Source organism: Shouchella lonarensis (assembly GCF_900096965.1).
GTDB classification, from domain to species: Bacteria; Bacillota; Bacilli; order Bacillales; family Bacillaceae_D; genus Shouchella; species Shouchella lonarensis.
This window is the reverse complement of record NZ_FMYM01000006.1, coordinates 115,142-172,812: the sequence shown is the minus strand read 5'-3', so window position 1 is coordinate 172,812 and position 57,671 is coordinate 115,142. Positions and strand designations below refer to the sequence as shown.

Genomic DNA, 57,671 nt, shown 5'->3' with positions numbered 1-57,671 from the left:
TCACAGGTACGCTTGTTTAATGCGCACCCAACAGGTGAAATGAATAAAGAAGAACGGTTAAAAGAAATTATGACAGAGGGTGGACTGGCAGACTGCGGAAACTCACAAAATTGTGTGCAGTCGTGTCCAAAAGGTATCCCGCTGACGACGTCGATTGCTGCTTTAAATCGGGCAACGGCATTACAGTCATTCAAGAATTTCTTTGGTAGTGAGTAATCATCAAGGCTGTCTCTGTCTCATTTTGACGATAGAGACAGCTTGTTTTTTAGGGGGAAATGTAGATGAAGATACCAGCGTATATTCATGATTTGGATACATGGCGCGACTCATTTCAATTTTTTACGCCGATCCATGTTCGTTTTTCAGAGACAGATGCATTCGGTCATGTGAACAATACCGTTGCTTTTGTCTATTTTGAACAGGCAAGGCTCCAATTTTTTGAGCGCCATGGTTTAATGAAGCAATGGCTAAAAAAACCAATGGAAACGATGATTGTGACAGCGGATTTGCAATGTGATTATATTGCGCAAATGAAGTACGGGGACACAATTGAGATCGGGGTAAAGGTTGACAAACTTGGAACATCGTCGTTCGATGTGCATTATGTTGGATTAAATAATGGAGAGGTCTGTTTAACTGGACGGGGAACTTTAGTGCAAGTTGATGTAAACACAGGCAGAGCACGTCCAATAGGAGAAACAAGTCTGGCAGCATTACAAGCACTATAGTAAAAAATTAAAATTACACCGAAAAAAGCCTGCGTTTTTTGCAGGCTTTCATGCTTTAAATTTGCAATTCGCCTAGTCGTATCAATTCGATGACGGCTTGAGAGCGCCCCTTAACTCCCAGCTTCTGCATTGTATTAGATATATGGTTGCGAACGGTTTTCTCGCTAATAAAAAGCTTATCGGCAATTTCTTTGGTCGTGTGATCTTGGATGAGTAGTTCGAATACTTCGCGTTCCCTTCTCGTTAGTAAGGGTTTGTTTTCGAAGTCTGCTCCTTTCAATATGTTCACTCCTTCATGCCGGGCCAAGAGCTGGTCTGAAATATGACCTAAAAGGCTTTAGTCACCACAGTATATGTGTAGAGGGAGAGAGGTGTGAATAGGCGATTTCAGAGGAATTTTCTTCCCAACATTTGTTTATTTCACATGACAGTCAAACATATTATTCCTGATATGTCATTCTATGTTGAAAGGTGAAAAGCGTCATGCTATAATGACGTTGTTTCATTTCCAGTTGGAGAAGCATTCGTTGACCATATGGATAGAATTGTGCCTGATGGGGAATTCTGGAGATAAACATAAGAGGCGCTATATCCGTCGTGTTGTTCATTTTAGATTTAAGAAAAGCTAAGAGAAAAGAGGAATCTCATATGGCAGAAAAAACATTTCATATTACATCAGAAACAGGTATTCATGCGCGGCCAGCCACGCAACTCGTCAATAAAGCAGGACAATACGCATCTGAGCTCACGTTGTCTTACAAAGGAAAGACTGTGAATTTAAAGTCAATTATGGGCGTCATGTCACTTGGTGTTGGCAAAGGTGCTGACGTAACAATTAAAGCTGAAGGTAGCGATGCAGAGGAAGCACTTGCTGCAATCGAGAAAGTGATTCAAGAAGGGCTGGGAGAGTAGCAGATGGGCGACTTGTTAAACGGAATTGCTGCATCGACAGGTGTGGCAATTGCCAAGGCTTTTGTGTACAAAGAGCCCGACCTAACGATCAAAGAGAAAACAACAAATCATCCAAGCGAGGAATGTGCTCACTTGGATAAAGCACTTGATAAGGCACGTGGTGAGTTAGCACATATTCAAGAAAAAACCCGTCAGGAGCTGGGCGAGGAAAAAGCAGAAATTTTTGCAGCGCATTTACTCGTGTTAAGTGATCCTGAGTTTGTGGAGGCAACAAAGTCTAAAATTGAGACGGATAGAGTGACTGCTGCGTATGCGCTGGATAACGTTGCAGCGATGTTTGTTGCGATGTTTGAGAATATGGACAATGATTATATGCGTGAGCGAGCAAGTGATATTCGCGACGTCTCTAGGCGCGTGTTACGTCATTTATTAGGCATTGACATGTCTTCTCTTGCGGATATTAGAGAAGATACAGTCATTATTGCGCATGACTTAACTCCATCTGATACGGCACAATTAAACCCGGCAGTCATTAAAGGCTTTGCCACGAACATAGGGGGACGGACGTCTCATTCAGCGATTATGTCTCGTTCACTTGAAATCCCTGCTGTTGTTGGGACAAAAATGATTACTGACAAAGTTGAAAATGGGATGATGATTATTGTTGATGGTGTAAGTGGTGTGGTTATTGTAGATCCAACAGAGGAAGAATTAACGTTGTATCGTGAGAAGCAAGCAGATTTTCAGAAACAAAAAGCCGAATGGGCAAAGTTGGCGACGAAAAAAACAATGACACAGGATCATCACCATATTGAGCTTGCGGCAAATATTGGAACACCAAAAGACTTAGAAGGAGTATTACAAAACGGTGCTGAAGGCATTGGTTTGTACCGTACTGAGTTCCTCTATATGGACCGAAGTGAGTTGCCAAGCGAGGAAGAGCAATTTGCAGCGTATAAAGAAGTTGTGGAACGTATGGAAGGGAAGCCAGTTGTCATTCGTACGCTTGACATCGGTGGAGATAAAGAATTGTCTTATTTAAATTTACCCGAGGAATTAAATCCATTTTTAGGCTTTCGGGCCATTCGATTATGTTTAGAACGCGAAGATATCTTCAGAACGCAATTGCGGGCATTACTTAGAGCAAGTGTCTTCGGTAACTTAAAAGTGATGTTTCCAATGATCGCGACATTGGAAGAATTGCGTGCAGCAAAACACTTGCTGGAAGATGAGAAAGCGCGCTTAACGAGCGAAGGCATTGACACGTCCGATGAAATGGAAGTTGGTATTATGGTTGAAATCCCTTCTACAGCGGTTGCGGCTGAACAATTCGCTCAGGAAGTCGATTTCTTTAGCATTGGTACAAACGATTTAATTCAGTATACGTTAGCAGCGGATCGAATGAATGAGCGTGTTGCTTATTTGTATCAACCGTACCATCCGGCAGTTTTGCGTCTTGTCCAAATGGTTGCAGAAGCAGCACATAAGCATGGAAAATGGGTTGGGATGTGCGGAGAAATGGCTGGAGATGAAACAGCGATTCCGTTGTTGTTAGGATTAGGTTTAGATGAACTAAGTATGAGTGCGACGTCTATTTTACCAGCACGGAGTCAACTGGCATCAATCAAAAGATCCGAAGCAGTGCCGCTCGCTCTGGAAGCCTTAAGGAAAGGTATAGCAGAAGAAGTAAAACAACTTGTGCAGGCCAAGTATGGCCAGGCGACAAGGTAAAGGTATCATAAAAAAACAAGCGTTCTTGCAGCGCTTGTTTTTTTAGCGGAAAAAGGTGTTGCTGAATGGGCGGCATATTAGGTAAAATAGTTTATAATAGGTATGGTGTGTAGATAGAAATATAAAGATTAGCGGGGACAAACGTCGATGTAAGTGCCATTGCTTCTCTGAAAGGATTGAATTTGATGAACACGCATGAGCAAAGAAATGAACATCAATTTGCCGATATTGAACGGTCTTTACGTAAAATATCCGACTTAGTGAAGCAAAAAGGGCGCGAAATCCTCGCTCATTTCCCCATTACACCACCACAGTTTGTGGCGTTACAGTGGTTAAATGAATATGGTGATATGACCATCGGTGAATTGTCGACCCGTATTCATCTGGCGTGCAGCACAACGACAGATTTAGTAGACCGTATGGAGAGGAATGGTCTAGTCTCTCGTGTGAAAGATGAAAAGGACCGACGTGTTGTTCGTATTCATTTACTCGAAAAAGGTCAAACAATTATCCAAGAAGTGATTGTAAAACGACAGCAATACTTGGCGGAGATGTTAACTGATTTTAGCTGTGACCAAGTTGATTTATTAGAAGCAAATTTGCATGTGCTTTTAAAAACGATGAAGGAAAAACGTGCGGCGCGTTCGGAACAATAGAGGAGAGATAAAGCATGAATAAGCCAATAGGCATCATTGATTCGGGTATTGGGGGACTTACGGTTGCAACGGAAATTATTAGGCAACTATCAAAAGAGAGCATTGTGTATATCGGAGATTCGGCTAGGTGCCCCTACGGTCCAAGATCGAGAGAAGAAGTCAGGAGATTCACTTGGCAAATGATTGACCGCTTATTGGAAGCAGATGTGAAGATGATTGTGATTGCCTGTAATACAGCAACGGCAGTTGTATTAGAGGAAGCCCGAAATAAATTATCTATTCCTGTTGTCGGTGTGATTCGTCCGGGTGCAATTAGTGCGATCCAAGCAAGCGAGCGCGGTGAAATTGCAGTCATCGGCACATCGGGCACGATTGATAGCGGCGCGTACACAGTTGCGCTGACTGCGATTAAAGGAGATGTTGTGGTCGAAAGCTTAGCTTGTCCGCTGTTTGTTCCGCTTGTAGAGCAAGGAATTGTGACTGGCCCCGAAGCGTTGGCAGTTGTCAAACAATCACTTGCACCGTTACAAACAACGACATTTGACACATTGATCTTAGGGTGTACGCACTATCCGCTATTAACATCTGTGATTGCGTCGTGTTTACCACCACATGTGAAAATCATTTCATCTGCAAAGGAAACAGCACGGGAAGTGAGCAGCTTGTTGTTCCACTATAATCAAGCGCAACAAGGAGACGTGATGCCTACTTACCGCTTTTACACAACGGGTGATGCAGCTCAATTTAAGCAACTTGCCGCTCAATCACTGCATGTAGAGACAGGGCTTGTTGTTGAAGTTGATTTAGCGTCTCGTCTACCGGCAGATACATATGATCATTCTATTGTAGGAAAAGGATTATGTTCATAGTCTTTTTTCTTTTACCCCCTTTAAGTTTCGCACAAAAAGTTGTATGATATAAGAAGTGATAGACACTTTACGATAAGTCTCTGCAGTAGTCAGGATGATCTGCTTATCATAAACAAAACAAGTGAAAACTGTTTTAAATGCTTGTTTGTATTTTGTTGTAAAGGAGTTGAAAAAGATGTCATTTGTCATTTTGAGTCCTTGTATTGGAGAAAAAGCCGGCGAATGTGTCGATGTATGTCCAGTAGATTGCATTGAAGAAGGCGAAGACCAATATTACATTAATCCCGACATTTGCATAGATTGTGGCGCGTGTCAAGGTGTATGTCCAGTAGATGCAATTGTAGAAGAATATGAAATGAAGCCTGAAGACGAGAAGTTTTTGAAGAAGGCAGAGGAATTTTTTGGAGTTGAGGATTAAGGAGTAAAAGAAAGCGCCATGAGGCGCTTTTCTTATGCAACTGGACATTTCCATATATTTTTGTATAATAATGTAGCGGGAAAATTATTTTTCCGAACAAGATCAAGGATTGTTTAGGCGTCACACCTACACATTGTATCTTGCAAATACGAATAGGATAGGTGAAATGAAATGGAAAAAGCATATCGGGTACTATTGTATTATCATTACACAACGATCGAGGATCCGGAACAATTCGCGGCAGATCATCTTGCGTTTTGTCGTAGTTTGAATTTAAAGGGGCGCATCTTAATTGCGGGCGAAGGCATTAACGGGACAGTGTCCGGTTTAAAGGCAGATACGGATGTATATATGGCTGCAATGGAAGCAAATTCGTTATTCAAGGATATTATTTTTAAAATTGACCTTACTGACGCGCATGCATTTAAAAAAATGCACGTACGCCCACGCGAAGAACTTGTGACATTACGCTTGCATGAAGATGATATTGATCCACGTCAATTGACGGGAACATATTTATCTCCAAAAGAGTGGAAAGAAGCGATGTTGCGCGATGATACGGTTGTCATTGATGCGCGTAATGACTATGAATATGATGTTGGACATTTTCGTGGTGCGGTTCGTCCTGATATTAAAACGTTCCGTGATTTACCTGACTGGGTACGAGAAAATAAAGCGCAGTTTGAAGGCAAGAAGATTCTTACTTACTGTACCGGTGGCATTCGTTGTGAGAAATTTTCTGGATGGTTGAAGCAGGAAGGATTTGAAGATGTGAGCCAATTACACGGTGGGATTGTGACTTACGGGAAAGATCCAGAAGTACGTGGGGATATGTGGGATGGACAATGTTACGTGTTCGATGAACGTTTAACCGTTCCCATTAATCAAGTTGATCCAACCGTTGTAGGGAAAGACTATTTTGACGGTACGCCATGTGAGCGTTATGTCAATTGTGCAAACCCGGAATGTAATAAGCAAATTTTATGCTCTGAAGAAAATGAGCATCGCTATATGCGCGGATGTACTTCGGCTTGCCGTGTTCATCCTCGTAATTTATATGTGAAAGAGCACAACCTTTCTCCCGATGAACAACAGGAACGTCTTGCGCTTTTAGGAGAATCTTTGCCGGCATACGAATAAAGGGAGCAAAAAGCATCTCGGTTGAGATGTTTTTTTGTTTTATAGGAATATCGTAGGTCTAAAAGGAAAGTAGGCTCGTATACATAGGAGTACAACCAATCTGGGAGGGAATTTTATGCGCAAATTAGTTGGAATGGGTGTGTCATTCGTTGCAGTATTGGTCTTCAGTACAGCATGCTCGCTAGGAGCAAGTGATCAATCGGAAGAATTAGATACGCCACCAATCACGTATGTGTCTGAAGAAGAGGCTGATAAACTGAAGCAAGGTGAAGAAGATGGAGCAGAAGAAGCCAATGAAGGAACGGATAAGGAGACAGAACCGAAAGATGATCAATCAGAGGCGTCTCGAAATCAGCGAGAGTTATATTTAATTGACGCAAATGGTATGGTGGTGCCACAAACCTTTATATTACCAAAAACAGAAGCAACAAAGCAGCAAGCGCTGGAGTATTTAGTCGAAGGTGGTCCGATACAGGAGATGCTGCCAAACGGATTTAGAGCCGTATTACCGGCGGGAACAGAAGTGTCGGTTGAAATGATGACAGAAGAAAACATTGCAGTGGCTAATTTTACAAGCGAGTTCAATGACTACCATGTGGCCGATGAGCGTGCATTGTTAGAGGCAGTGACGTGGACGTTAACGCAGTTTGATGATGTGGATGAAGTGAAGGTACAAGTAGACGGCTATGAGCTAACTGCGATGCCACAAGGCGGTACACCTATTAAAGGAAATTTGAGTCGCGCAGATGGAATTAATTTAGAAGCAAGTGGCGTTGTTGACATGACAAACAGTGAAGATGTAACGGTGTATTTCATCGGATCACAAGGAGAAGATACTTATTATGTTCCTGTGACGCGGCGGATAGAAAATACAGAAGACGTGGTGACAGCAGCGGTAAACGCGCTCATTGAAGGACCGGAGCTTTCTACAAACTTATTATCTAGTTTGTCTTCAGAAGTGAGATTACTTGAAGCCCCAACAATCAATGATAAAGAAGTGATGTTAAATTTTAACGAGGCGATTCAAGCAGGAAATGACACGCAAGAAATCCGAAATGACGTGTTAGAAGCCATTGCTCTTACGTTGACAGAGCAAGAAGAGATTGAGGCAGTGACGATTACAATTAACGGTGAAATGGAGACGACTACTGAAGAAGGGCAAGTTGCGGCAACGGTGACACGACCAGAGACGTTAAATGAAAGACCATTGTAGGGAAATAGGCGCCTACGTACTGTAGGTGTTTTTTTCTTATGTTATAATAGACGATGAGGAACAGGACAGTTACGGAGGGAACAGTATATGCGGCAAGATGGACGATCGAAATCAGAAATACGTACAGTGAACATGATTCCCCATTTTACAAAATATGCCGAAGGGTCGGTGCTCATCGCGATGGGTGACACAAAAGTGATTTGTACCGCGAGCATCGAGCACCGCGTCCCGCCTTTTTTACGTAACAAAGGAAAAGGGTGGTTAGCAGCAGAATATTCCATGTTACCGCGTGCGACTGCAGAACGCACAGTAAGGGAAGCCGCAAAAGGTACGCGCACTGGACGAACAATGGAAATTCAGCGTCTCATTGGACGGGCATTGCGTGCTGTGATTGATTTAGATAAAATTGGTGAGCGTACACTTTGGGTTGATTGTGATGTCATTCAAGCGGATGGAGGAACACGGACGGCGTCGATTACTGGGGCTTACGTAGCAGTTGTGTTGGCGTTAAAAAAAGCCCGAGATGAGGGGCTGATTACGAAGTGGCCCGTAAAAGATTTCTTGGCAGCCATCTCCGTCGGGATTTTATCAAAAGAAGGTGCTGTATGCGATTTATGTTATGAAGAAGATGCGAAGGCTGAGGTTGATATGAACGTTGTTTGCACAGGAAGCGGCAAATTTGTTGAAGTGCAAGGAAGTGGAGAAGAAGCGGTATTTAGTGAGGCGCAACTTACGGAATGTTTATCTCTAGCAAAAAATGGGATTCGAACATTGATTGAAGAGCAACGAGCAGTATTAGGAGATGCGGTCTCATTTATTGACACAGCAGCAAATGGAGATGGTTCATATGAGTGAAATCATTATTGCGACAGAAAATCAAGGGAAGATTGCAGAGTTTGAGGCGATGTTATCTCCAACATGGGAAGTGAAATCGCTATATGATTATCCAACATGTCCGAGCATCATTGAAGATGGCGCAACGTTTCATGAAAATGCCGCAAAAAAATCAGAGACGTTGTCCCGATTTTTAGGAAAAACGGTCATTGCTGACGACTCAGGTTTGATGATCGATGCATTAGACGGCGCACCAGGCGTCTATTCAGCACGTTATGCCGGTGAAAGTCGTAGTGATGAAGAAAATATTAAAAAAGTCCTGTCTGAACTTGCGGAAATGGCACCTTCACAACGTACTGCTCGTTTCTATTGTGTCATTGCGATCAGTGAACCAGGAAGCAAGCCCCGATTTGTTGAAGGTACATGTGAGGGGAGTATTGCAATCGAACCCAGTGGAACACATGGATTCGGCTATGATCCAATATTTTTTGTTCCTGCGTATGGGAAAACGATGGCACAACTTTCCCCGGAAGTAAAAAATAAAATCAGTCATCGTGCTAAAGCATTGGCAGTATTGAAGCAAGTAATAGGAGGAACAAAAAATGAAAGTATTGATTGTCAGCGATAGCCATGGCTGGCAAGCCCCATTGCAACAAGTGATTGAAAGACACGCAGAGGAAGTCGAGCAAATGATTCATGTTGGGGATTCCCAGTTGCCAGCAGATGCCGAAGCTTTATTAGGTGTACATACAGTTGCGGGTAACTGTGATATGCCAGCCGAATTTGTTCAAGAGCGATTGTTAACGTGGGAGAATGTTCAAGTATGGGTGACGCACGGGCACTTATATGGGGTGAAGAAATCATGTCAAACACTCGTCGCAGCTGCTAAAGGAAAAGGTGTACCGGTCGTTGTCTATGGGCATACGCACGTGGCGATCTCAGAAATGGTTGATGGTGTTTTATGTATTAATCCAGGGAGCATTCGTCTACCTCGTGGCTACGAGCATGGGACATATTGTATTGTTGATGTAAATGAGGGGGCAATTGCTGTCTGTTATTTTACAATTGAGGGACGAGTTGTTGAAGAAATGAGCCGGACATTTTCTCTTTAATACAACGCTACAGAAGGCACGTAAAAGAGATGTCGTATTTATTTGCCGGCTCAAGGCTTCTAAAAAAACCATTGACAATGGTGAATTTTTCCGGTATATTTATATTCGTCGGTTGTGAGAAAATGTATCGAGTCTCACGCTTACGTATAAGTAACCATATGAAATGCAGTTGATCATGTGCGGGTGTAGTTTAGTGGTAAAACCTCAGCCTTCCAAGCTGATGTCGTGGGTTCGATTCCCATCACCCGCTTTTAAATGTGTCCCAGTAGCTCAGCAGGATAGAGCAACGGCCTTCTAAGCCGTCGGTCGGGAGTTCGAATCTCTCCTGGGACGTTGTTAACTATTTAAGAGTTAGATTGAAAACCCTTGAAAGTGTTGATATACCAGTGCTTTTGGGGTTTTTATTTTGGAGAGAAACAACGCGAAATTCAGTGTAACAAAAAGAAATTAATGACGTGGCGCAGTTCAAAGTCCACACAGTTGTTGCATCGGTATCTGACTGTTCACTGAAAAACACAAAAAAACGCCGACTAAAGCCGACACCATCATAGTGGGGGTAACCACTGTGACAAATATTCTACCACACTTTTGATAGTGTTTGCGAAAAATAGTTTCATTGTGCTATACTGGACTGGCAATAACATACGGATCTTTAAGGGTGACGGCACTTCCCGTAGAAGGGAGGTGTTGCGTGATGACAACATTTGAAGCGCTGATGCTTATGTTTGTTTTTGGCGGTTTGATTGTGTCAATTACATCACGAGACAAGAAATAAACCACCCTTAAGCGCTGGCATGCAGTTAGGGTGGTCCATCCTCTGAAAGTCGGCTGTCCCTCTTAGGGAGTCCAGTTATTGCAGACCATGGGTGTTACGAGCACCTGTGGTCATTTTTAGTTTATGCATCTCTTGAGTTCAGTATACATGCAGTATGTGGGGTGCGTCAAGTGTATTTTCGGTGTGTAAAACACGTATACTTCACAGCGTTTACGTAATATGCGTTATAAGATCTATTCTTTCTTTAAGTACAATTCAAAATTCAATTGTGGCCATAATGAGTCAAAGTAGGTAAATCAGTTCATTAATTGGCTGTGACGCGCGTGATTCTAGCATCAATGACGTGTCATAGTGATTTCCTTGCGAGATTTGATGTAAAATGTTAATGTGAAGGTGTTAAAGTTAACAAAATAAAAAGGAGGGGTTTGTATGTTTAAAAAGATGTTTGTAAGTATGATCGCAGTATTGATAGTGCTCATGTCAGGTTCCACTTTTGTAAAAGCATCAGATTTAGTAAGCGAGGTACCAGTTATTGAAGGACCTGATATTGTTTGTATGCCCATTGGATCAAATATCGAAGAAATCTTGAAGAAGTACTATAAAGGTACTGGGGAACATGGACAAGAGCTAGAGATGATTGTTGCAACGCTGGATGATGTGGTTGAAGAAGAAGGGGATTACTTATTCGCGTTTATTGACAGTTTTGATACTGACAAGCCCGGTATGCATGGTGCCATTCTTGCGATTGAAACAGCGGGTGGAGAGTTTGAACAACGTATGATTGATATTGTCGTTGGTTGTCCTGAGTTGCCTATACGAAACTAATATTTACTATTAAAATGTGGCTGGATATGAATAAATTCTCTTAAGCACAGGCGGTTCTATCCTCTGAAAGTTAGCAAATGTACTTAAGGGAAAGACCGTGGGTGTTTTCAGCACTCGCGGTCTTTTAAAATGTGCTACTGGACGTAGTCCTTACTCCTGCACTTTATATCTTGGTGTCGCAATCTCTTTTAAGATGTCTAAAAGGCATCTGTCAGTTAAATGCGCTTCATCATAGAAGAAAACGGTCCATCCAATACGATTAAGCTGGCGAGAAATTTTCTTTTCCAATGTTGGAGAGAGCGTTCTGACTAGCGCAATTTGATAGGGAACAAGGGCAATATTTGCACACACATAAGGTAGTTGATAGTCTAGACTTGGATAATATCCATTGTGATGCAAGTATTGACAGATTTTTCGCTCTGGTTCATGTGGACATTTTTCCCATTGATTTGTGACGAGGACAAGTGTAGCACGACGTCTATGAAAGCGACTTTTGCGCCAAATGTTCTTCCATAATCGATATAATTTATTCATTAGTAACCACCACCTGTTATGACATCATGAAATAAGACATATCTTCATATATGATTTCCGTTTTTACGGAGAAATATGACAGCGAGAGAAGAAAATGAGATGAAGAAACAACCATTTAAAAATGACTGTGTGAAATGAAACAAGATGTTTGACCCAAAGTCGTAAGAGGCGTATAGTGTAGAGAAGGTAAAGTTTGTTTGGAAGGAGGTGAAGAGACGTTGAGTGACGCACGGAAAGAAGGGGAGAATATCGTTCCTTTCCCTGGGGTGTTACGCCGGTTAGTGGAAAAAGGGATGGAAGAATTAAAAGAAAAACATGCCGAAGAAGCGTTGTCATTGTTTTCGCAAGCTGTGGCTCACGAGTGGGGAAATCCACAAGCACGTTTCGGTGTTGTCCTTAGTTTAATTGAATTGGGACAGCAGGAAGAGGCGGTTAAACATACGGACGCATTGTTAAAGGAAGGGATTGGCGATTATTATGAAACGCTGCAAGTACATGTTTCACTACTTGTTCAGTTGTCAAAATATGAAGCGGTTGTTCATTTATTAGAAGCAGTGCTAGCAGAAAATAGGTTACCGGCACGCCATGCGGAAATGCTTTATGAATTGTTGCATTTTAGCAGGCAAATGAGCGATACGACAGCTTATGAGGCCACCCCACTTGCAGAAAAGCCGAAAGAAGAAATGATATTGGAGTTGAGGGCAGGCTTACATGCTAGAAACGAACCAGCGCAGTGGCAAGCGTTGCAAACAGTCCATCGCCTACGCGTCAAAGCGTTGCGTAATGATATACGAGACCTTGCTTGTGATGAGGAAGCGAGCCCTTTTATGCGCACGTACGCATTGTTTATTTTATATCGCTGGCAAGATGATGAAATGCTTACGTTTAAAAAAGATGAACAGGTATTGACGTTATGCCCGCGTGATTTACAGGCGCCAGGAGAACGTAAACTTGATCAAGAAGTATCCAAACTGCTCATACAACAATTAGAGCATATTGACCCAGTCTTGCTTGACATCGCAAAGCAGTTATATCAAACGTACGCACTTTCGAATTATCCGTTTTTACCGGACCCGTCATGTGGCCGTATTTGGGGATGCACGTGCCATCTTGTAGCAAGTAAACAATTAGGTTTAAGCATCGATTTAGATGCGTTGAGTCACAATTATCAATGTGAGCCGGGCGATGTAATCAAAGCAGAACAAGCGCTAGTCGCTTGTGAACATACGCTGGAACTAGATGCCAAAAAGGGCGACTTATGGTTTCATACATAGAAGAAAAAGGGAAATAGTGCAAGGTGATTGAAAGGTTAATGCTTTATGTTATAATAGAGTGGTTGTCCGAAACGTTAAAAATCATTTATCGATAGTACGATATGGTTTCATATGATTAGTTGGAGGGAAAAGTATGTCTGTAAAATGGGAAAAAACAGAGGAAAACACAGTCGTATTGACAGTCGAAGTTGATGCGGATCAAGTGAAAGATGCGCTCAATAAAGCGTTTAAAAAAGTTGTGCAAAAAGTAAACGTACCTGGGTTCCGAAAAGGAAAAATGCCGCGTGGTTTATTTGAAAAGCAATTTGGTGTGGAAGCACTATATGAAGAAGCTGTTGAAGTTATGCTGCCAACTGCCTATGGCAATGCCGTTGAAGAGGCAGGCATTCATCCTGTAGATCGTCCAGACATTAATGTGGAACAAATCGCAAAAGACGAGCCATTTATTTTTACTGCGACAGTGACAGTTCGTCCAGAGGCGAAATTAGGCGACTACAAAGGGTTAGAAGTAGAAGTACCTAGCAAAGAAGTAACGGAAGAAGATGTCGAGGCTGCATTGAAAAGCCTTCAAGAGCGTCATGCTGAATTAGTCGTTGTTGAAGAGGGAGAGATTGCAGAAGGGGACACAGCAGTCATCGACTTTACTGGTTATGTAGATGGTGAAGCATTTGAAGGTGGTGCTGCGGAAAACCATTCGCTTGAAATCGGCTCTCATTCATTTATTCCTGGTTTTGAAGAACAATTAATTGGTGTGGCACCAGGTGCGGAAACGGACGTTGAAGTGACATTCCCAGAAGATTACCATGCAACAGATTTAGCAGGAAAGCCTGCTGTGTTTAAAGTGAAAGTGCATGACGTGAAGCGTAAGCAATTGCCGACATTAGATGATGAGTTTGCAAAAGATGCGGATGACCAAGTCGAGACATTGGATGAACTAAAATCATCTGTGCGTGAGAAATTGGCAACAGAAAAAGAACAAGCAGCAGAAAATGCTGAGCGCGAAGGCCTTCTTTCACAAGTCGCAGACAATGCGGAAGTGACGATTCCAGAAGCAATGATTACAACAGAGGTAGACCGGATGTTAGAGGAGTTCGGTCAACGTCTGCAAGCACAAGGAATGAACTTAGAATTATACTTCCAGTTCTCTGGTCAAACAGAAGAGGCGATGCGCGAGCAGATGAAAGAAGAAGCAGTGAAACGTCTGCGTACCGTACTGGCGTTAGAAGCCATTGTTTCAGCTGAAAGTATCACAGTTTCAGAAGAAGAAGTCGATGCAGAGATTGAAAAAATGTCTCAAACATACGAGCGTTCTGTTGAAGAAATCAAGTCATTACTTGCCATGCAAGGTGGCATGAAACAGATTGAATCTGATCTTCAAATTCGTAAAGCCGTGGACTTAGTGATGGAACATAGTAAGTCTGTCCCTGCTGTAGCAAAATAACAAATAGAAAAGATGGAAGGTGCGGAGATCCGCACCTTTATCCATCACTTTTTTCAAAAAGCACAGGCATTTTGTATGTAAAATGGTTTTTGTCATGTATGTAAGGTGCTGGATTCGCACATGATGTTAAAACGACCCATGGATAGCACGCATGAACAATTGAATACATAGTTTTAAATTGGACGTTATGATTCATTGCCAGTCCTGTAATGTTCAAGATGTTTCTTGCTTTTCAGAGAGAGCAAAGATATGCTAAAATGGTTTCAAGTGGCTGACAAACGGTCTGAAGAGAACGACTTGAAAATAACGGAGAGAATATTTGTGAGGGGTGAGTGTATGTTTAAGTTTAGCGAAGAAAAAGGTCAGCTTAAATGTTCGTTTTGCGGAAAAACGCAGGATCAAGTACGAAAACTTGTAGCGGGTCCTGGTGTATATATATGTGATGAGTGTATTGAACTTTGCACAGAAATTGTAGAAGAAGAATTGGATACGACTGAAGACGTAGAAATGACTGAGGTGCCAAAGCCTAACGAAATTTGTTCGATTTTAGATGACTATGTGATCGGGCAAAAGGCGGCGAAAAAGTCGCTCGCAGTTGCGGTATACAATCATTATAAGCGAATTCACTCTTTAAACCGCTCAGAAGATGTAGAGCTTGCAAAAAGTAATATTGCATTAATTGGACCAACTGGTAGCGGAAAAACCCTGTTGGCGCAGACGTTAGCACGTATTTTAAATGTGCCATTTGCAATTGCTGATGCAACATCCTTGACAGAAGCGGGTTATGTCGGTGAGGACGTTGAAAATATTTTGCTGAAATTGATTCAAGCCGCTGACTATGATGTGGAAAAAGCGGAAAAAGGAATCATTTACATTGACGAAATTGACAAAGTAGCAAGGAAGTCAGAGAACCCTTCAATTACCCGTGATGTGTCTGGAGAAGGTGTGCAACAAGCGCTTTTGAAAATTTTGGAAGGAACAACAGCAAGTGTGCCTCCTCAAGGTGGTCGAAAACACCCTCATCAAGAGTTTATCCAATTAGATACAACGAACATTCTCTTCATTTGTGGCGGTGCCTTCGATGGCATTGAGCAAATCATTAAGCGTCGTCTCGGGAAAAAAGTGATCGGCTTTGGTTCTGAGGTGAAGAAGGATGAAATCGATTCAGAAGGGTATTTAGCGAAGGTGCTTCCTGAAGATTTGTTGCGCTTTGGATTGATCCCTGAATTCATTGGGCGTTTGCCGGTTATCTCAAGCTTGCAGCCATTAGACACAAATGCATTAATTGAGATTTTGACAAAGCCGAAGAATGCGCTTGTGAAGCAGTATCAGAAGTTGTTAGAAATGGATCATGTTTCGTTAGAGTTCACAGAAGAAGCTTTGCGAGAGATTGCGGTAAAAGCAATTGAGCGGAAGACAGGTGCGCGAGGGTTGCGTTCAATCATTGAAGGAATTATGCTCGATGTCATGTTTGATCTTCCTTCTCGAGAGGACGCAGTGAAGTGTATTATTCACGGCGCATGTGTCACAGACAATGCACCACCGGTTTTAGAGTCAGCGGACGGCGCCAAGCTTTCGCTGGACCCGCCGAAAGAAAGTGCGTGAAAAACGATCTCCTTTACTGAAAGACAGTAAGGGAGATTTTTTTTGCCTATGCCTGTACATAATTGGAAAGACATTGAAGACAGTTTTGTGACTAAGGGGTCATGTGCCGGAGATACTACCTGAGACGAACTGATGCAGGAGGGAATAAAAATGAGCTTAAGTTTGATTGCATTTGTCATACAGTTATTTTTTGGTGCGGTGATCGGGGTATATTTTTGGAACTTATTAAAAAGCCAACATAGCCAAAAGTCCTACATTGATAAAGAGTCAAGGATAGAGTTGGAAAGAATGAAGAAGTTGCGGGCGATTCGTTTATCTGAACCATTGGCAGAAAAGGTGCGTCCAAAACAAATGTCTGAAGTGGTTGGGCAGGATGACGGTTTAAAGGCATTAAGGATGGCTTTATGTGGTGCCAATCCACAACATGTGATTATTTATGGACCACCGGGTGTAGGTAAAACAGCAGCGGCAAGGCTTGTGTTAGAAGAAGCAAAAAAGCGTAGCGATTCGCCATTCCAACGAGAAGCTGTTTTTGTAGAAGTAGATGGTGCGACGTCTCGCTTTGATGAGCGTGGGATTGCCGATCCCTTAATTGGTTCTGTTCATGATCCAATTTATCAAGGATCAGGGGCAATGGGGCAAGCAGGTGTGCCGCAACCAAAGCCCGGTGCGGTGACAAAGGCGCATGGTGGTGTTTTGTTCATCGACGAAATTGGTGAACTCCATCCCATTCAACAAAATAAGTTGCTCAAAGTATTAGAAGACCGGAAAGTGTTTTTAGAGAGTGCTTATTATAGTGCATCGAATACGCAAATCCCTTCTCACATCCATGATATTTTTACGGAAGGGTTGCCAGCAGACTTTCGGCTTGTGGCAGCAACAACGAGGAGACCGGAGGAGATGCCAGCAGCAATTCGTTCACGTTGTTTGGAAATCTTTTTTCGTGGATTGGACCAAGAAGAGATTATGGAAATTGCTGAACGCGCTGCAAAAAAAGTGGAGATGATTCTGGAGCCGGCAGCGGCACAAAAAATTGCATCCTATGCAACGAATGGGCGAGAAACGGTTAACATTGTCCAAATTGCTTCAGGTGTTGCGTTATCAGAAGGGCGAAAGGCGATGACACAAGCAGATATTGAATGGGTGCTTCATTCGAGTCAAATGGCACCGCGTCCAGAAAGAAAGGTGCATGATCAAGCATTAATTGGTCTGGTGAATGGGCTTGCGGTAACGGGGCCAAGCAGTGGCGCTTTATTAGAAATTGAAGTGCTCGTACAGGAGCGTCTGAATAACGGTACGCTTGTTGTGACGGGTATTGCCGAAGAAGAACAATCAGGTTCAAATACGCATACCATTCGACGAAAAAGTATGGCTCGTTCTTCTGTGGAAAATGTGATCTCTGTGTTGCGAAGAATGGGTATTCCAACAAGTGATTATGACATTCACGTCAACTTCCCGGGTGGAACGCCTGTAGATGGTCCGTCTGCTGGGATTGCCATTGCAACAGGTATTTATTCAAGTATTGAGGGAAAGCCTGTATTAAGTACAATTGCAATGACAGGGGAGCTTAGTATTCACGGAAAGGTCAAGCCCGTCGGAGGTGTTGTCGCAAAAGTGAAAGCCGCCAAACAAGCAGGGGCAGAAGCTGTCATTATTCCAGCAGAAAATAAAGCTGCTTTATTGACACAATTTGAAGGCATTGTCATTTACCCTGTGTCGACATTAACGGAAGTGTTTGATTTGGTATTTGCGCAACAACCTGTACAAGAAAGGGTTATATCTCCAGTAAGGAAGTTTGATCCTCGTCCCTCTCCAATTTAAACATTAGACAATTGGACGCACAATAGGATAAAATGAGAAGATGATCTCTGATAGGTGAAGGGGCGCATCCGTAATGGGGGGCGCTTTTTCCCATCATGAGTCTTCAAATAAGTGATATAAGCGGATCGATTGGGTGGAGGTGTTTGATAGGTGGACGTTCAAAGCAATGTACAACGTGTACCGTTATTGCCATTACGGGGCGTGCTTATTTTTCCTGGTGTTCGAATGAACTTAGATATTGGGAGACAGAAATCGCTTCGAGCATTAGATGAAGCGAGAAAAAACGATGATCTTCTTTTTTTAGCTACACAAAAAGAATTGACGACAGAGGATCCACAAGAAACAGACTTATATACAATTGGTACGTTAGTGCGTATCAACCATACTTCCGCATTATCAAATGGGACTGTACGTGTGCAAGTCGAAGGTCTTTCGCGGGCGGAAATGATTTCATTTGTTGATAAAGGAAGCAAACGCTTTAGTGAAGTGCGCATTCATGAGACTATGACAACGGTGGTGACGCCGCAAATGGAAGCGATGATGCGTACAGTTTATACAATGTATGAACAATTCGCGAAGCAATCTCGTAAAGCATCACAAGAAACGGTCATAAAATTGAAAGAGGAACGGAATCCAGAAGTATTTGCTGACACGATTGCTGCTAGTTTAACCCTTAACATTGCTCAAAAACAGTCGCTACTTGCGGCGATTGATGTGACTGTACGTTTACAGACATTGATAGATATCCTTGGGAATGAACAAGAAGTACTTGCGCTGGAACGTAAGATTGGCAAACAAGTAAAAAAAGCGATGGATCAAACGCAAAAAGAATACTATTTGCGGGAACAGATGAAAGTCATTCAGCACGAACTGGGTGATCGCGAAGGAAGAGCAGAGGAAGTAGTTGAATTAACAGAGGCGATTCAAACTTCTGGTATGCCTGAACTTGTATTGAAGAAGGCGCTAAAAGAGTTGAAACGTTATGAAAGGATGCCAAATAACGTCGGGGAAGCACCGATGATTCGTACATATTTAGATTGGCTCGTGCAAATCCCGTGGAAGGTTGAGACAGAAGATCGATTAAATATGACGGCAGCCGAAGCCATTTTAAATGAAGACCATGATGGTCTGGAGTTTGTGAAAGAACGCGTGCTGGAATATTTGGCTGTATGTGCGCGGACAGGGAGTATGAAAGGTCCTATTCTTTGCTTAGCCGGTCCACCTGGGGTTGGAAAAACCTCGTTGGCACAATCAATTGCGCGATCATTAGGGCGCGAGTTCGTACGTATTTCTTTAGGAGGCGTACGGGATGAAGCGGAAATTCGAGGGCACCGTCGTACCTATATTGGGGCGATGCCTGGAAGGCTTATTCAAGGAATGAAAAAAGCTGGAACAATCAATCCTGTTTTCTTATTAGATGAAATAGATAAGATGGCGCAAGATTTTCGTGGTGATCCGTCCGCGGCGTTGCTAGAAGTACTTGACCCAGAACAAAACGACACGTTTACCGATCATTATATAGAAGAGCCTTACGATTTATCGAAAGTCATGTTTGTTACAACAGCAAACAACGTCGGGGCGATCCCAAGACCTTTGCTTGACCGAATGGAAGTGCTCTATTTATCAGGTTATACAGAACTTGAAAAGTGTGCGATTGCAAGACATCACTTATTACCAAAAGAAATGAAGGCACACGGTCTGTCAGGAAAGGATTTTCAAGTGAAAGATGTATCATTGATTGATGTGATCCGCCATTATACGCGAGAAGCGGGCGTGCGTCAGTTGCAACGGCAAATTGCTACATTGTGTCGAAAAGCTGTCAAATTGTTGATGGCAGAGGAGAAAAAAAGAGTCATCATTACGAAAAAAATGGTGGAAAAACTCCTTGGTAAACCGAAGTTTCGTTACGGAGAGGCAGAAACAACGGATCAAGTCGGTACTGCAACAGGGTTAGCATATACAGCTTCAGGAGGAACGACACTATCAGTAGAAGTATCTTGTGCGCCAGGTAAAGGAAAATTGATGTTGACAGGGAAGCTTGGTGAGGTGATGAGAGAATCAGCACAAGCAGCGTTTAGTTACATTCGCGCACATGCAAAAATGTTGTCCGTCGACCCACGTTTCCATGAAAAACAGGATATTCATATTCATATTCCTGAAGGTGCGACACCAAAAGATGGTCCATCAGCAGGCATTACAATGGCAACTGCGCTCATTTCTGCATTAACAGGAAGACCATGCCGGAGAGAAGTCGGTATGACAGGGGAAATGACGCTTCGCGGACACGTATTGCCAATTGGTGGATTAAAGGAGAAGGCATTAAGTGCCCAGCGCGCAGGCTTGACAAAAATTTTAATTCCGCGTGAAAATGTCCGTGATATAGAAGACATTCCAGAAAGTGTCCGTAAGTCACTAGAAATTGTTTTTGTTTCGCATCTTGATGATGTGTTAAAGCATGCGTTGAAAGAAGGGGTATGAATGAAAGTTACACAAGCAGACTTATTACATGTTGCCGTTCGTCCAGATCAATATCCGACGAATCGCTTGCCAGAACTCGCTTTGGCAGGACGCTCAAATGTTGGTAAATCGTCTTTTATTAATAAAATGTTGAACCGCAAAGGATTGGCTCGGATTTCAGGACGTCCTGGAAAGACGCAAACCCTCAACTTTTATGGTGTAAACGAACGGTTATACTTTGTAGACGTGCCCGGTTATGGTTATGCGAAAGTGTCAAAATCAGAGCGGGCGAAATGGGGCACAATGATCGAGCAATATTTGGCTGAAAGAGAGATGTTAAAAGCCGTGTTATTGTTAATCGATATGCGTCATCCCCCAACTGCTGATGACAAATTAATGTATCAATGGCTCAAGCAGATAGAGATTCCAGTCATCCTCGTTGCTACAAAAGCTGACAAAATCCCAAAAGGAAAATGGCAGAAACATTTGGCAACAATTAAACGAGATTTACAGAAAGATGAAAATGATGAGTTGCTTCATTTTTCATCTGAGACGGGTGTTGGAAAAGAAGACGTTTGGAAAGCCATATTACAGCGTATGGTGTAAACCGTTCGACATGCCCCGCTATTATGTAAGATTGTCACAAATTGTTTGGTAGTACAGTGCAGACATGTTATGATGAAGACGTGTATAATGATAAAGATAGGGAAACTTTTTACGAAATGACGGAATGAACGACGATTAGGGGGGCAAGGACGAACATGCATACGCTGGTGATCGGTTTTGATTATAAATCAGCCCCAGTTGAAATAAGAGAAAAGCTTGTCTTTACACAAGCGCAACTTCCACATGCACTTGCGCAATTACGTGCAACAAAAAGCATCATGGAATGTATCATCTTATCTACGTGTAACCGGACAGAGGTCTACGTTGTAGCGGATCAGCTACACACAGGCCGTCACTTCACCAAAACATTTTTGGCCAATTGGTTTCAAATAGACAAAGAAGAACTTGCGCCTTATTTACGAGTACGTGAAAATGACGAGGCGATAAAGCATTTGTTCCGCGTCGTGTGTGGACTTCATTCAATGGTCATTGGGGAGACACAAATTTTAGGACAAGTAAAACAAGCTTTTTTATGTGCGCAAAAAGAAAAAGTAACAGGCACCATTTTCAATCAATTATTTAAGCAAGCTGTGACACTTGGAAAACATGTTCATTCGGCAACGGACATTTCTACGCAAGCCGTTTCGATTAGCTACGCAGCCGTTGAACTAGGCAAGAAGATTTTTGAAACATTTGCTGGAAAGCATGTGCTTATTCTAGGGGCAGGAAAAATGGCGCAGCTTACAGCGACGCACATTCAAGCAAGTGGCGCGGCACATATGATGGTGATGAACCGGACAGAGGAAAAAGCAATGGAATTGGCGACAGCATATCAAGCGGATGTGTATTCGTTTGCTCAGATGGCAGAAGCGCTAGAAAAAGCCGATGTCGTCATAAGTTCAACTGGTTCACTCGATTTTGTGTTGACGGACAGTCATGTCGGTGATTTATTGGAAAAGCGCGCCGGTCGTCCTTTGTTTATGATTGACATCGCTGTGCCGCGTGATATTGAACCCGCATTGGCGAGCTATGCAGGTGTACACCTCTATGATATTGATGATTTACAGCATATTGTTGATGAGAATAAGCAAGAGCGTTTAAAGGAAGTAGATAAAATTGAAGTGCTTATTGCAGACGAAATAGATGCTTATAAAAGCTGGTTGCACACGTTAGGTGTTGTCCCTCTTATTACGGCGCTACGTGAAAAAGCGCTTATCATCCAAGGTGAGACAATGGACAGTATCGAGCGAAAGCTACCACATTTGTCAGAACGTGATTTAAAAGTGTTACGGAAACACACAAAAAGCATTGTGAACCAAATGTTAAGAGATCCTTTGACGCATATAAAGGAACTCGCGATGACACCAGATGCAGACCGTTCATTGGAATTAGTCATGAATTTGTTTGCCCTAGAAGAACAATTAAAACAAGCAAATGTGGAAAAAGAGCATTACAAGTCAGACACAGGGAAAATTTCGTACTTGCCTTTTGTTGAAGGAATGGCTTTACGAATGTAAAAACGAGACAACCGAAAGGTGAGTGATTTCCCTTTTGGTTCGTTTTCGTGGCGCATGCAAGGGAGATGAGGAAGATGCGCAAAATTGTAATAGGCACGCGCCGGAGTCAGCTGGCTTTAACACAAACGAATTGGGTCATTGCGCAACTAAAAGCGCAACGTGTGCCATATGAATTTGTGACGAAAGAGATTGTGACAAAAGGAGACCGGATTCTTGATGTAACGCTTTCAAAAGTAGGTGGAAAAGGTCTTTTTGTAAAAGAGATTGAGCAAGCTTTATATGATGAAACGATTGATATTGCGGTGCATTCGATGAAAGATGTACCGGCACGTTTGCCTGATTCATGCGTATTGGCAGCGACACCGGTGCGAGAAGACCCACGTGATGTACTTGTGACTGTCAACGGAGAAACGCTTGCAGAACTATCTTCAGGTGCAATTATTGGTACAAGTAGCTTGCGCCGCGCTGCTCAATTATTGCATCAACGTCCAGATGTACAGGTGAAATGGATCCGTGGGAATGTCGAAACGCGTTTGCGTAAGCTAAAGGAAGAGGACTTTTCTGCGATTGTGTTGGCAGCTGCTGGTTTGCATCGACTAGGTTATGAGATCGGTGAGTCGATGATGTATTTGCCAAAAAACATGTGTGTACCCGCTGTAGGGCAAGGCGCCCTCGGTTTAGAATGTCGTCGTGCAGACAAGGAAGTTGTTTCTTTATTAAAGAAGATCCATGACGAGGCCACTGGGCGTGCCGTTGAAGCAGAGAGAACATTTTTGCAAGAAATGGACGGCAGTTGTCAAGTACCCATTGGTGGGTTTGCCGAAGTACAACCGTTTGGTCAATTATCACTAACAGGTCTCGTTGGATCACCAGATGGAAAAGTGATATTAAAAGAAACACGCACTGGTCACGATCCGCAGAAGTTAGGTGAAGAAGTAGCAGTTTGTTTGCGAAACCAAGGCGCGACCGAGTTATTGGCAGCTGTAAAAAATGAATGAGCGGACACTTGTTGGGAAATCGGTGTTGGTGACGCGCCCGCGTGAGGACGCAGTTGACTTTGGCAAGCAATTGGTCGCTGCGGGAGCCGATACATCTTTTTTACCGCTAATTACATGTGTGCCCCGTCCATTGACAACAGAGATGGCACAAACATATTCAACACTTCACACGTATGATTGGCTCGTGTTTACAAGTGTGAATGGTGTTCGCGCTTTTTTCAGAGGACAAACAAACGTCCCATCGACTGTGCGCATTGCCGCTGTCGGCACAGAGACTGCAGCGATGATTAAACAATATGCAACGCAACCCGTGCTGACACCGCTGATATTTGATGGTGAGACGTTGGCAACCCTTTTGCTTGAAAAAGTTACAAGTGCTGCGCGAGTGCTTGTGGTGTGTGGACAACTTTCACGTCGGAGCGTGACAAATCAGTTACGTTCGTATGGGGTTCACGTAGATGAATTGATTTTATATGATACCGTTTCCCCTTTTTATAATGCTGAGAAAGTTGCGACGCTATCTATAAAAATATTTGATTATATAACGTTGTTTAGTTCTTCAGCTGCACGCCATTTGGATGAGTTGCAGCAAAAAGCATCTTTACGTTTCAAAACAGTTGCATGTATTGGTCCGCGTACAGCTAACACAGCGCGCGAGTTAGGTCTTGAACCAATCATTGTAGCCGATGTATATACAGCAAGTGGACTACTTACAGCGTTACAACAGCATGCAAGGAGTGAGGAAAGATGAGTCAACCATTTAAACGTCATCGTCGGTTACGGCAAAGTGCATCCATACGTCGTCTTGTACGTGAAGTGACGCTACAACCGAGTGATTTGATTTATCCACTATTTGTGACGGAAGGTAGACAAATAAAAAAAGAAGTTCCGTCCATGCCAGGTGTGTTTCAATATTCGCTTGATGAATTGATGGAAGAAATAAAAGAGGTCATTGAGCTAGGGATTTCAGCGATCATTTTATTTGGTGTACCGATACATAAAGATGCGACTGGGACAGGGGCATATGCAAAAGATGGTATTGTACAACGTGCACTTCGGCAAGTGAAGGCGTCATTCCCTCGGTTGACAGTCATTGCGGATACATGCTTGTGCCAATTTACAGATCATGGTCATTGTGGTTTGGTTGAGGCAGGGACGATTCAAAATGATGAGAGCTTGTCGTTGCTCGTACAGACAGCAATATCGCAAGCAGAAGCAGGTGCTGATGTCATTGCGCCATCCAATATGATGGATGGGTTTGTGTATGCAATTCGAAAAGGGTTGGATGAAGCGGGTTATCAACATGTGCCGATCATGTCTTACGCTGTCAAATATGCATCAGCTTTTTATGGACCGTTCCGCGATGCGGCTCATAGTGCGCCGTCTTTCGGTGATCGTAAAACGTATCAGATGGATCCAGCAAATCGAGCTGAGGCGTTACGTGAGGCGACCTCAGATGTTGAGGAAGGGGCAGATTTCCTTATTGTGAAACCAGCACTGTCTTACTTGGATATTATTCGAGATGTGAAAAACACATTATCTGTGCCAGTTGTCGCTTATAATGTGAGTGGAGAATACGCGATGATCAAAGCCGCTGCCCAAAACGGTTGGCTTGATGAACAGGCAACAGTACTTGAGAAGCTTGTCAGTATGAAACGTGCGGGAGCGGATTTAATTTTAACGTATCATGCCAAAGAGGTGTTGCGCTGGCTTGCGCAGTCATCGTGAGGAGGGCTTTATAATGAAGATGGAGAACTCAAAAGAAGCATTTTCGAAAGCACTGCCATTAATGCCCGGTGGGGTAAACAGTCCTGTTCGTGCATTTAAATCTGTTGGAATGAATCCAGTGTATATGAAGAAAGGGAAAGGGGCACGGATTGTTGACTTGGATGGCAATGAATATATTGACTATGTCCTTTCATGGGGACCACTTATTTTAGGTCATGCAGATGACGTTGTCGTCGAACAATTACAAGAGATGGCTGCACTTGGGACAAGCTTTGGTGCGCCACACGAGGCAGAAACGCGCCTTGCACAACTCGTCATTGAGCGGGTACCATCTATTGAAGTCGTGCGCATGGTCAATTCAGGTACAGAAGCGACGATGAGTGCACTTCGGTTGGCGCGTGGTTATACGGGACGAAACAAAATTTTAAAATTTGTTGGCTGCTACCATGGACATGGTGATTCTCTTTTAATAAAAGCAGGATCAGGCGTGGCGACACTCGGTTTGCCTGATAGCCCAGGTGTGCCAAAAGAGACGGCACAACATACGTTAACAGTTCATTATAATGACTTGGATAGTGTCCGATATGTATTTGATACGTATGGAGATGACCTCGCCGCAGTCATCATTGAACCGGTTGCTGGAAACATGGGCGTTGTACCTCCTCAACCAGGATTTCTGGAAACGTTACGTGAATGGACAGAACAAAATGGTACGTTGCTCATTTTTGATGAAGTGATGACGGGTTTTCGCGTTGGTTACCATTGTGCACAAGGTGTATATGGTGTGACACCGGATTTAACATGTTTAGGAAAAGTCATTGGTGGCGGCCTTCCAGTTGGCGCGTTTGGTGGGAAGCGAGACATCATGGCGCACATTGCACCAAGCGGTTCAATTTATCAAGCCGGGACGTTATCAGGAAATCCACTAGCAATGACAGCCGGGTTTTATACGTTAGCGCAACTGACACCTGCGCACTATGAAACGTTTGAATGTCAGGCTGCTCGTCTAGAAAAAGGTCTATCGGAAGCTGCTGCTGCGCACGGTGTTCCACATACAATTAATCGCGCAGGATCAATGATCGGGTTGTTCTTCACAAATGAACAAGTGACAAACTTTACCCAAGCGCAAACATCAGATCTACAATTATTTGCCGCATATTTCCGCGGGATGTTAGCAGCAGGCATCTCGATTGCCCCATCGCAATTTGAAGGCATGTTCTTGTCTACAAAACATACGGATGAAGAGATTGAACAGACCATTGCTGCAGCTGAGAGTGTATTTAAAAAGCTGTGTTCTCAAAAATAAAGTATTTAAGTAAAGAAGCTTTTGTCTGCCGAGAAGCGTTACGAGCAGACAAGAGCTTCTTTTTGATCTATATTCATTTTTTGTTTGTCCATATCAAAAGTCATAATGCCTCGTGGATGATCATACATGTTAAGTGTACGAACATATCCGTTAAAGCGATCGTAACGGATGAAATAGGAGGGGTAACAATGACGGAGGCGCATTCATCTACATTAACATTTTCAATTGAAGATTCGGTGCGGTTAGTTGAAGGGCAGGAAGTAGATGAGATATTAGGAATGACCTTGACGCCGGAAATTTCAATTGAAGAAAAAGGAGAACAAGTGACGATTCAAGGGGGACTGCGCTTTATTGCAGAATATCGTCTGCAACTAGAGGAGGAAAGTGAGGAGGGTGACGGCGACTTATTATCTGAACTGAGTGATTTTCGGGCAGCAAGTGAGATGGTGCAACGTGAGTCAGGAGGGATTGGGCGAATTGAGCATGTATTCCCACTTGACATCACAATCCCAATGGCACGGATTCAGCATGTAGATGATATTTATGTCGAAGTAGAAGGATTTGATTACGAACTGCCAGATAGTCGCTCTATTGATTTAACAGCCGATGTATGCATAAGCGGTGTGAGGGCGCAAGCTGTTGAATCAACAGAAACTGAAGAAATGGAAGAGATAAGAGAAGAGGTTGAGCAACAAAAAGAAGCATTGACCGAAGAGGAACCTGCATTAGAGAGGTCATTAGAAACGACGTTTTCTTACGAGGCGACGAGAAGACTAGAGGAGAATGTTGAGCCAAATGAAATGCAAACAGTCCCTTCTAAACAAGTGTCAGAGTCTGAAAAAGAAACAACGATGAGTGGGGCGAGAAGCAACACAGAAACTCAAGTAAATACATCCGCAAGAATGGAGCCCAAATCGACTGAGGAAGTTGTATGCGAGAAGGAAGAAATGACTGAGCAGCAACAGAAGGTAGACCATTCAAAGAGAACAATTTATTTAACAGATATGTTTGATCAAGGTGAGGAGAAGTTCACACGGTGGAGAATGTGCATTATTCAAAGTGCTGACACATTGACATCCATTGCTGAGCGTTATGACCTCACAGAAAAGCAGTTGACACGTTTTAATAACTTGTCATCGGATCAGCTTGAGGAAGGACAAATTCTGTATATTCCTGTATCAGCGAAGTAGGTGCCCTATGATAGAAGAATTGAAGAGACATTATGGTTGGCAGAAGGTAGAGCGTGTAGATGAAAGTCGCCTTGATACAGATCAGGGATTAAAGCGATTTCATATTTGGGATGACGAAACATTGTTAAACTGGCATATCAAATGGCGTGATCATTGTAGTGTCACGCCTTACGTACTCATGAATCGAATGATTCGAACAAAGGATGAGCAAGCTTATGTTTGTGTTGATGATCAATATGTGACTGTGCATGATGATATACAAGGAGTGTGTGAGGAGAGAGGAAATGAGAAGGCATGGGGTGTTTTATTTTCTTCAATGATCATAAACGGTCTTCTTCAAAGTGAAGACAGAATTGCTGTCAAACCACGTGCCATGTCATGTGAAGATTTAAAACAAGTGTGGCCGCATATTCATCCAGAACATAAAGACTTGGCAGCCGGACTTCTAGGCGAGGCTGAGAAACGAATGAAAGCAGCAGATCGTTTACGAGATGATGATATTCCTTTGCCGATGATAGAGCGTATTGACTCTCTTGATCAAGCAACGTCTATTGCAGGAATGCTGATCTGGCGTGGAACAAATTGCGCACCTGAAAAAGGGTACCGTCCGATTGTGGAAGTATTGAAGTCGTGGCATCGGAAACATGGACAACAATCGTTGTTGGCGTTGTTAGAAGCCATTCAATCAGAAGTCAATTTGCTTGAAGGAACGCATAAGATGTTGCTTGCGGAAGCGTTGACAGTAAGAGAGCTGCTTCCCTTAATAGAAAATCAAATAGATGCAAATGAATCAACACGCGGACAAGTGATGGATCAAGTTGTGCAATCGTGGGATGAAACACGTGGTTTTGTGCAAACGTTGGCGAATTGGTTTGATCAGAAAAAGGTGAGCATATGAAACAAATTTATGAAGCAATTTTGTTTTATTATGATTTACAACCAATTGATGTGGAAGATCGAGGAAAAATTAAGAAGGTCACGACAGATCGTGGGACATTTGCGTTAAAAGAAACAGAGATGACGCGCTTACAAGCAGATGAATTCATCCATGCTCTTCGTAAACTTTCAAAACAAGCGTATCGTCAGTTTGTTCCAGTATTGCCGACAAAGTTTGGAGAGTATACGATTATCGCAGATGCGCATTGCTATTATCTAATGCCGTGGATTGAGCAAGTGGCCTATACAGACCGTGTGACGATGGAAGAAAAAATTGCGGATCAAATGGGTGTTATTCATCGTTTGACGGTGCAAACGGAGGAAGTTTCTCGCGAACAACTGGATGCATCGTGTGAGCGATTGTTGACACGTTGGGAAGAACGGATGGATGTGTTAAAACAGTTTGCACGTAGAGCAGAGGAAAAGAATTACATTGCGCCGTTTGAGCTTTCGTTTTTAACGCATTTTGTCATGTTTGAGCAATTGTATAAACAAGCACAAAGCTATTTGGAAAAATGGTATGAAGCGACAGTGGAAAAAGGGACATACAGAAGTGTGTTGACACACGGCAGGATGTCGCGTCATCATACACTTTTCAACGAAAAGAATGAACCTTTGCTTTTAAATTTTGAACAAGCAAGTTTGGATACACCAGCACGAGACTTGGCGAGTTTTTGTCGCCATAGTTTTCCATTTTCATTATGGTCAGAAGATGCAGTGTTTCGTTGGTTGCATTGTTATGAACAACACTTGCCACTACTAGACTCAGAAAAACAGTTGACGTGTGCATACATGATGTATCCAGAACCGATTTACTATGCAGTCCATGATTATATCGAAAACGCCTCTCAAAAACAAGAAGTTGATCATGTGAAGCGGTTAGAGAAGCGCGTTATTGCACTACGTAAAGTTCAACGGCTTGTACCAAAATTTATGCCACAAGAACAATATCAAGAAACGGAAACAACGTAGTCCCCTGGCTGGAAGAGCTAGGGGCTTTTCTATGTGTGTTTTGGTAGTAGAAATCATCGTTTTAGAAGATTTTAGTTGAACAGCCCGTACACTTTGTATGATTAATACATATTGTAAAGAAATGAGAAAGGAAAATGATTTATTGCTGTAAAGAATAGCTTAATACATCGTAAAGGCGCAATGGTTTTATTTAAAAGTGAAGGAGTGATACGTATGTCACAGGCAAATATGCCAAATTTTACCCCTAACATTACTTTAGCTCGTGATGATGTTGTCAACTTATTGTTAGCCTCCATTGCAATGGAGGAAATGGGTTTGGCACACGTGATTAATGCGGAAGGGGAAAAAATCCAGTACGCGCTTGGGACATTAAACGGTTTTACAGGACCGCCAGCTACGATACAAGAGATACTACAGATGAATGAAAGTGTGACTTCTATGCTTGATACGATCTTCAAAAAGGAGATCATTCTTGAATCAAAGATGAAAGCAGCGACGTCAATCCCAACTTTAAGAGGACCGACGGGACCGACAGGAGCAACGGGAGAAGATGGAAACATTGTCGCGGTAAATAGTATTGCAGGTGTCGCGGGAAATGTGACGATCACAGCCGGAGATATTCCCGGATCGATTACGAATATTAACGGAGTAACAGCTGCAGAAGATGGAAGTCTGACATTAAATGCAGAAGATGTTGGTGCTTTTCCAATGATGATCTCTTTGCCGTCAAATAGTAATTTAGATATGTTTCAAACATCGGGTGTATACATTTCTGATGGTGAGCAAGGACCACCAACGTATTCTGGGTTCCCGCAACCAGGTATCAATATCTCAGAAAACTGGACATTATACGTGTCAGTTATTATGCCAGCAAACATTGTAGATATAATTGTTTTTCAGTTAGCCATTACAAATCCAGCTATTTATGTACGACGTTCCGACGCAGGTGGCGCAAGTTGGCAACCATGGGTAGAATTTGGTGTACAAGGACCAACAGGAGTGACAGGAGTAACAGGACCAACAGGAGTGACAGGCGCAACCGGAGCGACAGGAGCAACCGGAGCGACAGGAGCAACCGGAGCGACAGGATCAACAGGAGTAACAGGACCAACAGGAGTGACAGGCGCAACCGGAGCGACAGGAGCAACCGGAGCGACAGGAGCAACCGGAGCGACAGGCGCAACAGGAGTGACAGGCGCAACAGGAGTGACAGGCGCAACAGGAGTGACAGGATCAACAGGAGTGACAGGCGCAACGGGAGTGACAGGCGCAACAGGAGTGACAGGATCAACAGGAGTGACAGGAGCAACGGGAGTGACAGGCGCAACAGGAGTGACAGGAGCAACGGGAGTGACAGGAGCAACGGGAGTGACAGGGTCAACAGGACCGACAGGTGCAGTGGGTCTACGGGGTCCAACGGGACCAGCGGGACAAGTGCCAATTCTCTATATTATAAACAACGCTGTTGGGAATGTGTCTGTCATTAATGGCAATACAACAGAGACAATTACGACTGTAGCTGTCGGGGGGACGCTCTTAAATGTAGGCGGCACGATAGATAAGATCCGGAATAAAGTATACATTCCAGTGCAAGCTGTAGGGATCGTTGCTGTCATTGACGGATCACTCAATCCGCCACAAGTCGTGGCAACAGTGAGTGCACAGCTGCCAATTCAGCCATTTGGGCAAATATCAGTCAATACGACAACCAATATTGTATATACAGCAGGAGGAGGTAGTTATTCAAAAATTGATATGAACACGACACCACCAACCGTTACAAATATTCCACTTGCAAATAATTTGTTAGGGACGGAGATCAACCCTGTAACTAATACGTTGTATGTTCTAAGAAGTGTTGGTGGCGTTGGGACGGTGTTAGTTGTAGATGCAAATACGGATACGTTAGTGACGACGATCACCTTATCGCTAGGTCCCCCGGGAGGGGCTATGATCGATATTTTCCAAAATAAACTATATACAACAATTAATGCATCTGGTGGCGGGGTGAATGTGATTGATGGGGCAACTAATACAATTGTAACTGTTATCCCGACGGCGGGAACCGCAGTGAATGAGAGTGATATTAATCCATTAGCAAATCGATTGTATGTCGGTACATCTTTTTCGGTGACTGGAAACAGGGTGTTTGTAATTGACACGACAACCGATACAGTGATTGAAACGATCACCGTTGGGTCGAATGTTGGTGGTGTGGCACTAAATCCAATTACAGCGATGTTTAGTAATTATCCGTCGAGCTTGTTTTTTGTACCTTCCCAACAAGATGGCGGTTCAATTGCTGTTATCAACCAACTAACAAATACAATTGTGACAACACTGACAAATGTGGGGGCGCAACCTAGGTGGATTGGCCTGTATCCATTTGGCGTTCAGAACGAATAGCATGAATTGAAGATCATCTTGCATGCAGATGGATTGGCATTGCGCCATTTGAGGCAAATATGAATAGCTAATGATATTGGATATTTAAACGTTTTTAAAAGAGTTACTTTCCCAGATGCCTTTTATAAGGGGAGGTAACTCTTTATTTTTGATTATTTAATTGCTATTTATAAGGAATACATTTGGCGCCAATCTTCTAGTCGCTATCCTATAATCGTTTCTACATTATAGTGATTCAAATCAATCGTCACAGGCTCTCCTGCTATAGAAGATGCCAGTATGTGACCAATGTATGGTCCGGTCGTGAGCCCACTCGACCCTAGTCCATTGGCGAGCCATACATGAGGAAATGAAGGGATGGTACCGAATACAGGGAGAAAATGTGGCACGACAGGACGAAAACCGACACGTGCTTCTAACCATGTTGCCTGAGAGAGTCCTGGGGCAGTCTGAAGTGCATGGTCAAACAACGTATGCACTGCACTAGCTGTAATACGCGCATCAAAATTTGTCCCATCTTCATGAGTTGTCCCACAAACAATACGTCCTTCATTGAAAGCGAGTAAATATTGATTCCCAGGTGGCATGACAACGGGCCAGTCGTTTGTATCATCTCTGACTTGTAAATGAATCATTTGTCCTTTTTGTTCACGGACGTGTAATTTAATGCCTAGAGGTGCTAAAAGTGATGTGGCCCAGGCACCAGCAGTGACGACAATTTCATCGGTTGATACATAGTCTTCATTAATAAACAAGCCCACTTTTTCACCACGTGTCTGTAAGGAAGCTGTTTTTTCTACATATGTAGCACCATGTTGCGTAGCGGCTTGTTGCATTGCGCGTGTCAGTGTGCGACCGTCCACACGTGCGCCACCGGCGACATGAAGTGCGACGAAGTGATCCGCAAGAGGTGGAAAAAGTGCGCGTGCGCTGCAATGATCGAGGATGTCAAGTTCACCGATTTCAGGTGCTTCTATGCGTTTTTGTAATGCTCTTTGTAAGGTGGCTTCTACTTGTTTTTCATCTGGATGTAGCCATAAAGCTCCGACCTGCTTATAGCCTGTTTCCTCTTGACCATCGCGTGTTAATTGGTCAATGAGCGTTGGATAATAAGCAGCCCCGCGACGCACGAGGGCATACCATGCTTTGTTACGCCGTTTGGTGAGCCACGGACAAACGATACCGGCCGCAGCATCAGTGGCTTTGCCACGGTGATTGGCGTCGATGAGTGTGACATCGTATCCTTTTTTCGCTAAATGATAGGCAGTGGAACTACCGACAATTCCCCCACCGATAATGGCAATATGTTTCATAGACGTTGAACTCCCTTCATGTAAAATCGTAGCGGAAGTGTAATAGGAATGTCAAATGAGGCATTACAAGGTGTCTGCACTTCTAACCTCCAGAACACATATGCTAAACTAAAGAAGTAGGCGCACTTGACTTCTTATTTTGAGGAGAAGGAGTGACGTAAGATGTTATGCATAGGGATTTCTTCCTCTGTTCAAGATCATACGCATGTGCTTACAGCATTCGATAATGTAAACGCTGTAAATATGGAAAGGACGTTGCCGTTTGTATTACCTAATGTTGAAAGTAAAAAGGCATATCGTTACGTTGAACAATTAGATGGCGTCTTGCTGACAGGTGGAGGTGATATTGACCCTAGTTTATTTGGCGAAGATCCTCATCCGTCATTAGGGGAAATTACGCCAGTCCGTGACCTATTTGAGGTTGCCGTTGTGCAAGCGTGTTTGGAGCAAAAGAAGCCGTTACTGGCCATTTGTCGGGGAGCACAAATTTTGGCAATTGCTGCGGGGGGAGATATGTATCAAGATTTACCGGTGCAGTTTGAAGGGACGTTAATCCAACATGCACAAAGAGCACCTCGTAGTCATCGTAGTCATTTAATCCACATTAAAAAAGGTTCTCTTTTAGCAGACATTGCTCAGAGCACACATGAAAAAGTAAACAGCTTTCATCATCAAGCCGTGCGTCGTGTTCCGTCCAACTTTCGGGCGGTCGCATGGAGTCGCGACGGTGTGATTGAAGCCATTGAACATAAAAAGTCGCCGTTTATGATTGGTGTTCAGTGGCACCCAGAAAACTTACTTGCAACCAATGATACGTTTTCCAAGCGATTGTTCGATGCCTTCATACAAGCTTGTGAACAAAGAAAGGAAGTGGATGGTAGATGAATGTTGCAGAATATAAACAAAAAGATGGTGTCGCTTTAGCGAATTTAATTAGGAAGAAGGAAGTAAAAGCAGAAGAATTGGTGCAAACAGCCTTGTTGTGCATGAAGGAAAATAAACATTTAAATGCATGTGTATACCATCGTCATGAAGAAGCAATACAGGAAGTCGCGAAGGTAGAAACAACATCTCTCTTTGCTGGTGTGCCCTTCTTATTAAAAAATTCTTCTCAGGCACTATCGGGCGCACCACTCACTTCAGGGTCAGCATTATTTAAAGACCATCGCTCTATGCAGACAAGTCATTATACTAAGCGCCTGCAAGATGCAGGTTTACTTATGTTAGGCTATACGAATGCACCAGAATTTGGACTAAAAAATATTACGGAACCAAGGTTATATGGAGCCACGCGTAATCCACATGATCCGTCTCGTTCTCCAGGTGGTTCAAGTGGAGGTGCAGCCGCCGCTGTGGCAAGTGGCATTGTACCATTTGCCGGTGCGAGTGATGGGGGAGGTTCCATTCGTATCCCTGCCGCATTCACGGGGTTGGTCGGCTTGAAGCCGACACGCGGACGGACGCCGGTTGGTCCTGGCGTCGGTAGGCAGTGGCAAGGAGCAGCAATTGATTTTGTCATTTCTAGAAGTGTGCGCGATAGTGCGCGTGCGCTTGATGTGCTTCAGATTGTCCAGCCTGAAGCGGCTTTCCAAACTCCGCTGTACGAGCGTGGATACGAAGCAACATTAAGAGACGCGCCGAAAAAGCTGCGCATTGCGTATACGCTTGCGTCTCCTGTACATACGCCGGTAAGTGAAGATGCAAAAGCAGCCGTTCGCAAGTGTGTACGTTGGTTGGCATCACTTGGTCATGAGGTTGAAGAGGTACAACCATCTATTGATGGCGTTGCCCTCATTCAACATTATTATTTAATGAATGCTGGTGAAATGGCGAGCTTGCGCGATCGATTAGAGCAGGCGTTTGGACGAGCACTATTGTCACACGAGCTCGAAACAGAGTCTTGGTTGCTATCGCAGTGTGGAAAGAATGTGACTGCATCTGCCTACGCTCAAAGTTTGCTCGCTTGGGACGAAGCGGCCGCAGTGATGAGTGATTTTCATCGCACATACGACCTGTATATCACACCAACTGTCGCTCATGTTGCACCAAAAATCGGAGAGCTCACACCAACTGTTGCGCAAGAAGCTTTTTGGAAAGAGCGGGTGAATGAACTTCGAGTGGACGAACAGCTTCATTTAATTTATGAACTGTTTTTACCGGGATTGACGTATACGCCGTTTACGCAACTGGCCAATTTAACTGGACAACCAGCAATCTCATTGCCACTTTATAAAACAGAAGAAGGTTTACCGCTCGGTGTGCAATTTATGGCGCAAAAAGGCAAGGACGAGTTATTGCTGCAAATAGCGCGAATGTTTGAGGAAAGCGCGTTGTGGTGTATGGGTGTGTAGGAGTAGTGGGAAGAAATGGGTGATGGATGATTGCGAAGCCAGTGAAGTGCGATGAGATGAGACAGGCATCATTTGTATCTTTCTATAGGAAATGATGCCGCCTCCATTACTGTATCGTGTAAGAGATATGTGTTACCTACGCAAAAGACTAATAGATGATCACGATCATGCTCTCCATTAGGAGGGCATTTTTTCATGCTTCGTCTTTACAAAAACTTAACATGTCCATCAAACCTTCTTCATACAACCACCCTATACTTAGGTTTGTAAGTTCGATAATCGATTTCTAGGGGGAAATGAACAGATGAAGAAAATCGGTGCAATTGCCGCAGCATCTTTATTTTTGTTAGCAGCATGTGGATCTAGTAGTGATGTAAGTCAGTCAAATACAGAAGGTGAAAAGAGCGAGGCGAGCGTCTCAGGTTCCATTCTTGTTGCTGGTTCTAGCGCAATGCAACCGCTCGTTGCTGCTGCTGCGGAAGAATTTGAAGCAGAGAACAAAGATGCGAGTGTGTCTGTTCAAGCCGGTGGATCGGGGCAAGGGTTGTTATCTGTGTCAAATGGTCAATCAGACATTGGGAACTCAGATGTTTTTGCTGAAGAAAAAGACGAAATTGATGCAGGGGCATTGGTCAATCATCCAATTGCTGTTGTCGGAATGGGACCAGCTGCTCACCCTGAGGTAGGGATTGAGAACTTATCGAAGCAACAATTAATAGATATATTTACTGGGAAAGTTACGAACTGGTCTGAAGTAGGTGGCGCAGATGTTGATGTGACAATTGTCAATCGTCCTGACTCATCAGGTACGCGCGATACATTTGTAAACTATGCACTAGACGGGGCAACGCCAGTTGAAGGGATTACGGAAGAATCTTCAAATGCTGTACGGCAAATCATTAGCGAAACTGCAGGTGCAATTGGTTATCTTGCGTTTTCTTACTACGATGGTTCAGTAACACCTTTACAAGTAGATGACGTTGAACAAACCGATGAAAATGTTACTTCAGGTAAATATCCAATTTGGGCATACATGCACTCATACACAAAAGGTGAGCCTGAAGGGTTAACAAAGGATTTTATTGATTACATGTTAGCAGATACGGTACAACAGGAAATTATTCCAGAGCTTGGCTATATTCCAGTAGCTGATATGAAAGTGAAGCGGGATGCTGAAGGGAACCAATCGGATATATAATTCCAGAGGTCAGCTCAGAAGTCTGGTGGGACGAACATCGTTTGCCAGACTTCTGATGATAGGCTGGAATAGGGGGAAAAGCATGTGAACACGGAATTATCGGTTTCAGACCGTTTATGTAAAGGGAAAAGTAGCCGCGCGACAAAGTCAGAGCAACGCGGTCGCCTACTCGTGTATAGCTGTGCGGCGTTAATTATTTTAACAACAATATCATTGACATTATTTCTCGTTATACAAGGTTTACAAATGTTTGTAAAAAACGGCGTCAATCCGTTGACGTTCCTTACGAGCTTGGATTGGCAGCCAACACGCTCAGCCGCAGACGGTGGGCCAATGTACGGAGCACTGCCGTTTATAGTTGGTTCTTTTGCCGTGACGATACTCGCAGCGTGCATTGCTGCACCTCTTGGGATCGGCGCAGCGATTTATATGACTGAGATTGCACCACGTTGGGGACAGAAGGTATTACAGCCAGTCATCGAATTGCTTGTTGGGATCCCGTCTGTTGTTTACGGGTTTCTTGGGCTCAGCTTGCTTGTGCCATTTTTGCGGGAACATGTGGGCGGCCAAGGTTTTGGGTTATTGGCAGGAATGATTGTGCTATCGCTCATGATTTTGCCGACCGTGACGAGCATTGCCGTTGATGCACTGCGAGCCATTCCTGGTAGCTTGCGTGAGTCGTCGCTTGCCCTTGGTGCGACGCGCTGGCAAACGATTCGTCGGGTCATTGTCCCGGCTGCTGCACCAATGTTAATGACGGCGGTTGTATTAGGGATGGCACGGGCTTTCGGTGAAGCATTAGCAGTTCAAATGGTCATCGGCAATGCCCGGACGATTGCGACATCGCTTATGGATCCAACAGCGACATTAACGACAATTATTACATTAAATATGGGTCATACTGTTCCAGGGAGTGCAGAAAATAACGCATTATGGTCACTCGCACTTATTTTACTTCTCATGTCATACGTATTTATTTTACTCGTTCGGTATTTATCGTCAAGGAGGAAATTCTCGTGAATAGAAAACTGACAGATCGCGCGGCGACGGGGGCGTTTACTGTTGTTGCCATGCTCATTGTCATCATCCTCTCAAGCTTAATTAGTTATATTTTATATCGTGGATTTTCGCATATGAGTTGGGACTTTTTGACGAGTGCGCCAAGTGCTGCAAGAGCAGGAGGGGGTATTGGGCCACCGTTGTTTAACTCTTTTTATATGTTGATCTTAACCATGTTATTTACGGTCCCGCTTGGTTTGGGCGGTGGCATTTATATGGCACAGTATGCGAAGCGAGGACGGTTTACAAATTTCATTCGGACGTGTATTGAAGTGCTCGCATCTTTGCCTTCCATTGTTGTTGGTTTGTTTGGTTTACTTGTATTCGTCCAGTTGACAGGTTGGAGTTACTCGATTTTAGGTGGCGCGCTTGCTCTCACGATTTTTAATTTACCAGTGATGGTACGGGTTGTGGAAGATGCGTTAAGAAGTGTGCCGCAAGCACAAACTGATGCAAGTTTAGCACTTGGTGTAACAAAGTGGGATACAATTCGAACAGTCTTATTACCGGCGGCATTTCCGGGGATTTTGACTGGGGTCATTTTGTCATCGGGGCGTGTGTTTGGTGAAGCTGCCGCATTGTTATTTACATCGGGTGTGACGACACCTCGGTTAGACTGGCTTAACTTGAATCCTTTTTCTGAGTCGTCACCGCTAAACATTTTCCGACCGGCAGAGACGTTGTCTGTTCATATATGGAAAATCAACACGCAAGGGCTTGTACCAGATGTAAAGGAAATTGCAGACGGGGCAGCACTCGTACTCATTGTTGCGGTATTGCTATTCAATGTATTGGCTCGTTTGTTAGGTGCGTTCGTGCACCGGAAAATGACGGCATCAAAATAAAGGGGTGTGTAGATGTATGGCCATTGCGGTTATGCCAAGAGTTGAGGAAGAATTACAACCGGCTGTGAAACAACAAGAAGTATTGCTTCATGCGTGTGACTTAAATGTGTATTACGGTCAACAACATGCCGTCCAAGAGGTGTCACTGACAGTAAACAAACATGAAGTGTTGGCACTAATTGGGCCATCAGGATGTGGGAAATCGACGTTTTTACGAACGATGAACCGCATGAATGATGGGATTGAAGGAGCACGTGTGACCGGTCAAATTTTGTATGAAGGTTTAAATGTTTTAGGAGAAAACATTCATGTTACTGCTTTACGTAAAGAGATTGGCATGGTATTTCAAAAGCCGTATCCTTTTCCAAAATCAATTTATGAAAATCTTGTCCATGGACTGCGGCATCATCAAGTGAAAAAGAGTGAATGGGATGAAACGATTGAAGATGCGCTAACAAAGGCAGCGCTGTGGGATGAAGTGAAAGATCGGTTACATGAATCGGCACTTGCGCTTTCCGGAGGGCAACAACAACGTCTTTGTATTGCCCGTGCTTTAGTGTTAAAGCCGAGAGTGCTACTGTTGGATGAACCGGCATCGGCGCTTGATCCGATCGCAACGGCAAAAATTGAAGCGCTCATGCTTGAATTAAAAAAGGAACATACCGTCGTTGTTGTCACTCATAATATGCAACAAGCTGCCCGGGTATCTGATCGTACCGCGTTCTTCTACCAAGGAAAATTAATTGAAGTAGGCAATACGAAACAAATGTTTCATCAACCAGGTGAGAAACAAACAGCAGACTATATTGCGGGTCGATTTGGTTAAGGAGGGAAATGATGATGCAAGCAGTGGCATTTAAACCGAAACAAGCAACAAAACAGGCTACAGTTGTTTACGATGTGCAAGATTTAAATTTATGGTATGGAAAAACGCATGCCTTAAAAAATGTGACGCTGCAGCTGAAAGAAAAGCAAGTGACGGCAATTATTGGTCCCTCTGGCTGTGGCAAATCGACGTTTTTAAAAACATTAAACTTGATGACACGTATGGAGCCGTCAATTCGCCTTGCAGGAGATATTTACTACCGGGGGGCACAGCTCCTTTCAAGTAAAATGGATATGACAACACTATGTAAAGATGTCGGAATGGTATTTCAAAAGCCAAACCCATTTCCAAAATCAATTTTTGAAAATGTTGCCTACGGGCCACGTATTCATGGTGTGCGAAAAAAAGCGATGCTTACAGCAATTGTGGAAGAGAGTTTACGAGACGCGTTTTTGTGGGATGAAGTGAAGGATCGTCTGCATGCGCCAGCGCTGGGCCTATCTGGCGGGCAACAACAACGCCTTTGTATCGCTCGGGCGTTAGCGACAAAGCCGGAAGTTTTATTGTTAGATGAACCAACGAGTGCACTTGATCCGTTATCTACGCGGAAGATTGAGGAGTTAATTTTGGCATTGAAACAAAAGTACACGATCATTATTGTGACGCATAATATGCAACAAGCGCGCCGCATCTCCGATGAGACAGCATTTTTCTACATGGGCGAGCTTGTTGAGAGTGGACCGACGGCGAAATTATTTACGACGCCAGCTCAGAAGCGAACCGAAGACTATGTTTCTGGTCAATTTGGGTAAGTAACTGAGCGCTATTCAGTTAAAAACCCTTGTTTTTGCAAGAAACCTTTAAGGTGGGGACGCTTGTTCTTTTCTGTATATTGAGCCATGCGCGCAGTCCAGTTCCTCGTGTCTGCGCCTTTTGTGCGTGCCTCATAGTAACTAGAGATGGTCTTGTCATAGGTTTCCAATGCATGGCGATGATGCTTGTAATGTTCTTCGTGAACAGTCACATTTTGCGGCAGGCGCGGTTTTTGTGCAGGATAGCGGGTTGGATAGCCAAGTGCAAGTCCCATCACCGGGAAAACATACTTTGGCAGTTGTAGACGTGTGGCGACTTTTTCAGGTTCATTGCGAATACCGCCAATCATGACACCGCCAAGACCGAGCGATTCTGCGGCAAGCAACATATTTTGTGCAACGAGGCTGGCGTCTACCGTCGCGACGAGGAGCTGTTCAATGCCACCAACTGTAAAAGGGGCGGTGTATTGTTTACTCGCGCGTGCATGACGAGAAAAGTCGCCACAGATCACGAAGAAAACAGGGCACGATGCTACCCATGGCTGTCCACCGGTCCACTCAGCGAAATCTTTTTTCGTATCCGCATTTTTAATAGTAACAATAGAATAGGCTTGTACATGATGAGAAGTCGATGCCCAACGTGCGGCGGTCGTAATCGTGTCAATGATTTCATCTGTAATGGGTTTATCTGTAAATGAACGAATCGAGCGATGGTTAGACATTGTCTGTAAGACATCATTTGTAAGCAAGTAATCACCTTCTTTTAAAAAATTTGTTGTTAGCGTCCATATACACCCATGATCATCACAATTACTGCGGTGAGAAAAAATAGTGTTACATGAACCATTCCTTGGTGGTTATGCTGTTTCTTTAAGCAACGGCGCCCTTTTTCAAAGAAAATGAGCATAGAAAGCGCGACAATTGCTTTCAGTGTAAAAAACAAATCAAATTGATAAGCATATAAGAGCATGAAGCCAGTGATGACGAGTAATAGCTGTGTTGCATACACAAACCATGTTAAGACAAACCGACCTTTACGCCAATGGCGCCATGTATAGATAAGGAGCAGGAGCGCAGCAAGAAAAAACAGCGGCCATACTGCTTGATGGAAAGCGGCGATGATTCGAAAGACTTGAGCGGGAATCATGCAAATCCCCTTTCTGTTATGTACTAGTTAGCTTGATTATAGCATAGAAGGGAAGATGATTCAGGTGAAATGCAGTTTGAAATTGAAGTGGAGAGCTTGATTTGAAGCGGCAGGAGATTTACAGAAGAGATCATATGGGAAACGAGTTTGAAATGTTGTCACACTGTAAGCTGTAAGTTATACTAGTGTCATAGCAAGTAAGCGCACTCAAAAAGGTGGTCGGCACTCCTTTTTAAGAAAGGGGGTGTTGCACGTGACAGAGCTCCAATCTTGGATTCTCATCGCAATTGCGTTTGGAACACTCGTTGTTGCCGTCGTAAACGTGTCTAAGCAAGACTAAACCCACCATTTTGAGTTGAAGGCTCATGGTGGGCGTAATACCCCAAATAGTCGACCCCTTTTAAGGGACGCTTCTTGCTATGACCGTAGGTGCAACGCACTTGCGGTCTTTTTAGTGTGTGTTTCTCTTCACTTTATTATACACTGTGTACGTTTGTTCAGTCAATAAAGGATAAGGGACTTTTCACTTGCAAAAGTCGGCTGTTTTCGTCATGATTAGGACAATAATAATGGACAAAGGGGTACAGAACATATGACAACAATGATTTATGCACATCGTGGTGCTTCAGGTACATATCCAGAAAACACGATGAGCGCGTTTCAGGCAGCGGTATTAGCTAGCGCAGATGGGATTGAGTTTGATATACAATTGACAAAAGATGGTGTGCCCGTCGTCATTCATGATGAGACGATTGACCGGACGACAGACGGACGCGGAGCCATTTCAGACTATACGGCAGCGGAACTGGCACGTTTCAATGCGGCGGCTCGTTATCCACACTTAGCACCAGAACGGATACCGACGCTAGCAGAGGTACTAGCGTGGGCGGACACGTATCCTGCACTATTACTCAACCTTGAATTAAAGGCATATGGTGAAGATCGCAGTCGTGTGGTGGCGGCAGTAAGTCAGGTGTTGCAAGAGACAAAGGGAAGCAATGAAATTGTTGTTTCATCGTTTGACCATATTGTGCTTGCACATATGAAAGAGGCTCATCCGGAATTGGAGATTGCGGTATTGACAATGGGACCACTCTTTCAACCAGAGAAATATATAGAAAATCTCGGTGCTACTGGCTATCATTTATGGTCTCCTTTTGTCACCGAGCCAGTTATCCAAGACGTGCAAAGTGCTGGGGTTGCGTTGCGCTCATTTACAGTGAACGATGAGCGACAACTACGCGATTTTCTCTCGTGGGGGTGCACGATCTTTACAGATTTTCCAGAAAGAGCTGTGAAGATTCGTAGTGAGTTACGATTGTCATAGTTTACAGGCGCTTATTGTTGGACAGACTGGGTTGTAAAACGTAGCGGGGTCTTGTATAAGGGAGATACCTCTACATGAAAAAGGAGATTTTTCATGCAACCAGCTGTGCAAAAAAGTTTAAATGTGTCGTTGGTGCTTTTATGTTTTACATTGTTATTGTATATGAAGTATACGCTTGTATTTGCGAGTACCGAAAGAGACTGGGTTGTAACGGTTGTTGACCAACCGATTCAAGTGAATCATACTGTCCATCTCCAAGTTTTTGTAACCGACGAGATGTATGAAGGTGTTACGAATGCGACAGTTAAAGGTTATTTTTCGCACGAATCAGGAGACGTGTCTGTCATCTTCCATCATGTCGAATCAGGTCTTTATGAAGCGGAAGCATTGTTTCGGGCTGAAGGTGACTGGATGGGAGAAATTTTTGTGTCAACATGGCCACATGAAGAGGTGCAACCAGCATTATTATCAGTAGAAGCAGGTGGCCTGTAGTGACGATCTTTTAAGCTAGTCAAAAAGGTCTCTCATGTGTAAAATGAATGCGTATAGATAAAAAAGGATATTGTTGCATACATTCCTTTTTTCTTTTGAATTGAGATGGGAGAGTGGTTTGCAAGATGGACACCAAGAGAAGAATTGAACGATGGCATACATATCCGCAATTAGAGGATGATGTAAGGAGCGCATTGGACGCATTGTTGTCAGATGAACAGGCACTTGAAGATTGTTTTTATCAAGACTTGGTGTTTGGAACTGGTGGTATGCGGGGGGAAATTGGACCAGGACCAAATCGGATGAATACTTATACGGTTCGTAGGGCGGCAGAAGGGCTCGCGCGATTTATTGAAAAACGTGGAAAAGAAGCGAAAGCGCGTGGTGTCGTTATTGCTTTTGACTCACGTCATAAATCAGCGCAGTTTGCGCGTGAAGCCGCGCGTACATTAGGGGCGCACGGAATCAAAACATATGTATTTACAGAGCTTCATACAACACCGCAGCTTTCTTTCGCTGTCCGTTATTTGCAAGCACAAGCAGGGATTGTTATCACTGCATCGCATAATCCTCCTGAGTACAATGGCTTTAAAGTATATGGCGAAGATGGTGGTCAGTTTCCGCCTGCGCTAGCTGATGAGCTTGTTGCTTGTGTAGGAGAGATTGAAGACGAACTAGCAATTGCGGTTGAAGATATTGAAACACTGCACAAAAAAGGTTTATACGAGGCAATAGGGGAAGTGGTTGACGATGCGTACCATACTGCCTTGCAGACCATTTTATTGCAGCCGGAGATGGATCAACAGTTTGGCCAAGACATTTCGATCGTGTTCACACCATTACATGGTACAGCGACAGCACCAGTGACACGGGCATTTGCTGAGAGTGGTTTTAAAAATGTGACTGTTGTAAGCGAGCAAGCGCTACCGGATCCCGAATTTTCGACTGTGACTTCACCAAACCCTGAAGAGTCAGCGGCATTTGAAATGGCGATTGATTATGGAAAGAGACATGGTGCAGACATATTGATCGCAACAGATCCTGACGCCGACCGGGTTGGGCTGGCAGTGAAAAATGAGACCGGGGATTATGTACTATTAACTGGGAATCAAACCGGGGCATTAATGCTTGACTATTTGTTACAACAACAGCAAGAACAAGGGATACTCCCTGAAAACGGTGTTATCCTAAAAACAATTGTCACTTCAGAAATTGGTCGGGCGATTGCCACTGCATATGGACTTGCTGCGGTAGATACTTTAACTGGTTTTAAATTTATTGGTGAAAAGATGGGCGAATACGAGCGCTCGGATGAACACACATATTTATTTGGTTATGAAGAGAGTTATGGTTATTTAATTGGCGATTTTGTTCGTGACAAAGATGCCGTACAAGCGTGTTTATTTGCAGCAGAGATGGCGCTACACTATAAGCGCGAAGGGAAAACGCTGTTTGAAGCACTCCAGTCGGTGTTTGCACGTTATGGTTACTATAAGGAAGATTTACAGTCATTAACATTAAAAGGGAAAGAAGGCGCGGAGAAGATTGCCCACATCCTAACAAGTCTACGGGCGAACCCATCGAAGGAAATAGATGGACTTGAAATTGTCCGCGTTGAAGACTACGAAAGTCGTATCGCGACGATGCTTGCGACAGAGGAAAAAGCGCCACTTTCATTACCGCAATCAAATGTATTAAAATATATTTTGGCAGATGAATCGTGGTTTTGTGTTCGCCCGTCAGGGACAGAGCCGAAAGTGAAATTTTACTTTGGTGTCGTTGCAAATAGCGAAGAAAATAGCTTTGCGAAGTTGAAGCAGTTGAAACGAGCTGTACTTGCCTATATGCAAGCATATATTGATAAAAAATAGAAAGAAGGCGCTAATCTAGGCGCCTTCTTTCGTCTGTTTGTTCGATGCGAGCAAGTTTGGCTTCTAATTGTTCTATTCGTTCGTATAATTCCGCATTTTCAAGTCCTGCATTGTCCTGCATTTCTAATCGTTTACGTTTGTACGCATAATCAGTCATAATGGCAGTAATAGGAATGAGCAAAGCAGCTAATGGAATGAGGATCCATGCACTCATCATTGATCGCCTCCGAATCTATTCATCTTTCCCCATTATAACAAGCACGTCTCAAAAAGGCGAGCAGTTTTCCTCATGGAAAGGGTCGTTTGTTCATACGTATAGAAAGATGAAGGAAAAGGGGTGAAGTGTATTGGCAGCACAGTCAAAAGAGTTGCGGCAGGCGATTGGGGAAATTACCGAGATCGCCCGCGGTTTTGGACTTGACTTTTATGAAATGCGCTATGAAGTATGTCCGTCCGACATCATTTATACGTTTGGAGCATACGGGATGCCGACGCGCTATAGCCATTGGTCATTTGGAAAACAATATCACAAAATGAAATTGGAATATGATTTAGGGTTAAGTAAAATTTATGAGCTTGTCATCAACTCGGACCCGTGTTATGCATTTTTATTAGACAGCAATTCACTTATTCAAAACAAACTCATTGTGGCACATGTGCTTGGACACTGTGATTTCTTCAAGAACAATATCCGATTCGCGCATACCCGTCGAGATATGGTTGAAAGTATGAGTGCAACAGCAGAGCGGATTGCCCATTATGAACATGTCCATGGAAAAGCAGAGGTAGAAGATTTTCTTGATGCGGTACTTGCCATTCAAGAACATATTGATCCGTTGTTGCTTGATGTTGCCCATAAAGAGCATCCCGAGCTGGATCAGGACAAGAAAGGTGCATATAAAAAGACACCTTATGATGATTTATGGCGACTGGAGGTGCAAGACGAAGAGGACAAAGTGTCTGTAAAAAAACAATTTCCCGCTCAGCCTGAAAAAGACCTGTTGTTGTTTATAGAACAACATAGTCGTGAACTTACGCCATGGCAACGAGATATATTAACAATGATGCGTGAAGAAATGCTCTATTTTTGGCCACAATTAGAAACGAAGATTATGAACGAAGGTTGGGCATCTTATTGGCATGCCCGAATTTTACGAGAACTTGATTTGACAAGTGACGAATCAATTGAATTTGCGAAGTTGAACGCAAGCGTTGTGCAACCTTCAAAAACATCCATTAATCCTTACTACTTAGGAGTGAAGATTTTTGAAGACATTGAAGCACGGTTTGATGATCCTACAGATGAAATGAAGAAACAAGGGGTTCAGCCGGGGACTGGACGAGAGAAAATCTTTGAAGTTCGAGAGATAGAATCAGATACATCTTTTATTCGTAATTATTTAACGAAAGAACTCGTTAAACAGGAGGATTTGTATTTGTTTCAAAAGCAAGGGATTGACTATAAAATTGTTGATAAAAGTTGGGAAGAAGTACGTGATGAACTGACGAAATCACGTGTCAATGGTGGGTTTCCTTATTTGGTCGTGACAGATGGTGACCATTTACGAAATGGAGAGTTGTATATTCAACATCGATACGAAGGCACTGAGTTAGATGTTAGCTATTTGGAAAAAGTCCTCCCATATATTTACCAATTATGGGGTCGGTCCGTACATCTTGAGACATATGTCAATGAAAAACAAGTCATCTTTGTTTATGATGGCGAAAAAACAAGCCGCAAATACACATAAAAAGGGGCTGTCAAGGCCCTTTTTTAAGTTTTAAATAAGCAAAATGATTGACGCTGGCAGTTGTTCACAGTAAAATGGTTCATACGCTTCAAAAAATATTTCGATCATCTAAATATTAACGATCATGCGAGGTGACAGAGACAAGTGGAGATATTTAAACGTCTAGCAAAATTTTACATGCCTTACAAAAAGTATTTTGTTTATTCACTGTTGGCGCTTTTTTTTGTAACGGCTATTACTGTCGTGTATCCAGTTATATTGCAAATTGCGATTGATGAAGGCATTGTTGGTGGCAACGCCAACCTCATTCCTTATTTAGCAATTGGCTTAATTTTGATCATGGCAGTGAAAGGACTCGCTACGTATATTCACCAATATTTTGGCGACCTCTTTGGTATTCAGACGGTATATCGGTTGAGAAAGTCATTGTATGAAAAATTACAGTTTTTACCTTTTAGTTACTATGATCGTGCCAAAACGGGTGATTTAATGTCGCGCTTAACGGCAGATGTTGAAGCATTTCGCTTTTTCCTCTCTTTCGGTTTTGCCCAGTTTGTCCATTTTATTTTAATTGTTAGCTTCACACTCGCAGTAATGTTTTACTATTCAGTGCCACTCACCTTGGCGACGATGGTGACGTTGCCATTCTTGGCTGTTGCTGTATACAAGTTTGATCAGCGTGTGCATCCTAGTTTTCGGAAAGTAAGGAAATCACTTGCTGGGCTAAATTCAAAGGTGCAAGAAAACGTGAGTGGGATACAGACAGTGAAGGCGTTGTCGCAAGAGGAAAAAGAAAAGACTCGTTTTCATAGTCAAAATGATGATTACCGTGAGAAAAATATAGAGATTGCCAATGTGTGGGGAAAATACTTTCCACTTATGGAATTTATGGGGAATGTTTCGGCGGTCATTTTGTTAGGATTTGGTGGCTATCTAGCTGTCCAACAACAGTTAACGCCTGGAGAGCTCACCGCTTTCTTTAGCCTCATTTGGTTCATGATTGGTCCCATCATGCATTTAGGTTTCATTATTAACATGTTCTCACAATCAAAAGCTTCTGGAGAACGGTTGCTCGAAATATTTTCAGAAAAGGAACGACCGATTGGTGCGCTAGAGACAAAGAAGGCAGAAAAGTTACGAGGCGAGGTAACTTTTAAACAAGTAGATTTGCGTTATGATGGTTCTTCAAACGACGCTTTGTCAGCGCTTGATTTCCATGTTCCTCAAGGTAAAACCATCGGTTTAATCGGTTCTACTGGTGCCGGGAAATCGTCTATTGTTCAATTGTTGATGCGTTTCTATGAGCGAACAGGTGGCGAAATTTTGATTGATGGTAAACCGCTAGAATCATATCATGTCAATATATTACGGCAAAATATTGGCATTGTGATGCAGCAAACATTCTTGTTCTCTTCAACAATTCGTGACAACTTAGCATATGGGCGTCCAGATGCGACAGAAAATGACATTGTCACTGCAGCGAAACGCGCCGATGCCCATGCGTTTATTTCCGAGCTTCCGGACGGGTACGACACGGTATTAGGAGAAAAAGGGCTTGGGTTATCTGGTGGTCAAAAGCAACGAATCGCCATTGCCCGGGCAATGATCATGAACCCAAGCATTCTAATATTGGATGATGCAACAAGTGCAGTTGACATGAAAACAGAGGTCAAGATTCAGCATGCACTGCATGACATGATGAAAGGGCGCACGACTTTTGTCATTGCGCATCGGATTTCGTCTGTCAAACATTGTGATGAAATCCTTGTTTTAGAAGAAGGCAATGTACAAGAGAGAGGAACACATGAAACACTATTAGCGCAACCGGGGATGTATCGTCGCATTTATCATATGCAAAACGAGCATCAAGCAGATGAAAAAATGAGCGTGTAGAGAGGAGTATCGGAATGGAAAAAACAGTAAAAAATAAGAGCCGTTTTCATTATCCGGTGGAGCAAGTCATTGAAAAACCATTTAATTGGAAACAACTTCTTCGATTGCTTGCGTTTGTGAAGCCGTATGCAAAAACGTTGTTACCAATCACGATTGTGATGATGTTACTTGCGACAGCAGTTCGGTTAGCAATCCCAATTTTTATTGGTGTATTTGCGATCGGACAAGTCGAAAAAGGACTCGCAACTGGACCAGACATGGTGTTCTATGCGGCCATTGTCCTTGGTTTATATGTCTTAAATATGGTTGCCAATATGCTCCGAATCCGGTGGATGAATCGTCTCGGGCAATATGTGATCTTTGACATTCGTAAGAAGTTATTTAATCACATCCAACATTTGTCGCACCGTTTCTTTGATCAGCGTTCTGCCGGTTCGATTCTCGTTCGTGTTATTAATGATGTCAACTCGTTGCAAGATTTATTTACAAATGGTGTTGTCAATTTGTTGATGGACATCGTCATGCTCATTGGGATCGTCGTCATTTTATTTACGCTTAGTCCGCAATTGGCGCTTGTGATCCTCATTATTTTACCGATCATGTTCTTCATCTCTACGAAACTAAGAAGGAAAATCCGTCGCGCGTGGCAAACGGTACGCATTCGACAATCACGCCTTAACTCGCATTTAAATGAGAGCATTCAAGGAATTAGAGTGACACAGGCTTATGCACAAGAGCAAGAAAACATGGCTTTTTTCGATGACGTGAATACACAAACATATAAGAGTTGGCAACATGCCACAAAGATGAATGCGTTATTTCGTCCCTTTGTAGAAATGGCGAGTGCACTGGGTGGTGCGATTTTAATTTGGTATGGGGCGTATTTGATTCAAAGTGATACAAACCCATTGACGCTTGGTGTATTTGTCTCATTTGCCTTTTATGTTGGGATGTTTTGGGAGCCGATCTCTCGTTTAGGACAAGTATATAATCAGTTATTAGTCGGAATGGCTTCAAGCGAGCGCATCTTCGAATTTTTAGATGAAAAGCCAAATGTGGAGGACAAGCAAGACGCGAAGCGCTTAACAAATGTCGAAGGAGAAGTTGTTTTCCGTGATGTGACATTTGCGTATGATGCGCGTCGTCCAGCATTAAAGGGAATTAATCTGACATTCGCTGCGGGGAAGACAACAGCACTTGTTGGGCACACCGGCTCAGGGAAATCAACCATTGTCAATTTGATGAGCCGATTCTATGATCCAACTAGTGGAACAATTTTACTCGATGGAACCGATTTGAAAGAGATTCGTCTAGCTGATGTACGTGCGAGCGTGAGTTATGTGTTGCAAGATACATTTATTTTTGCGGGCACAATTATGGATAACATTCGCTTCGGACGTCCAGATGCAACGGAAGAAGACATTATCGCAGCAGCAAAAGCGGTCGGGGCTGATGACTTTATTAGGAAACTAGCAGATGGTTATCATACAGAAGTAGAGGAACAAGGGAGCGTGCTCTCTGTTGGAGAAAGACAGTTGCTTTCGTTTGCCCGCGCGCTTTTAGCGAATCCGCATATTTTAATTTTAGACGAAGCAACAGCAAATATTGATACGGAGACAGAATTAAAAATCCAGGCAGGTTTAAAAACATTGTTAGCAGGCAGGACAGCGATAATGATTGCGCACCGCCTGTCAACCATTCGCGAAGCAGACCATATTATTGTGCTAGAGAATGGACAAGTAATAGAAGAAGGAACGCACCAACAATTACGAGAGAAAAAAGGCATGTATGATGGGTTTATTCGCTCTCAGCATGAGGCGTTGCAGACGTAACGGTTTTGGAATATGATAGAAAATTGTTATAAGAGGACATTGGCGGCATCACCAGTGTCCTCTTTGTAGTGATATATGACAGGTTACAAACGACTATTTTTGTCACTTTTCGATTTTATTTTGCATATAGTGCGTTATGGAAGAATATCTTTTAAAATACTATTTCAACTTTTGTACCTGTGTTTGCATGCATGTTGTATCTCATATCCATAAAATCTTTCATGTTACATCGGTCTTCTTTTGTTCTAAGAATGAATATGTGAGTAGAGGTGATGTGCATGTGTTATGAAAATATGCCTAATTTTACACCAAACTTGAATTTGAATCGTGATGATGCCATTAATTTGTTGCTGGCTTCCATCGCGATGGAAGAGATAGGGTTGGCACATGTTATTAATGCAGAAGGAGAGAAGATTCAATACGCCTTAGGATTAAATGGTGCGACTGGTCCACCAGCAACGATACAAGAATTATTGCAGGTCAATGAGAGTGTTACAGAAATGTTGGAAGCGGTCTCGGAACAAGAAAGATTACTAGTGATGAAATTAAAAGCAGCTACAAACATGCCTACGATGATCGGTCCAACAGGCCCAACAGGTCCAACTGGAGCAGCTGGAAGTGTTGCAAGTGTTAATGGACTTTTCCCTGATGGAGCTGGTAATGTCGAGATTACGATCGGCGATATTCCTGGGGGGATTGAAAATATTAACGGGATTACAGCTGCTGCAAATGGATCACTTATGTTAAATGCAGAAGATGTCGGTGCTTTTCCAATGGCAATGATGATCCCATCAAATGAAAATCTAGATACTTTTCAAACTTCAGGGATATATGTTTCTGATGGAAACCAAGGTGATCCTACTTATTTCAACTTTCCGCAATTAGGAATAAACATTTCAGAGAATTGGACATTGTATGTATCAGTTGTCACACCAGGAAATCCGGATTTTATTGTATTTCAATTGGTTATTACCAACCCAGCAATTTATGTACGGCGCTCAGATGCCGGTGGTATATCTTGGCAGCCGTGGACTGAATTTGGTGTTCAAGGACCAACAGGAACGACAGGACCACCAGGAGTAACGGGAGTAACGGGAGTAACGGGAGCGACAGGAGCCACAGGAGTAAGAGGAGCAACCGGAGTGACGGGAGCGACAGGAGCAACGGGAGCAACGGGAGCGACAGGAACGACGGGAGTAACAGGAGCGACGGGAGTAACAGGAGCAACGGGAGCGACAGGAACGACTGGAGCCACAGGAGTAAGAGGAGCAACCGGAGCGACAGGAACGACTGGAGCCACAGGAGTAAGAGGAGCAACCGGAGTGACGGGAGCCACAGGAGCGACGGGAGCCACAGGAGCGACGGGAGTAACGGGAGCGACGGGAGCGACAGGAGCCACAGGAGTAACAGGAGTAACGGGAGCGACAGGAGTAACAGGACAGACGGGAGTAACGGGAGCGACGGGAGCGACAGGAGCCACAGGAGTAACAGGAGTAACGGGAGCGACAGGAGCGACAGGAGTAACGGGAGCCACAGGAGCGACGGGAGTAACGGGAGCGACAGGAGCGACGGGAGTGACGGGAGCAACGGGAGCGACCGGAGCAACGGGAGCGACAGGAGTAACAGGACAGACAGGAGTAACGGGAGCCACAGGAGCGACAGGAGCGACAGGAGTAACGGGAGCCACAGGAGCGACGGGAGCGACGGGAGTAACGGGAGCGACAGGAGCGACAGGAGCGACAGGAGTAACGGGAGCGACAGGAGCGACGGGAGCGACGGGAGTAACGGGAGCGACAGGAGCGACGGGAGCGACAGGAGCAACGGGAGCGACAGGAGTAACAGGACAGACGGGAGCAACGGGAGCGACAGGAACGACGGGAGTAACAGGAGCGACGGGAGTAACAGGAGTGACGGGAGCGACAGGAGTAACGGGAGCAACCGGAGCGACAGGAACGACTGGAGCCACAGGAGTAAGAGGAGCAACCGGAGTGACGGGAGCGACGGGAGCAACGGGAGCGACGGGAGTAACAGGACAGACGGGAGTAACGGGAGCCACAGGAGCGACGGGAACGACTGGAGCCACAGGAGTAACAGGAGTAACGGGAGCGACGGGAGCCACAGGAGCGACGGGAACGACTGGAGCCACAGGAGTAACAGGAGTAACGGGAGCCACAGGAGCGACAGGAGCGACAGGAGTAACGGGAGCCACAGGAGCGACGGGAGTAACGGGAGCCACAGGAGCGACAGGAGCGACAGGAGCGACAGGAGTAACAGGAGTAACGGGAGCGACAGGAGCGACGGGAGCAACGGGAGCGCCAGGGGCGACGGGAGTAACAGGAGCAACCGGAGTAACGGGAGCCACAGGAGCGACAGGAGCGACAGGAGTAACGGGAGCGACTGGCGCAACGGGAGCGACAGGAGTAACAGGACAGACAGGAGTGACGGGAGCGCCAGGAGCGACGGGAGCTACAGGACCACCAGGGGCCACGGGAGCACCAGCGGGACAAATACCCATTATATATGTTGTTAATGAAGGAGATGGAAACGTTACTGTGATCAATGGGTCGTCAAATCAAATTATTACAACTATTCAAGTGGGTAGTACGCCTAGGCAAGAGGGTGTCATTGATATAACACGTAATCGTATATATATTCCAAATGCGGGAGGAACAACATCAATCTCAGTTATTGACGGTTTTTTAAACCAAGTTGTAGAAACGATAATAATTTCACTTGCGCCGGTAGCATTTCTGTCATTAAATACAAGAACAAACCTTCTTTATGCACCTAATCCAGGACAAAATACAATTACCGAGATAGATTTAAATGTTTCACCAGCAACTCAGACAACTGTTGCTGTAGGTGCTCAACCCCGCGGTACAGCGGTAAATCCATTTACAAATCGATTGTATGTATCGAATGCTAGTGGTGCAAACGTGTCTGTAATTGATACAACAAATTTAACAGTCATTGATACGGTGAGTGTTGATACAGGTCCCGAGACAATGAAAATTGATGTACGCAATAATAAAATTTATGTTGTCAATCGTGCTGTGAATCCAAGTACAGTATCCGTTATTGACGGGGATACGAATAATGTAATAACAACAATTGCTGTGAATGGAACGAATGTGATTGCAAGTGGAATTGATACGATAGAAAATCGCTTTTATGCATGTAGTTTTAATAACAGCACAATTTCAATCATCGATACAGAAGCAGATACATTTATAACATCTATTGCAGTTGGACCTGACCCAGGTGGTGTATCGCCATCCCTTTTTACAGCAATCGTACAAAACTTCCCGCTAGACTTATTGTATGTCTCAGATCGTACGTCGGGTGGACAGTTGAAAGCAATAGACAAAGAGACTTATGCTTTGATGGAAAGTATTCAAGTTGGTGGAGAGCCTAACTGGATTGCTATTTACCCATTTGGTACAAATCATTCATAAATGAATCACCACTTAGTATACGACACGGACATGATGGTGTGAGCGGTACGTTTGTAAAGCTCGTATTCTGTGATTCGTGAAGAAACTTTCAGTCAATCTAGTTTTTGAACCGTCAATTGTAGCGTTTTTTCGTGAACAATACACGTATAAAGAGGACAGCGTTTCAAAAAGAGCGCTGTCTTCTTGTATTAATTTTAGCGAGATATGGTACGCCATCATTAAATACCACTAAGCCCGAACCCCCCCCACACAGGAACATACACTGTAGAGAACACGGTATATGTGTTACATTTACAAATTTTTAAGAGGGAGGAACAAACATGTCTCAACCAAACATGCCAAATTTCACGCCCAATATTACCCTCGATCGCGATGATGTCGTCAATTTACTGCTCGCATCGATCGCGATGGAGGAAATGGGCTTGGCGCACATTATTAATGCGGAAGGAGAGAAGATTCAGTATGCTCTTGGAACATTAAATGGTCTCACTGGTCCACCAGCGACACTACAGGAAATTCTAGCGATCAACGAAAGTGCTGCGGACATGCTTGACACGATTTTCAAGAAAGAAATTATTCTTGAGTCAAAAATGAAAGCAGCGACAAACATTCCTACGTTGATCGGACCAACGGGTGCGACTGGGGCGACCGGACCAGCTGGAAGTGTGACAAGTGTGAACAATATCCTTCCTGATGGTCCGGGCAATGTCGTCCTCACCATTGGCGATATTCCAGGCGGCATTGAAAACATCAACGGCATCACTGCTGCCCCAGATGGCAGTTTGACATTGAACGCTGAGGATGTCGGCGCTTTTCCTTATGAAGAAGTACCTTCTGGCAGTGATTTAGATTCGTTTATTACCGAGGGTGTATACAGCTCTGAAGGGAATGCAGGCGGACCTGTGAACGGTCCACTTGGGTTTACAAGTCCAATATGGACATTGTATGTTTCTGTCATTACCCCGGGACCAACCACATCGATTTTGCAACTACTCATTGGTAATCCAACGATTTATGTACGAAGCGCGACCGATGACACAGGCACAACTTGGAACCCTTGGGAAGAACTTGGCACACAAGGACCGACCGGACCAACGGGGGCTGGAGTGACGGGGGCGACTGGCGCCACAGGAGCCACTGGTGTTACTGGTGCCACTGGCGCGACTGGAGCTACCGGTGCAACTGGCGCAACGGGGGCGACTGGCGTTACTGGTGCTACCGGCGTTACTGGAGCTACTGGAGCGACGGGAGCGACTGGCGCAACGGGAGCTACAGGAGCGACTGGCGTAACGGGAGCTACAGGAGCGACTGGCGCAACGGGAGCTACAGGAGTTACTGGCGCTACCGGCGTTACTGGAGCTACAGGAGCGACTGGCGTGACAGGAGCCACTGGTGTTACAGGCGCAACAGGCGCAACTGGCGTTACCGGCGTGACAGGTGCAACGGGCGTGACAGGTGCAACGGGTGCAACAGGCGCAACAGGCGCAACTGGCGTTACCGGCGTGACAGGTGCAACGGGCGTGACAGGTGCAACGGGTGCAACTGGAGCGACTGGCGCAACGGGTGCAACGGGTGTAACTGGCGCTACGGGAGCTACCGGCGTGACAGGTGCAACGGGCGTGACAGGTGTTACAGGCGCAACAGGTGTAACTGGAGCGACTGGAGCGACTGGAGTCACCGGCCCGACAGGACCTACGGCGCCGACAGGCCCAACAGGACCGACAGGCCCAACAGGCCCGACAGGACCGACAGGAGCTACCGGGCCAACGGGACCACCAGGACCAACGGGGCCACCGGCTGGTACAACACCGATACTATACGTTGTAAATCAAACATCGGCAAATGTATCTGTCATCGATGGTTCCACAAACGAGGTTTTTGCGACGATTGCTGTAGGACCTAACCCAGAACGACAAGAAGGTGTTATCGATGTTATGCGTAATCGAATTTATGTACCAAATGCTGGAGGTACTACGTCTATTTCTGTGATTGACGGCTTTTTAAACCAAGTTGTTGAGACAATTCTTATTGCACTTTCTCCTGCAGCGTATTTATCAATCAATTCAAACACAAACCTGCTTTATGCCACAAATCCAGGAGCAGGCACAGTGACAGAGGTAAATTTAAATAATTCTCCAGCAACGCAGACAACCATTGCAGTTGGAGCGAATCCTTTCGGTACTGCTGTCAATCCGTTTACGAATCGACTTTATGTGTCCAACCAAGCTGATAATACGGTTTCTGTCATTAATACAACAACTCAGGCCATTGTAACGACAGTCACTGTTGGCACCGGCCCAGAGTCAATGAAGGTAGACACGGGTAGGAATAAGATTTATGTGGTGAATCGTACCGCGAATCCAAGTACGGTTTCCGTAATTAATGGTGAAACAAACACAATTATTACAACGATCACTGTTGTTGGAACAAATGCAATTGCAAGTGGAATTGATACAGCAGCAAGTCGTTTCTACGTATGTAATTTTAATAACAGTACGGTCTCTGTAATTGATACAGAAAGCGATACGCTTGTTGACTCAATTACAGTTGGGGCTCAACCAGGTGGCGTTGCTGCAAATCCGTTTATAGCGATGGTGAAAAACTCCCCATTAAACTTATTTTACGTGGCAGATCGGGCAACTGGAGGGAAAGTCAGCGTGATAGATAAAACATCACACCACATCATTGAAACCATTAATGTTGGCACAGACCCTAACTGGATTGGTGTCTATCCATTCGGCACAAATGGTTCGTAGTATAACGTAACAAGCAATGCAATCTCAGCCATGCATACTGCATGAGGTGGGATTGCATTTTGCTTTAACAACGACAAAAATCGACAATTCCAACTCATTTGACTTTATTCATCAGATGCGCTAAGATTTTGTTAACGCTTTCATGAATTTCACTGAGCGCTCGCTCGGATTAGATGAAAAAGGGGTTTTTTCTTTGAATGTGACGTTAACGAAAGATCAAGAGATGATTCGTGATATGGTCAGACAGTTTGCAAAAAAAGAATTGGCACCAAAGGCGAGACAGCGTGATGAACAATCATTATTTGCTGAACAAGCATTTAAAAAAATGGGTGAATTAGGGCTTTTAGGGCTTCCTTTCCCAGAAAAATATGGCGGATCAGGTGGAGATACGGTGTCGTATGCGATTGCTGTTGAGGAGATTGGCTATGCGTGTGGCGGGACAGGTTTAAGCTATGCGGCGGCCGTATCGCTTGGGGCAAGCCCGATTTATTATTACGGGACAGAGGAACAGAAACAAAAATACCTCACTCCGCTTGCAAGCGGAAAAACGCTTGGGGCATTCGGTTTAACGGAGCCAAATGCAGGCTCGGATGCAGGAGGCACGCAGACAAAAGCTGTGGCGGATGGACCTGATTATGTCATTAATGGTGAAAAATGTTGGATTACGAATGCAAGTTATGCCGATACCGTCATTGTGACCGCGGTGACAGGCGAGCGGGAAGATGGGAAGAAACAAATT

The 57,671-nt window shown here is 44.0% G+C and carries 50 protein-coding genes, 2 tRNA genes and 1 pseudogene (2 of these 53 running past the window's edge); 47 read left to right on the top strand and 6 right to left on the bottom strand.

Annotated elements, in window-relative coordinates:
* Positions 1-216, top strand: the final stretch of a protein-coding gene (sdhB, locus tag BLT29_RS07925; protein ID WP_090775782.1) for a succinate dehydrogenase iron-sulfur subunit. 537 nt of this gene lie to the left of the window's left edge; only the last 216 of its 753 coding nucleotides appear in the window; its start codon lies off the left edge, out of view; it ends in the stop codon at positions 214-216.
* A 65-nt stretch (positions 217-281) separates the two neighbouring features.
* Complete coding sequence (locus BLT29_RS07920) at positions 282-728, top strand: acyl-CoA thioesterase (protein WP_090775781.1); 447 nt, start codon at positions 282-284, stop codon at positions 726-728.
* Between the two features lie 55 nt (positions 729-783).
* Here BLT29_RS07920 and BLT29_RS07915 read toward each other — a convergent pair whose 3' ends face one another.
* Positions 784-1,008, bottom strand: a complete 225-nt coding sequence (locus tag BLT29_RS07915) for a helix-turn-helix domain-containing protein (RefSeq protein ID WP_090775780.1) — start codon at positions 1,006-1,008, stop codon at positions 784-786.
* Between the two features lie 368 nt (positions 1,009-1,376).
* On the opposite strand from BLT29_RS07915, the gene BLT29_RS07910 reads away from it, so the two are divergent.
* From BLT29_RS07910 to BLT29_RS07850, 14 genes are all read left to right on the top strand, one after another.
* Positions 1,377-1,640, top strand: coding sequence for a phosphocarrier protein HPr (locus BLT29_RS07910; protein ID WP_090775779.1), 264 nt, complete (start codon positions 1,377-1,379; stop codon positions 1,638-1,640).
* Between the two features lie 3 nt (positions 1,641-1,643).
* Complete coding sequence (gene ptsP, locus BLT29_RS07905) at positions 1,644-3,371, top strand: phosphoenolpyruvate--protein phosphotransferase (protein WP_090775778.1); 1,728 nt, start codon at positions 1,644-1,646, stop codon at positions 3,369-3,371.
* A gap of 185 nt (positions 3,372-3,556) precedes the next feature.
* Positions 3,557-4,027 (top strand): MarR family winged helix-turn-helix transcriptional regulator, encoded by a 471-nt coding sequence (locus BLT29_RS07900; protein WP_090775777.1) that lies wholly within the window; start codon positions 3,557-3,559, stop codon positions 4,025-4,027.
* A gap of 14 nt (positions 4,028-4,041) precedes the next feature.
* Positions 4,042-4,896, top strand: a complete 855-nt coding sequence (gene racE, locus BLT29_RS07895) for a glutamate racemase (protein WP_090775776.1) — start codon at positions 4,042-4,044, stop codon at positions 4,894-4,896.
* A gap of 175 nt (positions 4,897-5,071) precedes the next feature.
* Positions 5,072-5,314, top strand: a complete 243-nt coding sequence (locus BLT29_RS07890; protein WP_090775775.1) for a ferredoxin family protein — start codon at positions 5,072-5,074, stop codon at positions 5,312-5,314.
* Positions 5,315-5,485: 171 nt separating this feature from the next.
* Positions 5,486-6,454 (top strand): oxygen-dependent tRNA uridine(34) hydroxylase TrhO, encoded by a 969-nt coding sequence (gene trhO / locus BLT29_RS07885; protein ID WP_090775774.1) that lies wholly within the window; start codon positions 5,486-5,488, stop codon positions 6,452-6,454.
* A 115-nt stretch (positions 6,455-6,569) separates the two neighbouring features.
* Positions 6,570-7,667 carry a GerMN domain-containing protein gene (locus BLT29_RS07880; protein WP_090775773.1) on the top strand — a complete coding sequence of 366 codons (1,098 nt, stop codon included), beginning with the start codon at positions 6,570-6,572 and terminating at the stop codon, positions 7,665-7,667.
* A gap of 87 nt (positions 7,668-7,754) precedes the next feature.
* Complete coding sequence (gene rph / locus BLT29_RS07875; protein WP_090775772.1) at positions 7,755-8,522, top strand: ribonuclease PH; 768 nt, start codon at positions 7,755-7,757, stop codon at positions 8,520-8,522.
* Positions 8,515-9,129 carry an XTP/dITP diphosphatase gene (locus BLT29_RS07870; protein WP_090775771.1) on the top strand — a complete coding sequence of 205 codons (615 nt, stop codon included), beginning with the start codon at positions 8,515-8,517 and terminating at the stop codon, positions 9,127-9,129. The genes rph and BLT29_RS07870 overlap by 8 nt, the downstream gene beginning before the upstream one ends.
* Positions 9,104-9,613: a metallophosphoesterase family protein gene (locus tag BLT29_RS07865; protein WP_090775770.1), complete on the top strand. Its 510-nt coding sequence runs from the start codon at positions 9,104-9,106 to the stop codon at positions 9,611-9,613. Before BLT29_RS07870 ends, BLT29_RS07865 begins: the two co-directional genes overlap by 26 nt.
* 179 nt (positions 9,614-9,792) lie before the next feature.
* Positions 9,793-9,863 (top strand) — tRNA-Gly (locus tag BLT29_RS07860).
* Between the two features lie 9 nt (positions 9,864-9,872).
* Positions 9,873-9,946, top strand: a tRNA-Arg gene (locus BLT29_RS07855).
* 361 nt (positions 9,947-10,307) lie between these two features.
* Positions 10,308-10,388, top strand: a complete 81-nt coding sequence (locus BLT29_RS14035) for a putative holin-like toxin (RefSeq protein ID WP_367576287.1) — start codon at positions 10,308-10,310, stop codon at positions 10,386-10,388.
* A gap of 429 nt (positions 10,389-10,817) precedes the next feature.
* A complete protein-coding gene (locus BLT29_RS07850) occupies positions 10,818-11,213 on the top strand; it encodes a hypothetical protein (protein WP_090775769.1) in 396 nt (131 codons plus the stop codon).
* A gap of 150 nt (positions 11,214-11,363) precedes the next feature.
* Here the strand turns inward: BLT29_RS07850 and BLT29_RS07845 are convergent, their stop codons facing one another.
* Positions 11,364-11,747 (bottom strand): hypothetical protein, encoded by a 384-nt coding sequence (locus tag BLT29_RS07845; protein WP_090775768.1) that lies wholly within the window; start codon positions 11,745-11,747, stop codon positions 11,364-11,366.
* A 218-nt stretch (positions 11,748-11,965) separates the two neighbouring features.
* Here BLT29_RS07845 and BLT29_RS07840 point away from each other — a divergent pair, with 218 nt between their 5' ends.
* The 15 genes from BLT29_RS07840 (at position 11,966) to BLT29_RS13885 (ending at position 32,004) form a co-directional block, all read left to right on the top strand.
* On the top strand, positions 11,966-13,021 hold the full coding sequence (locus BLT29_RS07840; protein WP_141769870.1) for a tetratricopeptide repeat protein: 1,056 nt from the start codon (positions 11,966-11,968) through the stop codon (positions 13,019-13,021).
* 133 nt (positions 13,022-13,154) lie between these two features.
* Positions 13,155-14,462 (top strand): trigger factor, encoded by a 1,308-nt coding sequence (tig, locus tag BLT29_RS07835; protein WP_090775766.1) that lies wholly within the window; start codon positions 13,155-13,157, stop codon positions 14,460-14,462.
* Between the two features lie 336 nt (positions 14,463-14,798).
* Positions 14,799-16,067 carry an ATP-dependent protease ATP-binding subunit ClpX gene (clpX, locus tag BLT29_RS07830; RefSeq protein ID WP_090775765.1) on the top strand — a complete coding sequence of 423 codons (1,269 nt, stop codon included), beginning with the start codon at positions 14,799-14,801 and terminating at the stop codon, positions 16,065-16,067.
* Positions 16,068-16,217: 150 nt separating this feature from the next.
* A complete protein-coding gene (gene lonB / locus BLT29_RS07825; RefSeq protein WP_090775764.1) occupies positions 16,218-17,888 on the top strand; it encodes an ATP-dependent protease LonB in 1,671 nt (556 codons plus the stop codon).
* Positions 17,889-18,038: 150 nt separating this feature from the next.
* Positions 18,039-20,366, top strand: a complete 2,328-nt coding sequence (lon, locus tag BLT29_RS07820; RefSeq protein ID WP_090775763.1) for an endopeptidase La — start codon at positions 18,039-18,041, stop codon at positions 20,364-20,366.
* The gene (gene yihA, locus BLT29_RS07815) at positions 20,367-20,951 is read left to right on the top strand and encodes a ribosome biogenesis GTP-binding protein YihA/YsxC (RefSeq protein WP_090775762.1); all 585 of its coding nucleotides are present in this window, start codon (positions 20,367-20,369) and stop codon (positions 20,949-20,951) included.
* A 155-nt stretch (positions 20,952-21,106) separates the two neighbouring features.
* Positions 21,107-22,468, top strand: coding sequence for a glutamyl-tRNA reductase (hemA, locus tag BLT29_RS07810; RefSeq protein WP_090775761.1), 1,362 nt, complete (start codon positions 21,107-21,109; stop codon positions 22,466-22,468).
* Between the two features lie 74 nt (positions 22,469-22,542).
* Entirely contained in the window at positions 22,543-23,466 is a 924-nt protein-coding gene (gene hemC / locus BLT29_RS07805) for a hydroxymethylbilane synthase (RefSeq protein WP_090775760.1), read from the top strand.
* Complete coding sequence (locus tag BLT29_RS07800) at positions 23,459-24,217, top strand: uroporphyrinogen-III synthase (RefSeq protein ID WP_090775759.1); 759 nt, start codon at positions 23,459-23,461, stop codon at positions 24,215-24,217. Before hemC ends, BLT29_RS07800 begins: the two co-directional genes overlap by 8 nt.
* Entirely contained in the window at positions 24,214-25,194 is a 981-nt protein-coding gene (gene hemB / locus BLT29_RS07795; protein ID WP_090775758.1) for a porphobilinogen synthase, read from the top strand. The genes BLT29_RS07800 and hemB overlap by 4 nt, the downstream gene beginning before the upstream one ends.
* 13 nt (positions 25,195-25,207) lie before the next feature.
* Positions 25,208-26,500, top strand: a complete 1,293-nt coding sequence (hemL, locus tag BLT29_RS07790; RefSeq protein WP_437182631.1) for a glutamate-1-semialdehyde 2,1-aminomutase — start codon at positions 25,208-25,210, stop codon at positions 26,498-26,500.
* A 188-nt stretch (positions 26,501-26,688) separates the two neighbouring features.
* Complete coding sequence (spoVID, locus tag BLT29_RS07785) at positions 26,689-27,690, top strand: stage VI sporulation protein D (RefSeq protein WP_176763861.1); 1,002 nt, start codon at positions 26,689-26,691, stop codon at positions 27,688-27,690.
* A 7-nt stretch (positions 27,691-27,697) separates the two neighbouring features.
* Positions 27,698-28,588: a hypothetical protein gene (locus tag BLT29_RS07780; RefSeq protein ID WP_090775756.1), complete on the top strand. Its 891-nt coding sequence runs from the start codon at positions 27,698-27,700 to the stop codon at positions 28,586-28,588.
* Positions 28,585-29,598: a spore coat protein YsxE gene (ysxE, locus tag BLT29_RS07775; protein WP_090775755.1), complete on the top strand. Its 1,014-nt coding sequence runs from the start codon at positions 28,585-28,587 to the stop codon at positions 29,596-29,598. Before BLT29_RS07780 ends, ysxE begins: the two co-directional genes overlap by 4 nt.
* A gap of 213 nt (positions 29,599-29,811) precedes the next feature.
* Complete coding sequence (locus BLT29_RS13885) at positions 29,812-32,004, top strand: alpha-helical endospore appendage domain-containing protein (protein WP_090775754.1); 2,193 nt, start codon at positions 29,812-29,814, stop codon at positions 32,002-32,004.
* Positions 32,005-32,207: 203 nt separating this feature from the next.
* Here the strand turns inward: BLT29_RS13885 and BLT29_RS07765 are convergent.
* Positions 32,208-33,350 (bottom strand): annotated as a pseudogene (locus BLT29_RS07765) (NAD(P)/FAD-dependent oxidoreductase); the annotation flags it as partial.
* 129 nt (positions 33,351-33,479) lie between these two features.
* Between BLT29_RS07765 and BLT29_RS07760 the strand changes: the two are divergent.
* The 7 genes from BLT29_RS07760 (at position 33,480) to pstB (BLT29_RS07730) (ending at position 40,408) form a co-directional block, all read left to right on the top strand.
* Positions 33,480-34,202: a gamma-glutamyl-gamma-aminobutyrate hydrolase family protein gene (locus tag BLT29_RS07760; RefSeq protein WP_090775752.1), complete on the top strand. Its 723-nt coding sequence runs from the start codon at positions 33,480-33,482 to the stop codon at positions 34,200-34,202.
* Positions 34,199-35,668 (top strand): amidase, encoded by a 1,470-nt coding sequence (locus tag BLT29_RS07755; protein ID WP_090775751.1) that lies wholly within the window; start codon positions 34,199-34,201, stop codon positions 35,666-35,668. Before BLT29_RS07760 ends, BLT29_RS07755 begins: the two co-directional genes overlap by 4 nt.
* 304 nt (positions 35,669-35,972) lie before the next feature.
* Positions 35,973-36,866, top strand: coding sequence for a phosphate ABC transporter substrate-binding protein (locus tag BLT29_RS07750; RefSeq protein WP_090775750.1), 894 nt, complete (start codon positions 35,973-35,975; stop codon positions 36,864-36,866).
* Positions 36,867-36,950: 84 nt separating this feature from the next.
* Positions 36,951-37,886, top strand: a complete 936-nt coding sequence (gene pstC, locus BLT29_RS07745; protein WP_090775749.1) for a phosphate ABC transporter permease subunit PstC — start codon at positions 36,951-36,953, stop codon at positions 37,884-37,886.
* Positions 37,883-38,770, top strand: a complete 888-nt coding sequence (gene pstA, locus BLT29_RS07740; protein ID WP_090775748.1) for a phosphate ABC transporter permease PstA — start codon at positions 37,883-37,885, stop codon at positions 38,768-38,770. The genes pstC and pstA overlap by 4 nt, the downstream gene beginning before the upstream one ends.
* Before the next feature lie 31 nt (positions 38,771-38,801).
* Positions 38,802-39,596, top strand: a complete 795-nt coding sequence (gene pstB / locus BLT29_RS07735) for a phosphate ABC transporter ATP-binding protein PstB (RefSeq protein ID WP_437182633.1) — start codon at positions 38,802-38,804, stop codon at positions 39,594-39,596.
* An 11-nt stretch (positions 39,597-39,607) separates the two neighbouring features.
* Positions 39,608-40,408 (top strand): phosphate ABC transporter ATP-binding protein PstB, encoded by an 801-nt coding sequence (pstB, locus tag BLT29_RS07730; protein ID WP_437182630.1) that lies wholly within the window; start codon positions 39,608-39,610, stop codon positions 40,406-40,408.
* Between the two features lie 11 nt (positions 40,409-40,419).
* Here pstB (BLT29_RS07730) and nfsA read toward each other — a convergent pair whose 3' ends face one another.
* Together nfsA and BLT29_RS07720 are read right to left on the bottom strand one after the other, a co-directional pair.
* On the bottom strand, positions 40,420-41,157 hold the full coding sequence (nfsA, locus tag BLT29_RS07725) for an oxygen-insensitive NADPH nitroreductase (RefSeq protein ID WP_245701159.1): 738 nt from the start codon (positions 41,155-41,157) through the stop codon (positions 40,420-40,422).
* 29 nt (positions 41,158-41,186) lie between these two features.
* Positions 41,187-41,555 carry a hypothetical protein gene (locus BLT29_RS07720; protein WP_090775746.1) on the bottom strand — a complete coding sequence of 123 codons (369 nt, stop codon included), beginning with the start codon at positions 41,553-41,555 and terminating at the stop codon, positions 41,187-41,189.
* A gap of 592 nt (positions 41,556-42,147) precedes the next feature.
* Here BLT29_RS07720 and BLT29_RS07715 point away from each other — a divergent pair.
* The 3 genes from BLT29_RS07715 (at position 42,148) to BLT29_RS07705 (ending at position 45,245) form a co-directional block, all read left to right on the top strand.
* Positions 42,148-42,882, top strand: coding sequence for a glycerophosphodiester phosphodiesterase (locus BLT29_RS07715; protein WP_090775745.1), 735 nt, complete (start codon positions 42,148-42,150; stop codon positions 42,880-42,882).
* 93 nt (positions 42,883-42,975) lie between these two features.
* Complete coding sequence (locus BLT29_RS07710; RefSeq protein ID WP_090775744.1) at positions 42,976-43,374, top strand: hypothetical protein; 399 nt, start codon at positions 42,976-42,978, stop codon at positions 43,372-43,374.
* Positions 43,375-43,499: 125 nt separating this feature from the next.
* Positions 43,500-45,245 (top strand): phospho-sugar mutase, encoded by a 1,746-nt coding sequence (locus tag BLT29_RS07705; RefSeq protein ID WP_090775743.1) that lies wholly within the window; start codon positions 43,500-43,502, stop codon positions 45,243-45,245.
* 10 nt (positions 45,246-45,255) lie between these two features.
* Here the strand turns inward: BLT29_RS07705 and BLT29_RS07700 are convergent, their stop codons facing one another.
* Positions 45,256-45,459: a hypothetical protein gene (locus BLT29_RS07700; protein WP_090775742.1), complete on the bottom strand. Its 204-nt coding sequence runs from the start codon at positions 45,457-45,459 to the stop codon at positions 45,256-45,258.
* Positions 45,460-45,592: 133 nt separating this feature from the next.
* Between BLT29_RS07700 and BLT29_RS07695 the strand changes: the two genes are divergently transcribed.
* The 6 genes from BLT29_RS07695 to BLT29_RS07670 form a co-directional block, all read left to right on the top strand.
* The gene (locus tag BLT29_RS07695) at positions 45,593-46,996 is read left to right on the top strand and encodes a SpoVR family protein (protein ID WP_090775741.1); all 1,404 of its coding nucleotides are present in this window, start codon (positions 45,593-45,595) and stop codon (positions 46,994-46,996) included.
* Between the two features lie 144 nt (positions 46,997-47,140).
* The gene (locus tag BLT29_RS07690) at positions 47,141-48,889 is read left to right on the top strand and encodes an ABC transporter ATP-binding protein (RefSeq protein WP_090775740.1); all 1,749 of its coding nucleotides are present in this window, start codon (positions 47,141-47,143) and stop codon (positions 48,887-48,889) included.
* Between the two features lie 14 nt (positions 48,890-48,903).
* Positions 48,904-50,721, top strand: a complete 1,818-nt coding sequence (locus BLT29_RS07685; protein WP_090775739.1) for an ABC transporter ATP-binding protein — start codon at positions 48,904-48,906, stop codon at positions 50,719-50,721.
* A gap of 278 nt (positions 50,722-50,999) precedes the next feature.
* Positions 51,000-54,176 (top strand): alpha-helical endospore appendage domain-containing protein, encoded by a 3,177-nt coding sequence (locus BLT29_RS13375; RefSeq protein WP_176763860.1) that lies wholly within the window; start codon positions 51,000-51,002, stop codon positions 54,174-54,176.
* A 320-nt stretch (positions 54,177-54,496) separates the two neighbouring features.
* Complete coding sequence (locus BLT29_RS07675) at positions 54,497-56,932, top strand: alpha-helical endospore appendage domain-containing protein (protein WP_090775738.1); 2,436 nt, start codon at positions 54,497-54,499, stop codon at positions 56,930-56,932.
* 193 nt (positions 56,933-57,125) lie between these two features.
* A protein-coding gene (locus BLT29_RS07670; RefSeq protein WP_090775737.1) for an acyl-CoA dehydrogenase family protein crosses the window boundary here: on the top strand, positions 57,126-57,671 show its 5' portion. It continues 606 nt past the right edge of the window; the window shows 546 of its 1,152 coding nt (coding positions 1-546); the start codon lies at positions 57,126-57,128; its stop codon lies beyond the right edge, outside the window.

What these genes read in the sequence shown, in the direction of transcription:
- pstB (WP_437182633.1), top strand. Translation starts at nt 38,802, where the DNA reads ATGCCAAGAGTTGAGGAAGAATTACAACCGGCTGTGAAACAACAAGAA.
- BLT29_RS07920 (WP_090775781.1), top strand. Translation starts at nt 282, where the DNA reads ATGAAGATACCAGCGTATATTCATGATTTGGATACATGGCGCGACTCA.
- spoVID (WP_176763861.1), top strand. Translation starts at nt 26,689, where the DNA reads ATGACGGAGGCGCATTCATCTACATTAACATTTTCAATTGAAGATTCG.
- BLT29_RS07715 (WP_090775745.1), top strand. Translation starts at nt 42,148, where the DNA reads ATGACAACAATGATTTATGCACATCGTGGTGCTTCAGGTACATATCCA.
- BLT29_RS07685 (WP_090775739.1), top strand. Translation starts at nt 48,904, where the DNA reads ATGGAAAAAACAGTAAAAAATAAGAGCCGTTTTCATTATCCGGTGGAG.
- BLT29_RS07880 (WP_090775773.1), top strand. Translation starts at nt 6,570, where the DNA reads ATGCGCAAATTAGTTGGAATGGGTGTGTCATTCGTTGCAGTATTGGTC.
- BLT29_RS14035 (WP_367576287.1), top strand. Translation starts at nt 10,308, where the DNA reads ATGACAACATTTGAAGCGCTGATGCTTATGTTTGTTTTTGGCGGTTTG.
- yihA (WP_090775762.1), top strand. Translation starts at nt 20,367, where the DNA reads ATGAAAGTTACACAAGCAGACTTATTACATGTTGCCGTTCGTCCAGAT.
- rph (WP_090775772.1), top strand. Translation starts at nt 7,755, where the DNA reads ATGCGGCAAGATGGACGATCGAAATCAGAAATACGTACAGTGAACATG.
- pstB (WP_437182630.1), top strand. Translation starts at nt 39,608, where the DNA reads ATGATGCAAGCAGTGGCATTTAAACCGAAACAAGCAACAAAACAGGCT.
- BLT29_RS07780 (WP_090775756.1), top strand. Translation starts at nt 27,698, where the DNA reads ATGATAGAAGAATTGAAGAGACATTATGGTTGGCAGAAGGTAGAGCGT.
- BLT29_RS07750 (WP_090775750.1), top strand. Translation starts at nt 35,973, where the DNA reads ATGAAGAAAATCGGTGCAATTGCCGCAGCATCTTTATTTTTGTTAGCA.
- BLT29_RS07870 (WP_090775771.1), top strand. Translation starts at nt 8,515, where the DNA reads ATGAGTGAAATCATTATTGCGACAGAAAATCAAGGGAAGATTGCAGAG.
- BLT29_RS07900 (WP_090775777.1), top strand. Translation starts at nt 3,557, where the DNA reads ATGAACACGCATGAGCAAAGAAATGAACATCAATTTGCCGATATTGAA.
- BLT29_RS13885 (WP_090775754.1), top strand. Translation starts at nt 29,812, where the DNA reads ATGTCACAGGCAAATATGCCAAATTTTACCCCTAACATTACTTTAGCT.
- BLT29_RS07720 (WP_090775746.1), bottom strand. Translation starts at nt 41,555, where the DNA reads ATGATTCCCGCTCAAGTCTTTCGAATCATCGCCGCTTTCCATCAAGCA.
- BLT29_RS07910 (WP_090775779.1), top strand. Translation starts at nt 1,377, where the DNA reads ATGGCAGAAAAAACATTTCATATTACATCAGAAACAGGTATTCATGCG.
- BLT29_RS07800 (WP_090775759.1), top strand. Translation starts at nt 23,459, where the DNA reads ATGAATGAGCGGACACTTGTTGGGAAATCGGTGTTGGTGACGCGCCCG.
- BLT29_RS07705 (WP_090775743.1), top strand. Translation starts at nt 43,500, where the DNA reads ATGGACACCAAGAGAAGAATTGAACGATGGCATACATATCCGCAATTA.
- BLT29_RS13375 (WP_176763860.1), top strand. Translation starts at nt 51,000, where the DNA reads ATGTGTTATGAAAATATGCCTAATTTTACACCAAACTTGAATTTGAAT.
- BLT29_RS07710 (WP_090775744.1), top strand. Translation starts at nt 42,976, where the DNA reads ATGCAACCAGCTGTGCAAAAAAGTTTAAATGTGTCGTTGGTGCTTTTA.
- hemB (WP_090775758.1), top strand. Translation starts at nt 24,214, where the DNA reads ATGAGTCAACCATTTAAACGTCATCGTCGGTTACGGCAAAGTGCATCC.
- lonB (WP_090775764.1), top strand. Translation starts at nt 16,218, where the DNA reads ATGAGCTTAAGTTTGATTGCATTTGTCATACAGTTATTTTTTGGTGCG.
- BLT29_RS07755 (WP_090775751.1), top strand. Translation starts at nt 34,199, where the DNA reads ATGAATGTTGCAGAATATAAACAAAAAGATGGTGTCGCTTTAGCGAAT.
- BLT29_RS07890 (WP_090775775.1), top strand. Translation starts at nt 5,072, where the DNA reads ATGTCATTTGTCATTTTGAGTCCTTGTATTGGAGAAAAAGCCGGCGAA.
- BLT29_RS07865 (WP_090775770.1), top strand. Translation starts at nt 9,104, where the DNA reads ATGAAAGTATTGATTGTCAGCGATAGCCATGGCTGGCAAGCCCCATTG.
- hemA (WP_090775761.1), top strand. Translation starts at nt 21,107, where the DNA reads ATGCATACGCTGGTGATCGGTTTTGATTATAAATCAGCCCCAGTTGAA.
- ptsP (WP_090775778.1), top strand. Translation starts at nt 1,644, where the DNA reads ATGGGCGACTTGTTAAACGGAATTGCTGCATCGACAGGTGTGGCAATT.
- trhO (WP_090775774.1), top strand. Translation starts at nt 5,486, where the DNA reads ATGGAAAAAGCATATCGGGTACTATTGTATTATCATTACACAACGATC.
- hemC (WP_090775760.1), top strand. Translation starts at nt 22,543, where the DNA reads ATGCGCAAAATTGTAATAGGCACGCGCCGGAGTCAGCTGGCTTTAACA.
- BLT29_RS07675 (WP_090775738.1), top strand. Translation starts at nt 54,497, where the DNA reads ATGTCTCAACCAAACATGCCAAATTTCACGCCCAATATTACCCTCGAT.
- clpX (WP_090775765.1), top strand. Translation starts at nt 14,799, where the DNA reads ATGTTTAAGTTTAGCGAAGAAAAAGGTCAGCTTAAATGTTCGTTTTGC.
- hemL (WP_437182631.1), top strand. Translation starts at nt 25,208, where the DNA reads ATGAAGATGGAGAACTCAAAAGAAGCATTTTCGAAAGCACTGCCATTA.
- tig (WP_090775766.1), top strand. Translation starts at nt 13,155, where the DNA reads ATGTCTGTAAAATGGGAAAAAACAGAGGAAAACACAGTCGTATTGACA.
- BLT29_RS07760 (WP_090775752.1), top strand. Translation starts at nt 33,480, where the DNA reads ATGTTATGCATAGGGATTTCTTCCTCTGTTCAAGATCATACGCATGTG.
- BLT29_RS07700 (WP_090775742.1), bottom strand. Translation starts at nt 45,459, where the DNA reads ATGAGTGCATGGATCCTCATTCCATTAGCTGCTTTGCTCATTCCTATT.
- BLT29_RS07850 (WP_090775769.1), top strand. Translation starts at nt 10,818, where the DNA reads ATGTTTAAAAAGATGTTTGTAAGTATGATCGCAGTATTGATAGTGCTC.
- ysxE (WP_090775755.1), top strand. Translation starts at nt 28,585, where the DNA reads ATGAAACAAATTTATGAAGCAATTTTGTTTTATTATGATTTACAACCA.
- racE (WP_090775776.1), top strand. Translation starts at nt 4,042, where the DNA reads ATGAATAAGCCAATAGGCATCATTGATTCGGGTATTGGGGGACTTACG.
- BLT29_RS07845 (WP_090775768.1), bottom strand. Translation starts at nt 11,747, where the DNA reads ATGAATAAATTATATCGATTATGGAAGAACATTTGGCGCAAAAGTCGC.